Raw genomic sequence first — 53,843 nt, 5'->3', positions numbered from 1 at the left:
GAATGGAAGAAGGCGGTGACCGATCCTGAAACGCGCAAGCGCTTCCGCCATTTCGTCAACAGCGACCAGGCCGACAACACCGTGACGTTCGTCGAGGAGCGCGGGCAGATTCGTCCGGCGACGCCGGTCGAACGGCAAGCGAAGCAGTTCCCGATACCTGTTGTCGCCGAACCCGCCTGATCGTTCATCCACCCGACGTGAGGAACCCAGCATGAGCAACAATCAGACTTCACAATCCTGGACGCCCGTGTGCGCGCTCGACGACATCGTCCCGAATACGGGCGTCTGCGCGCTGGTCAACGGCGAACAGGTCGCGGTATTTCACGTCGCGGACGGCGAGGGCGGCGTGTTCGCGATCCACAATTTCGATCCGGGTTCGCGCGCCGCGGTGCTCTCGCGCGGCCTGATCGGCAGCCTCGGCGAACGCATCGTGGTCGCCTCGCCGATCTACAAGCATCACTTCGATCTGCGCACCGGCGAGTGCCTGGAAGCGCCCGAGAATTCCGTCAGCGCATACCCCGTGCGCGTGCAGAGCGGCACGGTGTGGGTCGCGGCATGAAACGTGAAGTCGACGTGCAGACTTCGGGAGGCGCATCGCTCAGCGCGCCTTCCCGCCCGCGCCTCGTCGTGATCGGCAACGGCATGGCGGGCATGCGCACCGTCGAGGAATTGCTGAAGCTCGCGCCGGATCTTTACGACATCACCGTATTCGGCGCGGAGCCGTACGGCAACTACAACCGCATCCTGCTTTCGCCGGTGCTGGCCGGCGAGAAGACGGTCGACGACATCATCCTCAATACGCGCGACTGGTATGCGCAGAACGGTATCCGGCTGCATGCCGGCGATCCAGTGATTGCGATTGACCGCAGACGCCGCATCGTGCGTTCGCAAAGCGGCGTCGAGGTGGGCTATGACCGGCTGTTGCTCGCGACCGGCTCGAAGCCTTTCCTGATTCCCGTGCCGGGCCACGACCTGCCGGGCGTGATCGCGTTTCGCGATATCCAGGATGTCGAAACGATGCTCGCCGCGGCGCGCAGTCATCGCCACGCCGTGGTGATCGGCGGTGGACTGCTCGGGTTGGAGGCGGCGAACGGACTCATGCGCCAGGGCATGTCGGTCACGGTCGTGCATGTCATGGACAGCCTGATGGAGCGCCAGCTCGACAGGAGCGCGTCGGCCTTGTTGCAGCAGGCGCTGGAACGCAAGGGCTTGCGTTTCCTGCTGCGGGCCAACACCGCGGAAATCGTCGGACCGGAGCGCGTCACCGCCGTGCGTTTCGACGACGGCACGGAGATTCCCGCGGACCTCGTCGTGATGACGGCCGGCGTGCGCCCGAACATCGACCTTGCGAAACAGGCGGGTCTGCACTGCGAGCGCGCGATCGTCGTCGACGACACCCTGCAGACCTACGATCCGCGTGTCTACGCCGTCGGCGAATGCGTGCAGCATCGCACGGCGACCTTCGGCCTCGTCGCGCCGATCTGGGATCAGGCGCGCGTTTGCGGCGCACATCTCGCCGGCGCGGGCCACCGCCGTTACGTGCAGCGCGCGACCGCGACCAAGCTGAAAGTGACCGGCGTCGAACTGTATTCGGCCGGCGACTTCATCGGCGGCCCGGATTCCGAGGACCTCGTGCTGCGCGATCCGCGACGCGGCGTCTACAAGCGCCTCGTGATCGAGGACAACCGGGTGGTCGGCGCCGTGCTCTATGGCGACGTCAAGGAAGGCGCATGGTATTTCGAGCTGATCCAGAACCGGACCGACATTTCATCGCTGCGCAGCCAGTTGCTGTTCGGCAAAGCCCTCTGCGAGGCGCAGCCCGCCTGAACCGGAACGCAACGTGAGTTTTCCCATCGCTATTTCCAGCGCGTCCGATGGCAGCCGCGACGCTGTCAGGACCACTTGTCCGTACTGCGGCGTAGGCTGTGGCGTACGCGCGACCCCGCGCCCGGACGGCCCGCCCGAGATCGCCGGCGACGAACGCCATCCGGCAAACGCCGGCCGCCTGTGCGTGAAGGGCTCGGCGCTCGGCGAGACGGTCGGGCTCGACGGACGCCTGCTGCAACCGAAGCTGCGCGAGCCCGGCAGCGGCGCCTTGCGCGCCGTGTCGTGGAGCGATGCGCTCGACACGGTCGCCGGCGGCTTGCGCCGCATCATCGATCGGCACGGCCCGGAGGCGGTCGCGCTCTACGTCTCGGGACAACTGCTGACGGAGGACTACTACGTCGCCAACAAGCTGGTGAAGGGGTACATCGGCAGCGCGAACATCGACACCAATTCACGCCTGTGCATGTCCTCGTCGGTGGCGGGGCACAAGCGTGCGTTCGGCGAGGACCTCGTGCCGGTGTGCTACGAAGACCTCGAACTCGCGGACCTGGTCGTGCTGGTCGGATCGAATACCGCGTGGTGCCATCCGATCCTGTTCCAGCGGATCGTCAAGATCAAGGAAACGCGACCCGATATGAAGGTCGTCGTGATCGACCCGCGCTATACCGCGACCTGCGAAATGGCCGACCTCCACCTGCCGCTGAAGGCGGGCACCGATGTCCGGCTGTTCAACGGGCTGCTCAGTTTTCTGGCGGAACATGACACGACGGATGCGGGCTTCGTCGATGCGCATACGACCGGCTACGCACAGGCGCTCGATGCCGCTTCGACCGACGTGACGAACGGCTTCGACCTCGCGCAATGCGCGAAGGCCTGCAAGCTCGACCCGCACGATCTGCTCGAGTTCTATCGGCTTTTTGCGCGAACCGAGCGGGTGGTGACGGTCTATTCGCAAGGCGTGAACCAGTCGAGTTCCGGCACCGACAAGGTCAACAGCATCATCAATTGCCATCTGCTGACCGGCCGCATCGGCAAGCCGGGAATGGGCCCGTTCTCGTTTACCGGCCAGCCGAACGCGATGGGCGGGCGTGAAGTGGGCGGCCTCGCGAACATGCTGGCGGCCCATCTGGAACTCGACAATCCGCGTCATCGAGAACTCGTGCGGACGTTCTGGGATTCGCCCGCCATCGCGCAGCGGCCGGGACTCAAGGCCGTCGAACTGTTCGAGGCGATCGAGCGCGGCCAGATCAAGGCCGTCTGGATCATGGGCACGAACCCGGTCGTGAGCCTGCCCGACGGCGATCAGGCGAAGCGCGCGCTGGCGCGCTGCGAGCTCGTCGTCAGCTCCGACATCGTCGAGAACACGGACACCAATGCGTTCGCCCACGTCCTGCTGCCGGCGCTCGGCTGGGGCGAGAAGGACGGCACCGTCACCAACTCCGAGCGCAGGATCTCGCGCCAGCGCGCGTTCCTGCCGGCGCCGGGCGAAGCGCGCGCCGACTGGCGCATCATCTGCGACGTCGCGCAGCGCATGGGGTATGCCGGCTTCGATTTCTCGGATGCGCATGAAATCTTCGACGAGCATGCGCGGCTGAGTGCCTATCGGAACGACCCCGGCAACGACCCCGGCAACGGTAGCGAGACCGCTGACAGCCATGAGGCCGCAAGCGAAACACAAACCGACGGTAACGTGCCGCGCGTGTTCAATCTCGGCGGGCTCGTCGCGCTCGGCCGCGAGCGTTACGATGCGCTGCAGCCGATCCAGTGGCCGGTGCCGGCGGCGAGCGGCGCGGCGCCGCACGGCACCGCGCGTCTGTTCGGTGATCGACGCTATGCCCACGCGGACGGCAAGGCGCGTTTCGTCGCGACGCCGCCGCGCGATCCGATCCACGCGCCGGACGACGACTATCCGCTGACGCTGAATACCGGCCGCGTGCGCGACCAATGGCACACGATGACCCGCACGGGTAAGTCGGAGAAACTCGCCGGTCACGTGACGGAAGCCTTCGTCGATCTGCATCCGCAGGACGCGCTGTCGTGCGGCGTGCGCGAAGGCGAACTCGCGCGCGTGTCGAGCCGCTGGGGCACGATGGTCGCGCGCGTGCAGCATGGTGGCGGCATGTCGCGCGGCAGCGTGTTCGTGCCGATCCACTGGAACGATCAGGTCGCGTCCGACGCGCGCATCGGCGCGGTGGTGAATCCCGTGGTCGATCCGGTTTCCGGGGAGCCTGAGTTCAAACACACGCCGGTGCGCGTCGACAGGTTCGACGTCGCCTGGCACGGCTTCTCGCTGAGCCGTCGCGCCCCGGTGCTGGATGACGTGACGTACTGGACGCGCGTCCACGGCGCGCAGTTCGTGCGCTATGAACTCGCGGGGCGCAAGCCGCTCGCCGATCACGGCGGCTGGGCGCAAGCGCTGTTCGGTATCGACGATCCGCACGCCGACTGGCTCGACTACGAGGACCGCACGGCGGGCGTCTATCGCGCCGTGCACCTGGTGGACGAGCGTATCGAGAGTTGCATCTTTGTCTCGGCGCGTCCGCAATCGCAGTTGCCGTCGCGTACGTGGCTCGCGGGCCTGTTCGCCAAGGACAGGCTCGATGAAGCGGATCGTGCGGGTCTGCTGGCAGGACAGCCGATCGGCAAGGGCGTCGATACGGGGCCGACGGTCTGCTCGTGTTTCGGTGTCGGACGCAACACGATCTGCGCGGCGATCCGCGAACAAGGGCTCAAGACCGCGGCGGAGATTACCGCGTGCCTGAAGGCCGGTGGTAACTGCGGGTCGTGCGTGCCTGAACTGAAGAAGCTGCTGGTCGACACCGAGCTTGCACGGTTGAGCACCGTCTGATCATGATGAAGAGACTCAAAACCCTGATGGCCGCGATCAAACCCGGCAATAATTTTCCGGGTCGCCATGACGACGGCGAGGTCACGCCGGCAGGCTCCGGGAGTATCGGCGAGCCACACCTGCGGCATACGGCGAGCCTGCGCTCCTCACAGCCGGGCGAACGCGGGCGGCATGAACGCGCACGGCGCCGCACCCGCAACCCTGGTGCGAACATGGGGCAGTCGCACGCCGAGACGCCCTGTTCGCATCGTCATCGATTGCGCTGACGCGAGGCCCGTTGCGATCACCTGTGCGATTAACGCCGCAGTTCCGACATGATCTTTTCGGCGAGAAAGTCGCATGGCGGGCGCTTCGATTTGGCACTCCGCGCAAGTATGAGTTCCAGCGCGGCGATCTCGGGCAAGCCGTGCGCGTGGCCGAGCAAGCTCAGATGAGCAGGCACCGCGCATTGCGCGAGCGGCGCCACTGCGAGTCCCGCCTCGACCATGCTGAGCAGGCCGAGCAGGCTCGGGCTCTCATAGGAGGTCCGATAGGTGATCCTGGCCCGCTCCAGGCTGCGGATCGCGTTTTCGCGGGCGACGCTACCCGGCAGGAACACGGCAATCGGCAGCGGCCGTTCGCGCCAGATGTCATGCGAACTCGGCGCCGCGGCCCAGACCATCGGTTCGTGCCGGATGAACTCGCCCGATAGGCCCTTCACGCGGGTTCCGCAGACCAGGTCGACCGAGCCGTCCTTCACCATCGGCGCGAGCGCCACGCTCGGCAGTCCGACGACCTGAATCTCGACCTTCGGGTATTGGGCAGAAAATTTCTTGAGAATCGACGGCAGCAGTGACGACGCGTAGTCGTCCGGCACACCGATGACGACCCGGCCGGTGACGTCGGGCCGGACCACCGCCGCCCATGCTTCATCGCGCAGCGCGAGCATGCGCCGCGCAAACGTCAGCAGGACCTCGCCGTCTTGCGTGGGGATCACGCTTCTCGGCTTGCGCACGAAAAGCGGCTTGCCGAGCGCGGTTTCGAGCGTCTTGATCTGCATGCTCACCGCCGATTGCGAGCGATGCACGACGTCCGCCGCCCGGCTGATGTTCCCCGTGTCGGCGACGGCGACGATCATTGTCAGAACGTCCAGATCGAGTGCTTTCATTGGTATCAGATAAATCGATAGATGCCATCAATATTACGCGATTTTCTTAGGTTATTGCGTCGTGCATAGTGCGGTAAAAGGAGCCCATGCATGAACGCGCGAACCGACCCTTCAATACTTGCTGTCCCGGAGTTGTGCTTTGTCACCGTCCCCTCCGGCATTTGCGTGCCCTATGTGGTCAGCGGTTCGGGAGCGCCACTGGTGTTCGTGCATGGATCGCTTTGCGATTACCGCTACTGGAGCGGTCAAACGGATTTTCTCTCGAAGCATTTCCTCTGCGTTTCGGTCAGTCTCAGCCATTACTGGCCGGCTTCCGATGCCTGCATTCAAGGGGAATTCGGCTGGAAGACGCACGTCGCTGAGCTTGCCGAGTTCATTGCCGCAATGAACCTCGGGCCGGTTCATCTGGTCGGGCACTCGCGGGGTGGCTGCGTCGCCTTCCACGTGGCGCGCGAGTATCCGCGGTTGGTTAAAACGCTGACGCTTGCTGATCCGGGCGGCCCGTTGCAAATCGATCGGGCGCCGGAAGCAGCGCTGCCGCCCGCGACCAATGTGCTTCGCGCCAAGGTTGCCGATCTGATCGAGAGCGGTGCGATCGACGCGGGACTGGAACTGTTCGTCGACTCGGTGAGCATGCCCGGTTTCTGGCGCAAGAGTCCCGCGAGCTTCCGCACCATGGCGATCGACAACGCCGCCACGTTGCCGAAGCAGTTTAGAGATCCGTTGCCCGCGTACTCGCATGACGCGGCGCGCGACGTGAAGTGCAGGACGTTGCTGATCGAGGGCGAAAAGAGCCCTCGCATGTTTCGCAACAACGTTGAAAAGCTCGCGGATTGGATCGATTACGCGGACAAACAAACCATTGCCGGCGCGTCGCATGGAATGAACGTCGCGAAACCAGCGGTATTCAACCGGCTCGTCCACGCCTTCGTGAGCGCCTGACAGTACAGGTTAGTACCGGTTAGCGCCGGTTGGTCCCGATCGCGCGACGACGCGCAGGACAATCAGAAAGAAGATCAGCCATGGACCATTTTCTGCGCGCCAGCCTCGCGCGCGAGTTGCATGCGCGGCCGTTTCTCCGGATCGGCGGATCAGTGGCGCTTACCCACTTTGCCATCTATGCCGACGGCGACCCTTCCGTTCACGAAGCACTGCTTCGATCGCTGTGCAGACTGACCGGCCTCGCGATTCCCGCCGAGGGAACGACGCATTACTCGGCACGGTGGAATGACGAGAAGCAATTGAAATGGGAGAGGCACACCGAATTCTCCACCTTCACGTTCGTCGCGCAACGCCATGACGCGGACTACTTTTCCGATCTGGCGGAGGAACATGTTCCCTCTGAATGGTTTCACGGTTTTGAAGGCAAGCGGTTCGTCGCCGCCCGGATGGAACTCGTGTCGGGCGATGCAGCCGGTGCGGCACGTCAGAGCGTGCGTCAGTGGATCGACGGCGCCATTCTGGTGGGCAGCACGGTGCTGGGCGGCGGACAGGTTTACTGCGACTGGACCATCCGGTCCGACGGCTTCTCGCGATTTCTCGTGATCGACGATGGCTTCCGGGAAGAGCAGGGCGGACGTCTCCTGCAGCGCCTCTACGAGATCGAGACATACAGGATGATGGCCCTGCTGGCGCTGCCGGTCGCCCGCGAACTGGGCAGAAGTCTCGACGAATTGCAGTCGGCGCTTCAGCCGTTGATGCACAGCATGGACACGAGCCAGGGGCGCCGCAACGATGCGGAACTGCTGGTGCGTCTCACGCATCTTGCCGTGCGTATCGAGTCACTGGCGGGGTCGAGCGGGCGCTTCAGCGCGTCGCGTGCTTACGAAAAACTCGTGCTTGCGCGCATTCACGAGCTGCGCGAAGAACGCATTGAAGGGATGCCGACGATCGCCGAATTCATGGAGCGGCGCTTCGCTCCGGCGATGGAGACGTGCAAGACGGTCTGGGCGCGCCACGAGCAATTCGCTGGACGGGTGGCGAGAGCCGTCGATCTGCTGCGCACGCGCGTCAACCTCGCGCAGGAAGAGGACACGACCCGCTTACTGGAAGGCATGAATCAGACCGCGCGCAGCCAGTTGAGGCTGCAACACGCGGTCGAGGGCCTGTCCGTGGCCGCGATCTCCTATTACGTGCTCTCGCTGGCGTCGGCCGGATTCAAGGCGCTTCATACACTGCATTTCCCTCTCGATCCGGAACTGGCGGAAGGATTGTTGATTGCCCCCGTCGTCTTGCTGGTCATGATCGCGATCCGGCGCAGCAAGGGAAGGCACAGGGTGCGCAAGTCGGAATTGCCGACCTCGGTATGAAAACCGCATCTGCAACGTGAGCCCGAAAGCGGAACTGAGCGCGTCATCGAACTCACCGATTCAGCTCCTCGAGTCGGACGCCGTTGGTCCTGGGTCCGAACACGCCGATTGCCACGGCAACGACCAGCATGCAGCCGGTAATGCCGGTGAACACACCCGCGACGCCGAAATCGCGTAACAGGAAGGCGATGAAGAACCCCGACATCATCGCCCCGATGCGGCTGACCGAATACACGATACCGCTCGCACGGCAGCGCACCGCGGTCGGAAAGAGTTCGGCCTGGTACGCGTGGAAGGATACGGAAATGGTCTGCCCGGCGAGACTGATCAGCACGCCGAGAATGATGAGCGGCACGGCTTCCTTCACTTGCCCGAATGCCAGGCCGCAAACGATCACCGCAAGCGCCCCGCCGACGATCAGCCATTTGCGCTGGATCCTGTCGGCGTAGAGCATCGCGAGCATCGGGCCCGCCGGCATTGCGAACGCGATGATGAACGAATACAGCAGGCTCTTCGTCACGGTGATGCCCTGGCCGATCAGAAGCGTCGGCACCCAGTTGGCGAAGCCGTAATAGCCGATCGCCTGGCACAAGTTGAAGACGATCAGCATGATGAAGCGCGAGCGGTACGGCGGCTGCAACAGCTCCGCAAACGACGCGCGCCGATGCGCGGGCTGCTCGATCACCGGTAGCGGCGGCGGCAGCGCCTTGCCTGTCTCGCGCGTGACGATCGCCTCGATCTTCGCCACGACCCGCTCGCCCTTCTCCACGTGGCCGTGCGTCGCGAGCCAGCGCGGGCTCTCCGGCACGGCGCGGCGGATGAACCACACGAGCACCGCGCCGATCGATCCCGCGAGCACCACGACACGCCATCCGTCGATGCCGAACACCGTCGTCGGCACGAGCCAGTACGAGAGGATCGCCGCGACCGGCGCGGCCGCGAACATCACCATCTGGTTGAACGCCATCGCGCGGCCGCGCATGTGTTGCGGGACCAGTTCGGTGACGTAGCTGTCGATCGTGATGATCTCCACGCCCACGCCGATGCCCGTGATGAAGCGCCACAGGATCACGCCTTCGGGCGTCGTCTGGAAGGCCATGATCGCCGAGCCGACCGAGTACCACAGCAGCGAAAAGGTGAACACGGCGCGGCGCCCGTAGCGGTCCGGCAGCCAGCCGAACCCGAAGGTGCCGACGAAGAGCCCCGCGAACGTCGCGGCGATGAAGCCGGCGATGCCGGTGAAGCCGAAGAACGCGCTCGTCGTGGTCTTGAGCAGACCGCTCTTCGCCATGCCCGGCGCGATATAGCCGGTGAAGATCAGGTCGTAGACCTCGAAGAAGCCGCCGAGCGAAATGAGGAACACGAGCATCCAGAGATGCCGCGTGATGGGCAGTCGATCCATGCGCGCGGAGATTTCCGCGCCGGGGTCGATGCCGATGCGAACGTTCGGCGACGCAAGCGGGGGGCTGCCCGCGGTGACGGTCTGCTGCATGTTTGTCTCCTGCTTTGTGCACCGGCGGCATTCTTTTGTGTGCACGCCTGCCGGTATGAAGGTGATGGGCCCGCACGCTGCTCGCGCACGGCCCAAGCGATCTGCCGTTTAGTCCGCTCCGTGATTCGATGCGCGTTCAGCGCGCAAGCTCATGCGCTCACCCGGCTCTTCAGACGCGACAGCACTTCCTGCGTGTGCTCGCCGACGCGCGCGAGCGCCTGGCGAACGCCCGGACGCCGGCCGCCCATCGTCAGCGGCAGGAGCACGACTTCGGTCATGCCGCCGTCGTCGGTTTCCATCGGCACGAGGCCGCCGCTCGCCTTCAGATGCGGGTCGTCGAGCAGTTGCTCGGGGCGCACGATCGGCGCATACGGAATGCCGGCCGCTTCGAGCTTCGGCGACAGTTCTTCAACGCGATGATCCTTGAGAATGACGCCGAGAACGTCGAGCAACTCGGGGCGGATCGCGACGCGCAACGCATTGGTCGCGAAGCGCGGCTCGGCTGGCAGATCGGGGCGGCCGAGCACGTCGCACAGCGTGATGAACTGCTTGTCGCTGACCGCGCCGATGAAAAGCTGCTCGCCGTCCGCCAGCGTGAACACGTCGTAGACGCTCCACGCCGACACGCGCGCGGGCATCGGCGGCGGCGGCTCGCGGGTCATCGCGTATTGCTGCATGTGCTGCGCGCAGAGGAACACGCAGTTCTCGAAGAGTGCGCTCTGCACTTCCTGGCCTTGGCCGGTGCGTTCGCGCTCGCGCAACGCGGCGAGCACGCCGATCGCGCCGAACATGCCGCCCATGATGTCGTTCACCGACGTCCCCGCGCGCAGCGGCCGACCGATCGGGCCCGTCATGTAGGACAGGCCGCCCATCATCTGCACGACTTCATCGAGCGCGAGGCGCTTCTCGTACGGCCCTGGCAGAAAGCCCTTGTGCGACACGTAGATGAGGCCGGGGTATAGCTTCGACAGCGTGTCGTAGTCGAGGCCCAGCTTTGTCATCAAACCGGGGCGGAAGTTTTCGAGCATCACGTCGCAGGTGCCGATCAGTTCCACCGCCGCTTCCTTGCCGTCCGGCGTGTTGATGTCGAGCACGACGCTCTTCTTGTTGCGGTTGAACGAGCGAAAGAAGCCGATGCCCAGACCCGGCAGTTTGCGGGTCTTGTCGCCGCCGGGCGGCTCGATCTTGATGACCTCGGCGCCGAGATCGGCGAGGATCATGCCGCACGTCGGCCCCATGACCATGTGCGTGAATTCGATGACGCGCACGCCGTCGAGGGGAAGTCGGGTCTCGTTGCTCATGATGTCCTCAAGCGTTGAGCGCAGCCGGAACCGCGAAGGTTTTGGGCAGTCCGGCGAGCCACAACGCGCCGTGAAGCGTTTCGCCTTCGAGCCATCGCGCGACCTTCGCGCGCAGTGCCAGCAAGGCGGGAATATCGATGCCGGTTTCGATGCCCATGTCGGCGAGCATGAACGCCAGGTCCTCGCTCGACGCGTTGCCGCTCGCGCCCGGCGCATGCGGACAACCGCCGATGCCGGCGAGCGTCGCATCGAAGCGTGCGACGCCGGTTTCGAGCGCCGCGTACACGTTGGCGAGCGCGAGGCCGCGCGTGTCGTGGAAGTGGCCGCACCAGAAGCGCTCACCCGCAATCTCGCGGGCCTTCTCGAACAGATCGCGCACGGCGGCGGGTCCGGCGTAGCCGACCGTATCGGCGATGCTCACGCGATCCGCGCCTGCATCGAGCAAGGCCTGCATGCAGCGCAGCACCTCGGCCTGATCGACGCGGCCCTGGATCGTGCAGCCGAACGCCGTGCCGATGCCGCCTTCGATCAGCGTCTTCGAACCGGCGGCATCGCGTGCGGCCCGGATGCGCGCCACTTCGGCAACGACTTCATCGGGTGTCTTGCGCAGATTGGCGAGGCTGTGCTCGTGGCTCGCGGAGAGCGGCACGAGCAGCAGGTCGGCTTCGCTATCGATGGCGCGTTCGGCGCCCTTGAGGTTCGGCACGAGCACCGAGACTACGAGGCCCGGCAGCGTCTTCGCGTAGGCGACGAGTTCAGCGGTGTCGGCGAGTTGCGGCAAAAGCCGCGCCGGCACGAACGAGCCGACTTCGATTTCGCGCTGGCCGGCGGCGTAGGCGTCGCCGATCCATTCGATCTTGTGCTTCGTGGGAAGCATCGTCTGGATGCTTTGCAGGCCGTCGCGCAGACCGACTTCGCGAATGACGACGTTCGTGGGGAACGAGGGCATTGAGTGCTGTCTCCGTTTGTCTCGTGCCGGTCGTCGGGTTGCCGGCGTTGTGCTAACTTTAGACATTCCAACGAAACCTTAAAGCGGTATTTTGGAACGGTTGGCGTTCCAATCGGGAATGTCTGAGCGAGCGACCTGGAGACTGCGAATGCGCGACATCGACCTCAAGACGCTGCGGCTTTTCGTGGCCGTGTGCGATCACCGCAATATCGCGCGGGCGGCGGAGGAGGCGCACATCGAGCCGTCCGCGATCAGCAAGCGCATCGCGCAACTGGAGAGCGAACTCGGCGTGCCGCTGCTGTCGCGCTCGCGGCGCGGCGTCCAGCCGACGGCGGCGGGCGTCGCCTTGCTCGAACACGCGCGCAACGTGCTCTTCACGATGGAGCGCATCGCAAGCGACGTCGCCGCGTTCGGCGGCGGGTTGAAAGGGCGCGTGAGCGTGTGCGCGTCGGCCTCCGCGATCGCGGAGGCGCTGCTCGACGACATCGCTTCATTCATGCGCGAGCCCGAGTATCAGAACATCCGGGTCGATGTCGAGGAACGACTGTCGTCCGATCTCGTGCGGCAGTTACGCGAAGGCGCGGCGAGCATCGGCGTGTGCTGGGATAACGTCGACCTGCAAGGGCTTCAGCATCGTCCGTATCGGCAGGACCGGCTCGCGCTCGCGGTCCATCGCGATCATCCGCTCGCTGGCGAGGCGTCGCTGCGCTTCGATCAGACCTTGCAGTATGAGCATGTCGGATTGCTGCCGTCGACGGCCGTCCATACGATGCTGCAGCGCGCGGCGGCGAGCGCGGGCACGACCGTGTCCTACCGGGTGATCGTATCGAGCTTCGATGCGGCGTTTCGCGTGGTCGCGGCCGGGCTCGGGATCAGCGTCGTGCCGGTGGAAGTGGCCGAGACGTATCGGCCGGCGCTTGGAATCAGGATCATTCCGCTCACCGATGCCTGGGCACATCGCCGTTTCGTCGTGTGCTTCAAGAGTTTCGATGCGTTGCAGCCGGCCGCGCAGCGCATGGTTGACTATCTGGTGAGCCGGGTCGAACATCCGTCGACGGTGAAGTCCTGAGAGCCGCGACGATTGCGGTTCGAGATCGCATCGTGATGCCACGGCCCGTGCGCTGGAAATGAAACGATGTTGCTCAGACGATCTCAAGCGCCAGCGCCGTGGCCTCGCCGCCACCGATGCACAGGCTCGCCACGCCGCGCCTTGCGCCGCGCTGGCGAAGCGCGCCCAGCAGCGTCACGATGAGGCGCGCGCCCGTTGCGCCGATCGGGTGACCCAGCGCGCAGGCGCCGCCATGCACGTTCACGCGCTCGTGCGGCAGCGACAGTTCACGCATCGCGGCCATGACGACCACGGCGAATGCCTCGTTGATTTCCCACAGGTCCACGTCGCCCACCTGCCAGCCCACCTTGGCGAGCAACTTCTGGATCGCGCCCACGGGCGCAGTGGTGAACCAGGCCGGCTCCTGTGACTGTGTGGCGTGCCCACGGATGAGCGCCAGCGGTGCCAAACCACGCGCGCGCGCGGTGGACTGGCGCATCAGCACCAGGGCCGCCGCCCCATCCGCGATCGAACTGGAATTCGCCGCCGTGACCGTGCCGTCCCTGGCGAAGGCGGGCTTGAGGGTGGGGATCTTGTCCAGTTGCGCCTTCGCTGGCGCCTCGTCGTCATCGATGCGTTTCTCGCCGCAGCGACCCGGCACGGTCACGGGCGTGATTTCCCAGCGGAACAGGCCGTCGCGCTGCGTCTGCTGCGCGCGCAGCGTGGAGGTGGAAGCATAGACGTCCTGCTCCTCACGCGTGAAACCGAAACGGCGCGCGCAGTCCTCGGCGAAGGTGCCCATCAGGCGGCCGTCGGAGGCGGCGCCATAGTGGTCCTCCAGGCCGTCGAAGAACATGTGGTCCAGCATCTGGCCGTGCCCCAGGCGCTGGCCCGAGCGGGCCTTGGGCAGCAGGTAGGGCGCGTTGCTCATGGATTCCATGCCGCCGGCCACGATCAGTTCTTGACTCCCTCCCAGCAGCAGGTCGTGCGCCAGCATGGTTGCCTTCATCCCCGAGCCGCAGACCTTGTTGATCGTGGTGCAGCCCGCTGAGACCGGCAAGCCCGCCGCCAGCGCCGCTTGACGGGCGGGCGCCTGGCCGAGGCCGGCGGGCAGCACGCAGCCCATGAGCACCTCGTCCACGGCCTCCGGCTGGAGCCCGGCCCGATGCACGGCGGCACGGATAGCGTTGGCGCCCAGTTGGGGCGCTGTCAGCGAGGCGAAGTTGCTCTGGAAACCACCCAGCGGCGTGCGGGCGGCGGCGACGATGACGACGGGATCATGGGAAGTCGAAAAGGCAGGCATGCGAGTCTCCATCCGCCGCTCGATGGCGGCGTTGCAAGGGGTGAGGAAAGTTTGGTGGTCGATGAATCAACTGACCCAATCGGGATTCGGCGAGTCGGGTTAACTGGAGCCGACCGAAGCCAACGGAAGCCAACGAAAGCCAACTGAAGCAAGGCGGCAGCAGGAATCGTCATGCGTACGCCAGAGGCTGAATTCATCTGGCCGCCATGCGAATGGCGCCGTCAAGGCGAATCACCTCGCCGTTGAGGTAGGTGTTGTCGAGGATGTGCAGCACAAGGCCCGCAAACTCATCCGGCCGTCCAAGGCGCGCGGGAAAGGGGACCATCTTGCCGAGGGCGTCTTGTACCTCCGTGGGCATGCCTTTGAGCATCGGCGTCTCCATGATGCCGGGCGCGATGGCGACCACCCGAATGCCATGGCGGGCCAATTCGCGCGCGATAGGCAGCGTCATCGCCACGACGCCGCCTTTGGAGGCGGCGTAGCCCGCTTGCCCGATCTGACCATCGAAGGCCGCGACTGAAGCGGTATTGATGATGACCCCGCGCTCGCCATCGGTCTCCGGCATGTTCCCGGCCATGCAGGCCGCGGCCAGCCGCACCATGTTGAAGGCGCCGATCAGGTTGATCTGAACGGTGCGCGCGAAACTTTCTAGCGCGTGCGGGCCTTCACGTCCGAGCACTTTCTCGGCGGGTGCGACGCCTGCGCAATTGATCAGGCCATGCAGCGTGCCGAAGGTGTCGCGGAATGCGGCCAACGCACTCTCCGCGCTGGCTGCGTCGGATATGTCGGCCTTGGCGAAGCAAGCATGGCTGCCCAGTTCCGCCGCCAGGGCGGTCCCGGCGTCGTGGTTCAGGTCCACGAGCAGCACGCGGGCGCCGCCCGCCACCAGACGGCGCGCCGTGGCGGCGCCGAGCCCTGAGCCGCCGCCTGTGACGACGAAACCTTTATGTTGAATCCGCACTTCTGTCTCCCGGGAGTGAGCACACGTTCGCGACGATCTACTGGCTGGTGATGCTAAGCGTCGGGCGAGAGTAAGCCCATGCCCATGGACCTCTTCGTGCATGAGCCTTTCGGACATGTCGTGGGGATTCGATTGCCGCGATGCTCGTCGCCCGATGACTGGTGGCGCCCAGTCGTGGCAGGTTTCGCTGGCGCCCGGCAGCGATTAACATCAGTGCACTTCTGTGGGTGGAACCTGACCATGAATGACGCTCAAGACAAGGGCACAACGTCTATCGGCCTGGTGCGTGAAGCGATTCTGGTCGCCACGCAACGTAATCTGGATGTGCCGGCCGCACTGCAGCACGCCGGCATCGCGGCGGAATTGTTGAATGCCCCGAGAGCCCGCGTGCCCGCATTAGCTTTTTCGCGCCTATGGGCGGCGCTGGCCGACTTGATGGACGACGAGTTTTTCGGTCTGGACAGCCATCCATTGCGCCGGGGCAGTTACGCGCTGATGTGCCACGCGGTTCTGCATGCCGAGAACCTGGAACACGCGTTGCGTCGCATGCTGAAGTTTCTGCGTGCGGTTCTCGACGACATTCATGGGGAGCTACGCTGCGAGGGCGAGCATGCATTGATCATCCTGCATGATGACGGCATGACGCGCCGCCTGTTTGCCTACGGTACGTGGTTCATCCTCGTGCACGGGCTTGCGTGTTGGCTGGCACGCAGACGGATTCCGCTGATCGAGATGAGGTTTCGCGCTTGTGCGCCGATCGATGACAGCGACTACCGCATGCGCTTCTGCGAGAACGTGACATTCTCCGCCGACGAAACCTTGATCCGGTTCGATCGCAGTTTCCTCGATCTCAAACTGTCCGGGACGGAAACGAGCCTGCATGCATTCCTGCAGAACGCGCCAGCCAATATCCTGGTTAAATATCGCAACGAATCCAGCACGACTGCCGTGGTAAGGCGCCGTTTGCGAAACCAGGTCCCCGACGAGTGGCCCGACCTCGACGCGCTATCGCAGTTGCTGAATCTGTCCTCGGCCACGCTGCAACGCCGCCTGCTGGCCGAAGGCACGAGCTACCGGCAACTGAAAGACGAATTGCGCCGCGACATCGCCATCGAGTTGTTTTCCAGCAGTTCTCTCACGGTCGCCGAAGTCGCCGCGCGCACTGGATTTCAGGAAACCAGCGCATTTCATAGGGCCTTCAGGAAGTGGACCGGGGCCAGCCCCGGAATGTACCGCCACGGCAGGGCGGTTTCGCCCGATTAACGCGGCATGTCCAGAGACCTCATTCAAGCTGAAGTGCGCGGACATGGATCGCGAGACCAACCAGGCTGACACTGCGGTTGCAACGGTGCCAACGGTCCAGCCAACAACGACTTATTGCTGAGGATTCAGTGGTTGCCGCTGCGAAGAACGCGACATAACGAGCGTCACGCACGGAGACAACATGACTCTTATCAGCACGACTTCCACCAGTTCGGCAGGCCTGGTACATAAAGGCGCACACAGCGTTGGCCCGAGGGCTTTCGTTCGTTCCCGTCTCATTCCGGCTGCGGCTTCCCTGGTACTCGCGTCCTGTGGCGGTAACGACCTGGCAACCGGGGAGTCGGCAACGACTGCCGAAGCCGCCTGCAACGCGCTTATGAACCAGCAGTTTGAAGGAGCCACGATCACGAAGGCCGCCCTGGTTCCCGCGGCTGGCTCCGTGCCTGAAGCCTGCGTTGTTCGCGGTGAACTGCCCAAGGAGCTCGCCTTCGAAGTCCGAATGCCTACGACATGGAACAATCGTGTGCTTTTCATGGGCGGCGGCGGTTTCGACGGCATCATCTACGAGACGGCATATAGCCCCGGCGTCGCTGAGAAGGGCTACGCCACCATCGCGACGAACCACGGGCACGATGCGGCGAAACATCCCCAAGGCTCCTTCGCGCTCGACGCGCAGATGTTGGAGGACTATGCCTACGCTGCCGTGCCAAAAGTGCTCGCCTCCGCCAAGGCAATTCTGCACAAGCGCTATGGCGGTTCTCTCGACAACACCAGGTTCGTCTATGAGGGATGCTCGGGCGGCGGGCGGCAGGCCTTGATTCAGGCTCAACGCCACCCCGATCTGTTCGACGGCATCATCGCCAGAGCTCCTGCAAATGCGTACACAGGTCAATTTCTCTGGTACCAAAAGATCCTCAGGCAGCTTGCAAAGCCGGGCGCCGCCTTGAGCGTCGGCAAGGTGCGGACTATCGCCAACTTCATGCAATCCCGGTGCGACGAACTGGATGGACTGAAAGACAACATCATCAGCAGGCCGGACGCCTGCAAGGTCGACCTGACGGCACTGAGGTGCAATGCCGCCGACTCGGACGCTTGTCTCACCGACGCGCAACTCGAGTCCGCCAGAACGTTGTACGAGCCGACAAGCGTCGCGGGCGGGCGATACACGTGGCCCGCTTTCCCGCAAGGAGGCGGGGAGACCGCTGACGACGCTTCATGGCAAGCCGTGGGCGGAACCACCTATCAGATCCTGGGTGGGGACTACATGCGGTATTTCGGTGCGCAGGATCCTTCGGTCGATCCGCTGCTCGTGGATCCCCAGGCATACGCCACGCGGCTCGACTATCTCGCGAACCTGATCGATGCGGTCAACCCCGATCTCGGCGGCTTCAGAGCTCGCAACGGAAAACTGATGCTCTTTCACGGAACGACGGACTGGCTGATCACCCTGAATAACACCACCGACTACTACAACAAGCTCGTTGCTTCGGCGGGAGGGCAATCCGCGGCGGATCAGTTCGTCGAGTACTACGTGCTTCCGGGGAATGATCATTGTGCCGCCACGCCCAACGGTGGCCGTGGACCCGACATGGTCGATCTCGTGAATCCGATGTTCGAGTGGATCGAGAAGGGGGTCAAGCCATCCAGCCGCAAGATCGTCGCCACGCGCAGCGTCGATCCCGGGAAAGGAATGGAGCGGCCGCTCTGCAGGTATCCGCGTTACCCGGCGTACAACGGGTCCGGCGACCCGAACGCAGCGTCCAGTTTTACGTGCGTATCGCCGGATTAGCAGCCAGTTCGCCGCAGGCGGTCGCAACGACGGCCATATCTATTCGTCACGGGTGAACGCCGGCAACGCCGGTGTTCGGCGACCTCATTCAGATTGAAGTTGATGGACATGGACTGCCAGCCGCGTCCATCTCACACTGATTACAGCAGGGTACCAACGGCCGATCCGAGCCGCGACAAGGCCGCTCCATCGAGGGCGCCGTTGGAGCCCGCGTGGACTTCATCCACGACATTAAACCGAAGGAGACGACATGAACCAGATAGACGTGCACTCACTCGCGGGTCAGGCCAGATTCAATGGCTTTCATACCCTTGTCCTGTTCTGGTGTGTGTTGATGCTGATACTCGACGGCTACGATCTTGCCGTCGTGGGTGCGGCGCTGCCGTCGATCATGAAGGACATGCGCATCGACGCGACCAGCGCCGGCGTCATGGCCGGCTCGACGCTTTTCGGCGTCATGCTCGGGGCCATTTTCCTTGGCACGCTGGCTGACCGTTTCGGTCGCCCCATGATGATGTGCGTATGCGTGGCCCTGTTCAGTCTTTTCACGGCGGCCGCCGGGTTGACGAGCGATCCTATCAGTTTCAGCGTCACGCGATTCATCGCCGGCCTGGGCATTGGCGGAGTCTTGCCGATCGTCACCGCGCAGATGGCGGAGTTCTCGCCTAACGCGCTGCGTACGCGCTTGGTGACGCTGGTGTTCGCGGGATATTCCATTGGCGGGATTCTGGTGGCGCTGACTGCAAAGCAGCTTATCGGCAGCTATGGCTGGCAATCCGTCTTTTTTGCCGCGGGCCTGCCTGTGCTGCTGATCCCGTTCATCATCAAAACGATGCCGCACTCGATGACCTTCCTGGTCAAAAGCGGCCGGCGCGACGAACTGCGTGCGGTGATGAAGCGGTTGGTGCCCGACTATCCGTTGAGCGGTCAGGAGCAGTTTGCAGGGTCTTCGTCGGACAAAAGCAAGGACGCTTCGGTGCGACGGCTCTTCCAGGATGGCCGCGGCTTCAGTACCACGATGATCTGGGTCGCGTTCATGACGGGCCTCTTCATGGTCTACGCGCTCAGTTCGTGGTTGACCAAACTGATGGCCATGGCGGGATATAGCCTGGGTTCGGCATTGAACTTCGTGATCGTCTTCAACGTCGGCGCGATTGCCGGTGCGATCTTCGGCGGTTGGCTCAGCGACAAGGTCAACATCAAGCGGGTGCTGATTGCGTTTTACATCGTCGGGGCGGTTGCGCTGTCACTGATGGGCTACACGAAGTCGACCGTGTCGTTGTTTGCCGTTGTGTTCGTTGTCGGCGCATCGACGCTCGGTACGCAATTGCTGGCCTATGCTTATGCGGGCGACTTCTATCCTCATGCGATCCGCTCTACCGGTGTCGGCTTTGCTTCCGGCGTGGGCCGGGTCGGCGCCATCGTGGCTCCGGTGCTCATTGGTTGGCTCGTCTCCTTGAAGCTGCCGCTCGAACAGAATTTCATGGCAATCGGCGTGGCTGGCCTCATCGGTGCGGCGGCGGTGACGCTGATCAACCAGACACGTGCCGACTCGCATCGCTCGAACACCGTGCCTGTTGTCGCGGTTCAGGGTAGCGCGGGGCGCTGACGTTTCCGTCCTATGCCGCTTCATGGCCGGGATGCGTGCGAACAACGCGGCTCGTATGGGCTCTACCCTCGACAAACACGACATGGCTCAGTGCAGATCAACTTTCAATGCCGGCATCGAAATGGACCGTCTATCTCCTTCTCCCTTGAGCTCGCTTGCCGACGTGAACCGGGCCGTCGATTGGGCACTCGTCACGCGGCGCAGCGTCCGTGCTTTCCTGTCCACACCGGTTTCTCGTGGGCAAATCGAGTCCATCCTCGACGTTGCCCGTTTCAGCGCAACCGGCGTGAACATCCAGCCCTGGCATGTGCATGTCGTGACAGGCGCGATGAAGTCGCGCCTGTCTGCCGCCATCAATGAGATCAATGACGATCCTGCCCGCAGTTCCGACCTGGACGAGCCCTACGATTACTACCCGCGCGAATGGATCGCACCGTATGTGGATCGCCGGCGTGCGGTCGGTTGGAACCTGTATGGCCTGCTGGGCATCGAGAAGGGCGACAAGGAGCGGATGCATGTGCAGCACGGCCGCAACTACCGCTTCTTCGATGCACCCGTCGGCCTGTTCTTCACGGTCGACCGGGTCATGCGTGAAGGCAGTCTGCTGGACACCGGCATGTTCCTGCAAAGCGTCATGATTGCGGCCCGCGCGCGAGGCCTCGACACCTGCCCGCAGGCGGCTTTCAACAAGTTCCACCGTGTCATCGCCAACGAACTCTCCATTCCCGACAACCACATGTTGGTGTGCGGAATGAGCCTGGGTTATGCGGATCACAACTGCATCGAGAACTCTCTCGTCACGGAGCGCAGTCCGGTCGGCGATTTCACTACTTTCTACCAAGAATGAATGGAGACAAAGTCATGAGTGCAACGGCCTATTCTCGAGGACTCGAGAAGAACGCGGCAAACCACGTTCCATTGACGCCACTGACCTTCCTCGATCGAACCGCCGACGTCTATCCGGATCGAACCGCGATCGTTCATGGCGGCTTCCGGCAGACGTGGGCGAGAACCCGCGAGCGTTGCTATCGCCTCGCGTCGGCGCTCGTTCAGTTGGGGATCGAACCGGGCGATACCGTGTCGATCATCGCGCCGAACACGCCGGCCATGCTTGAGGCGCACTTCGGCGTGCCTCTCTCGGGGGCTGTGCTCAATGCCATCAATTGCCGCCTCGATGTCGACGGTGTTGCATTCATTCTGCGCCACGGAGAATGCAAGCTCCTGCTGGTGGACCGCGAACTGGCTCCGCTGGTCGAGAAGGCATTGCAGTCGGTTCCCAATCCGCCGCGTGTGATCGACATCAACGATCACGAAGCGCCTGACGGCCCCGCCATCGGGGAAACTGATTATGAGTCGCTGCTGGCGAGCGGTGATCCGGCATTTGCGGGCCGCCGCCCGCTCGACGAGTGGACGCCCATCGCATTGAACTACACCTCGGGTACGACCGGCGATCCGAAGGGCGTCGTTCCGAGCCACCGCGGCACCTATCTGATGAGCCTGTTGCAGATGACGAACTGGCCGCTCCCGCGTGCGCCGATTTACCTGTGGACGCTTCCCATGTTTCACGCGAACGGCTGGTGCTTCACATGGGCGATTACTGCGGCGGCGGGAACGCACGTCTGTTTGCGCAAGGTGAATGCCGCGAATATTCTCTCCGCCGTCGCCGAGCACGGGGTCGATCATTTTTGTGCGGCGCCGATTGTGCTGTCGGGCATCGCGAGCATGCCTCAATCGGAACGGCAGCCGCTGCCGCGTCGGGTGCGCGTCCTTACCGCCGGCTCGCCGGCGCCGGCAGCGGTTCTGGAGGCCGTGGGCGCGATGGGATTCGACGTCGACCATGTCTTTGGAATTACCGAGATCTCCGGCACGCCCATCAGCTGCGCCTGGCACGACGAGTGGGATACGTTGTCGCCGGAGCAACAAGGGAGACTGAAAGCGCGGCAAGGGGTACGCGCGGCGGCGTTCGAGAAAATGTCGGTCGCCGATCTCGCGACGCTTGAGCCGGTGCCCGCCGATAGCAAGTCTTGCGGTGAAGTTCTGGTCCGGGGGAATACGGTGATGATGGGATACTTCAAGAATGCCGACGCAACGGCGAAAGCTTTCGCCGGCGGTTGGTTCCATACCGGCGATCTTGCCGTCGTTCATTCCGATGGCTATATCCAGATCACCGACCGCTCCAAGGACGTCATTATCTCGGGTGGAGAGAACATTTCGTCCGTCGAGGTGGAGGAGGTCATTTATCGCATGTCGGGTGTTCTGAACGCGGCCGTGGTCGCGCAGCCGGATGACAAATGGGGCGAGACGCCTTGTGCGTTTATCGAACTGAAGCCGGATGCCTCCCACATCACGGAGCAGGATGTCATCTTGTTCTGCAGGGAGCGACTGGCGCATTTCAAATGCCCGCGTCGCGTGATTTTCGGGGAATTGCCCAAGACCGCTACCGGGAAGATCCAGAAGTTTCGTCTGCGCGAGCAAGCGGGCAGCCGGGTAGCGATCACGAGGCTGGCGGGATGAAGCGGTGGGTCCGCTGAGCGCGCCATGCGCTGTAAAGTGCGACTACGGTCGGTCGAGTGCGGCCGTATTCGCGCGTATCGGTGCGGCGTATTGGTGCGCGCGCTGGTCATGATGTTCGAGAGGGAGGTAAAGCGTGCAAAGCTTCTCAGGAACAGCGTTCGATCTCGGCTCCTATGCGTTGGTCGATGAGCCGTTGCCAGAGCCCGAACACGGCCAACTGCGGATTCGCATCGAAGCAACGGCTCTTGGTTTCGTCGACGGGCTGATGATGCAAGGCCGCTATCAGATCAAGCCGCGCCTGCCTTACGTGCCGGGCGGAGAAATTGCCGGCGTGGTCGACGCCGTCGGTTCGGGCGTGACGGGGCAACTTGTCGGTGAGCGCGTCGTCACGTGGCAGCTTGGCGGAGGCCTGGCGGAATACGTGGTGGTCGACGCCGCCGACGTGGACGTTGTCCCCGGCGAGCTGCCGATGCCCGTTGCCGCAGCCATGCTGGTGGACTATCAGACGGCACACTATGCGTTGTTCGATCAGGGACGGTTGACGGCCGCCGATACGTTGCTCGTGCTTGGCGCGGGTGGTGCGGTGTCGTCCGCCGCCATTCAGCTTGCCGTGCATGCCGGGGCGCGCGTGATCGCGGCGGCGTCGAGCGAGTTCAAGCGTGAAGCCGCATGCGAGCTAGGTGCAGTGGCCGCGATCGACTACAGCCTTCCGGATTGGCGGGAGGCGCTCAAGCGAGTCGCGCCGGAAGGCGTCGACGTCGTGCTCGACCCGGTCGGCGCAAACATGCTGGAGCCGGCATTCCGCTCCCTCGCCAAAGGCGGCCGCTATCTCGTGATCGGATTTGCGGGTGGCGCCATTCCGTCGCTTCCGGTCAACCTGGCGCTTCTCAAGAACGCGACCCTGCATGGCGTCGATATACGGTACTTCCTGGCCAACCGGCCGGAACAGGCGCGGCGTGTACGCACCGCGCTGTTCTCGATGGTTGCCCGCGGCCACCTTCGGCCACCTGCGACCATCACTTTCGCTCTCGCAAACGCAAGGGACGCTGTGCTGGCAACATTCGACCGCGGCAGGCGCGGGAAAATCGTCGTGCTTCCCGGCGCGGCCGTCGGTGCGAGCGACGCTGGCTGACGCATGCCGCTCGATGCCGGGGGTTTGTTCAGCGAGCGCCAGTGACCTGAACCGAACGGGGGCCGGGATGATTCATCGCCCTATCGGCGGACAGCATCACTGAGTTGCCCGATAACGTTCCGCAGCCTCTCCCTGACGGATGTCGGAGAGCAAAACCTGGCGTGCGGAGTCGAGCGCGTCCCAACGCTCGGCGACGTGAAGCGGCGGTATCGTGACTAATTCGCGGCGGTCGAAGCCGACCAACGCCGCGTCGACCAGTTCACCCACTTCCATGACTTCGGGCAGCGTGTTGATGTCGATGCCGGCGCGCTCCCATATCTCGGTGCGCGTGGCCGCCGGCAACACGGCTTGAACATAAACGCCCTTGGGCGCCAGTTCCAGGCTCATGCCCTGCGACAGGAATAGCACGTACGCCTTGGTCGCGCCGTAGACCGACATGCCGAACTCCGGCGCGAGACCGACCACCGAGCCGATGTTGACGATCGCGCCTTCGCCGGCCTGCGCGAGGCGCGGGGCGATGGCGGCCGCAAGCCGCGTCAGGGCGGTGATATTGAGGGTCACCAGACGGTCGATGGCGTCGGCGGTCTGCTCGACGAAGCCGCCTGACTGAGCGAGGCCGGCATTGTTGATCAGGACGCGGATACCGGCGTCTTCGCGCAGACGGGATTCGACCGCGGCCAGATCGGACGGCTGCGTCAGGTCGGCCTGGAGCACCTCGACCTCGATTTTCGTTTCGTCGCGCAGGCGGGCTGCCAGTGCATCCAGCCGCGCCTTGTCGCGCGCGACGAGAACGAGAGGATGGCCGCGGCGCGCGAGGCGCTCCGCATAGATCGCGCCGATGCCGGACGAGGCGCCGGTAATGAGGACAGTGGGGAGGGTGTTCATCTTGTCGGTTCCGTGGGTTGGGTGTGGACCGTCGCCGCCCAGCAATCGGGGCGGCCGTGCCGGTTGATTAACTAGTGCTGGCTTCGGCCAGCGTGGGGTAGTCGATATAGCCTTCGGCGCCGCCGCCGTAGAGCGTGGCCGGGTTCAACGTCGCCAGCGGCGCGCCGGCTTTAAGGCGCCCCACCAGATCCGGATTGCCGATGAACGGGCGGCCAAAGGCGAACAGATCGGCCTTGCCGTCATTGAGGCTGGCGGTGGCGAGGCCGAGGTCGTAGCCGTTGTTGGCGAGATAAGTCTGCTTGAAGCGGCTGCGCAGTGCGGCGTAGTCGAACGGCGCCACGTCGCGTGGGCCGCCGGTGGCCCCCTCGACGACATGCAGGTAGACGACGCCGAGCGCGCTGAGCTGCTCGACGATGTAGTCGTACTGTGGCTGCGGGTCACTGCAGGCGATGCCGTTGGCTGGCGACACCGGCGAGATGCGCACGCCCGTGCGGTCGGCGCCGATTTGCTGAACGACCGCGGCAGTGACTTCCAATAGAAGGCGCGCACGGTTCTCGATGGAACCGCCGTATGCGTCGGTGCGGTGATTCGCCCCGTCCTTGATGAACTGCTCCAGCAGATAGCCGTTGGCGCCGTGAATCTCGACGCCGTCGAAGCCCGCCTCGATCGCGTTGGCCGCGGCCTGGCGAAAGTCGTTCACGATGCCTGGCAGTTCGTCCAGTTGCAGCGCACGCGGCTCGGAGACATCGGCAAAGCCGTTGTTGACGAAGGTCTTGGTCTCGGCGCGGATGGCCGAGGGCGCGACCGGCGCGGCGCCATCCGGCTGCAGATCGACGTGCGAGATGCGGCCGACATGCCACAACTGCACGAAGATGCGGCCGCCCTGGGCGTGGACCGCATCGGTGACCTTGCGCCAGCCGTCGATCTGTTGCTGGGTGTACAGGCCGGGGGTGTCCTGATAGCCCTGGGCCTGAGCGGAGACTTGGGTGGCCTCGGTGATGATCAGGCCGGCCGAGGCGCGCTGGGCATAGTAGGTGGCGGTCAGATCGGTGGGCACCAGCCCCTGGCCCGCACGATTGCGCGTCAACGGGGCCATGACGATACGGTTGGACAGCGTGAGCGCACCGAGAGTGCAGGAATCGAAGAGCGACTTGTGGGTCATGTCGTGCCTATAGCGTGGATGTCTGGAGAAACCGGGGCGCGGGATGCACGCACACGTGAGCGCCGGAGTCGTTCTTCCGGCGCCGATAAACGAATGCATCGCCATTCCGATGCGATTCGCTTAATGATGATGCTCGTAATCAAAAATGTCAACGTCTTTGATGATGAGCGACATCAATGTATAGTGAGGACTTTAGCGTGGCGTTAGCCGAAGAGAGAGGCCCTGAACATGAAGGTCACTAAAGCGCAGGCGCAGGCGAACCGGGCGCACATCGTCGAGACCGCTTCGACGCTGTTTCGTGAGCGGGGCTACGACGGGGTGGGCGTGGCGGATTTGATGGCGGCCGCCGGCTTCACCCACGGCGGCTTCTATAAGCACTTCGGCTCCAAGGCCGACCTGATGGCGGAGGCCGCGGCCTGTGGTTTTTCGCAGTCGGCGGCCAAAACCGCGGGCGCCGACATTGCCGCGTTCATCAAGCAGTATTTGTCGCGAGAGCACCGTGACGATGTTGGCACCGGCTGCACGATGGCGGCGTTATCCGCGGACGCCGCGCGTCAGCCGAAGCAGGTCAAGCAAGCCTTTGCCGATGGTATTGAACGGCTGCTGGCGAGTTTTGAAAACGAACATGGCGCCAGGAGGGTGGCGGCTCGGCGCGAAGCGCGAGCGAGAGCAATCGACGCGATTGCGCAGGTCGTGGGCGCGGTCATGCTCTCACGAGCCTGTCCCGATGACTCGCCTCTGGCGGACGAAATTCTCGATGCCTGTCAGTCAGCAGCGCTTTCACGCCTGTGCGCGCCGAAGAAACCCTAGCGCGGTCGCAAGTCGGTAGCCGTGATCGCTCAGCCGCGCTCCGTTAGAACGGCCTGCAGGTGTGCGGTAAAGCGGAAACCCCGCTTCGAGCGGCTACTTGCGTCGTAGAAATGGGGTGTAGGTAATCAGCTTCAGGCCGTCGATCTCCGCCCGAGCTGCACGCGCCAACATGCCTTGAATCCTGGACTACATGTCGGCGTGCATGGCCGGTTGCTGGAAATCCAGGCGGGCAATCGCAAACGCACGTCGCGTAATAACGGCTGCGCGTGCCGACCGAAGCACTCAACGAGACGTATGCCGCCGGCTCACAGGCCGTCGGCTCTCACGTTAAGTTCGCCGGTGCTCGAATCCAACCAATCATTGCACATAAGAAAATCAGCGGACGTTCGAATCCTGCTGCTCGCGCAGCGCGAAAAACGCGCAAGCGCGATTGCCGATTTGCATAGTCGAATTCGTCGTTTTGCACACAGGAACGGCGTGGCTACCATGCAAGGCTTCAGCCAAACCGGCAAGGAGGCGGCAGCATCATGTCCACCCAGTTCGATTCGATCGCGGCGCGAGGCGAGGCCGGCGATACGGCTTCACGCGACGTCATCCGCGCCACCCTGATAGCTGGGCTCGCCACATTAGCCTGGTTGACCAGCGCGGCGCTGACCGAGTGGTGGCCGAGTCTCGACGACTGGCCGTACACGAACGAATTCATCGCGCTCAAACTGCTGCTCGCGGCATTCGCGGCGGCAACCGCGATCGCGGGGTGGCGCGGTCCTTCCGCAACGGCGGCCACGCCCACGCGCATCGGCGCATGGCTTCGCGCGATGCCGTGGCTGCTCGCGCTGGCGCTCGGCGTGAGCGCATGGGAAGCCGTCACGGCGCAACTCGAATGGCTGCCGCGGCCGTTCTTCGCGCCGCCGCAAGCGCTGATCGGCGTCTATGCCGAGGACTATCCGCGGCTCGGCACGAGCGTGGTGCATTCGTTCGGTTTGCTCGCCTACGGCTACGTGCTCGGCGCGGCCGCGGGCTTCGTGACGGGCGTGAGCATCGGCTGGTCGCAGGCGGTGAGTTACTGGGTGCATCCGGTGCTGCGTCTGATTGGACCGTTGCCGGCCACCGCGTGGCTGCCGCTGGCGTTCTTCTTCTTTCCATCGAGCTTTAGCGCGAGCGTGTTCCTGATCGCGCTGGCGACCGCGTTCCCGGTCGCGGTGCTGACCTGGTCGGGCGTGGCCGGGGTGAATCCGGCTTATTACGACATCGCGCGCACGCTCGGCGCGAGACCCGCTTTTCTGATTCTGCGCGTGGCGATTCCGGCCGCGTTGCCATCGGTGTTCGTCGGTCTGTTCATGGGGCTGGGCGCGTCGTTCTCGGTGCTCATCGTCGCGGAAATGATGGGCGTGAAAGCCGGGCTCGGCTGGTATTTGCAGTGGGCCCAGGGCTGGGCCGCGTATTCGAATATGTATGCCGCGCTACTGGTGATGGCGCTGATGTGTTCCGGCCTGATCACGTTGCTGTTCCGTCTGCGTGACCGCTTGCTGGCCTGGCAAAAAGGATTGCTCAAATGGTAGCCGTAGCCGAAGCATTGAATCGGTCCGCCGCTGTCGCGGCTCCGCTCTCCGGCGGCGCGCGCATCGACGTGCGCCACGTCAGTCATCAATTCGCCCTGCGCGGCGCGGCGTTGCCGGTGCTGCACGACGTCAGCTTCACCGTGGAGCCGGGCGAGTTCGCCGCGCTGCTCGGCCCGAGCGGCTGCGGCAAGTCCACCTTACTGCGGCTCGTGGCCGGACTCGATACGCCGACCCAGGGCAGCGTGCAGGCCGACGGCGCGGCGATCACGGGACCCGATCCGTCGCGCGTGGTGGTGTTCCAGGACCCCACGTTGTACCCGTGGCGCACGGTGCGCGGCAACGTGGGGATCGGTCCGCAGGCGCAGCGCGCACGCTTTGCATGGCGCGGCGGCGCGCAGGAAGAACAGGCGCAACGGCGCATCGACGCCGCGCTCGAACTGGTCGGTCTCAGCGATTTCGCCGAGGCGTTTCCGCATCAACTGTCGGGCGGCATGGCGCAGCGGGTCGCGCTGGCGCGCTCGCTCGTCAACGATCCGGCGCTGCTGGTGCTGGACGAGCCGTTCGGCAAGCTCGACTCTCTCACGCGCATCCGCATGCAAGGTGAACTGGCGCGGCTCTGGCAGGACGCTCGTTTTTCCGTGCTGCTGGTGACGCACGACGTGGAAGAAGCGCTGCTGCTCGCCGCTCGCGTGATCGTCTTCAGCGAGCGGCCGGCGCGTGTGATTGCCGAAGTGCGCAACGACGCGCCGTATCCGCGCCATCGCGACGATCCGAAACTGGTGGCGCTGCGCCGCGAGGTGCTCGCGCAACTCGGGCTCGACACTTGAACGGCTACCACAATCGATAAACGACCAGAGGAACAACCCGACCATGAACAATCCCTACGATCGATCTCCGCTCAGTCCGGCTCGCCGCGCATGGTTGCGCAACACGGCCTGGCGCGCGGGCGCGGCGGCGCTCGGCGGCGCGTCGCTGAGCCTGTCGAACCCGCTTGCGCTGGCGCAAACGCCGCGGGCTCCGCTCAAGCCGCTCAAGCTCTCCTGGAATGCCGGCGCGATCTGCACCGCGCCGGTGGCCGTCGCGGTGAAGCAGGGCTTTTTCGAGCGGCACGGCTTGCAGGTCGAACTCGTGAACTTCTCGGGTTCCACCGACCAGTTGCTCGAGGCAATCGCGACGGGCAAGTCCGACGCGGGCGTCGGCATGGCGCTGCGCTGGATCAAGCCGCTGGAGCAGGGCTTCGACGTGAAACTCACGGCCGGGATTCATGGCGGCTGTATGCGCTTGCTGGCGACGCGCGCGTCCGGCATCGTGGATCTCGCGGGCTTGAAGGGCCGCACGATCGGCGTCAGCGACATGGCGAGCCCGACCAAGAACTTCTTCGCGATCGTGTTGAAGAAGCTCGGCGTCGATCCCGAGCGCGACGTGAACTGGCGTCAGTATCCGGCGAACCTGCTGGGCGAGGCGCTGAAGAAGGGCGAAGTGCAGGCCATCGCGGACGGCGATCCGACCATCTGGACGATCCGCGAATCCGATCATCTGCATGAGGTGTCGAACAATCTGTGCGGCGAATATCAAACGCGCTCGTGCTGCGTGCTCGGCGTGCGCGGTTCGCTGGTGCGCAAGGATCGCGCCACCGCGCAGTCGTTGACGCAGGCGTTGCTCGAAGCCACCGAGTGGACCGCCAATCATCCGGACGACGCAGCCGCGATCTTTTCGGCCTATACGCCGTCCGCCGATGTCGGGCAATTGGCTGCCATGCTGAAGAGCCACACCGATCGCCATCATCCGGTAGGCGATGCGTTCAAGAAGGAAATCTCGCTCTATGCCGACGATCTGAAGGCGGTCGGCGTGCTCAACAGCGGAACGGATTCGAATCATCTGGCGGAGCGGGTGTTCTCGAACGTGCTGGCGTAGCGCCGCGTTTCGAGCGGCATGTTTCATATGCCGCTGTTTGACGTTATGCGTTCCCCTGCTAAGCATAGTTGAAACGCTCGCTTATCCGCGCGGCCCGGCATTGCTACGATCGCAGCTTCATCGTACCCATCAGAGCGGAATTTCGAGCCGTGACATTTTCCATCTTTCGATTGCTCGCGCGAGCGGCGCTGATTTCGCTGCTCGTCGTGGGCGCCGCCCATGCGCAAACCGCCGGCACTGCCGCAACGCCGGTCAAGCTGCGGATCGGCTATCAGAAGTCTTCGACGCTCATCACCATCCTCAAGGCGCGCGGCTCGCTGGAGCAGGCGCTCGCGCCGCTGGGCGTGAGCATTAGCTGGAACGAGTTCGCGAGCGGCTTGCCGCTGACCGAGGCGCTCAACGCGGACGCGGTCGACTTCAGCGCCGACGTGGCCGATACGGTCCCGGTGTTCGCTCAGGCCGCTCACGCAAGCTTCGTGTACGTCGCGCAGGAAGCGCCGTCGCCCGGCGCGCAGGCCATCATCGTGAAGCGTGACGGGCCGCTGCATACGCTTGCCGATCTCAAGGGCCGGCGCATCGCGGTGACCAAGGCCGCGGGCAGCCACTACCTGCTGCTCGCCGCGCTCGCCAAGGCGGGTCTCGCACCCGCTGACGCGCGCATCAGCTATCTGACGCCCGCCGACGGACGCGCCGCGTTCGAGCGCGGCAGCGTGGATGCGTGGGTCACCTGGGACCCGTATGTCGCGGCGGTCGATAAAACGCCGGACGTGCGCATTCTCGCGGACGGCGACGGGCTCGCGTCGTATCAGCGGTACTACCTCGCGTCCAGCAGCTTTGCCGCGGCACACCCCGAGGTGATCAGCACCGTGTTCGCACAGTTGTCGTCGGCGGGAGCCTGGGTTCGCAGCCATCCCGAGGATGCCGCGAAGCTGCTCGCGCCCATCTGGGGCCTGGACGCGGCGACGATCGAGCGTGCGAATGGACGCCGCAGTTATGCGGTGCGTGCGGTGGACACGCGGAATTTCGGTGAGCAACAAAAGATCGCCGACACCTTTTATCGAGCGGGACTCTTGCCGGCGCCGGTCGAGACGGCCACGGCGCTGCGCTGGAACTTCACCACCAAGCGGGCCGAAGCGGCGGGCGCCGCGGTCACCGCTTCCGGCGGATAGAAGCGCGAGGGAACATGGCGCGCACGATGCGCTGGCTGCCTCGCACGCCGGGCGGTGGAGCCTGCCGCGTCGTCAAGCATCCGGCGCGATTAGCGTTCGACAGGTTCTCCGAATAACAATCCACAAAAGCTTGTTTGCGCTCGCGTTTCCGGCTGGCTAGATTCGTTCGCATGGCAATGAATCGACGGAGGCCGCCGTGACCGCACTTTCAGCGACGCTTATCTGGGGCGCGCTTCGACATCCTGTGCGAAGCCTCGCGAAGCACTGGCCGAAGCGAGCGGCCTATACGGTTGCCAAGTCTGAATCATCTTCCGACGTGACAGCCGCGGCCTATCGTTGCCAATTGCCCGAGCGGCCCGAGCGCCTCGAACGCATCGCCGCTTACGCACGCTGCGGCTATTTCCATATGGCGTACATGCCGGGCCTGTTTGTCGTGCCGCTCGAGATTCCGCCGGAGTGACGTGCCATCGGCGGCGGCAGCGTTCGAGCATTTTTCCTTGCTGACGTAACTTTTAGTAAGTTGGGCGGTACTTACGCACGCGACAACTTATTAAAAAGGAAAAACTCATGGCTCTCGTGCGTTCGACGCTATTCAAATTGACCCTATCCGCCGCACTCGCTGCAAGCCTCGCCGGCTGCGGCGGCGACGGCAATTCCGTTCAACCGGTCGGCTACAAGTCGAGCGTCGTGGTATCGGACGGCGGTGTTCCCGCTTCGAACACCGACGCGAACCTCAAGGACGGCTGGGGGATCGCGTTCAACCCGCAAGGCTTCGTGTGGGTCGCCGACGCGGGCTCGCAAAAGTCCACGCTGTATGACGGCAACGGCGTTCCGCAACAACTGGTCGTTTCGATCCCGGCGGGAACGAACGGCCCGGCAGGACCGACGGGAATCGTGTTCAGCGGGGCGAGCAACTTCGCGGTGAGCCAGAACGGCGTGTCGGGAACGAGCGCATTTGTCTTCGCGACGCTCGCGGGCACGATCGCCGCGTGGTCTCCGACAGTCAATCTCACGTCGGCAGTCACCGTCTACGACGACGCGGCCGGCGCAGCCGAGTACACCGGTCTCGCGATCGGCGCCGACAACGGCGCCGGCCGTCTCTACGCTGCCGATTTTCACAACAACAAGATCGACGTGTTCGACAGCGCGTTCAACAAGCTCACGACGAGCGGCCGCTTCGTCGACCCATCGTTGCCCGCCGGTTTCGCACCGTTCGGCATTCAGGCCATCGGCAACAGTCTCTTCGTTGCATACGCGAAGCAGGACAGCAGCGCCAGGAGGTCCGTGCACGCGGCGGGTCAAGGCGTGATCGATGTATATGACATGAGCGGCGCGTTGCAGAAACGTTTCGCAACGGGTGGCGATCTGAACGCACCGTGGGGCATCACGATCGCGCCGTCGAACTTCGGGCCGTTCAGCAACAAGCTGATCGTCGGCAATTTCGGTGACGGCACGCTCCATGCCTTCGATCCGCAGACCGGTGCGGCAGCAGGCGCGTTGACGCAAAGGAACGGGGCGCCGATCACGATTGCGGGTCTGTGGGGCATCGCCTTCGGCAACGGATTGAACGCTCAACCCACCAATACGCTGTTTTTTGCCGCCGGTCCCAATAGCGGCAGCAACGGCGCTTACGGACGACTCGACGTCGATCAGTAACGCTCGCAAGCATCGGGTTCAAGGTTAGAACCTGGCAGCCGGTCTCGGCGTCGCAGTGCGGGCGCCGGCCGGATCTGAGCTGTTTTGCATAAGCAAACCGACACGCCTAATCTTCGCGGCAAGCACACAAAATTCGCCCGTCCGTTTCGCACAGCGCATTGCGCGCGATACGGTTGGAAGCCTCGACACCCTGTTCAATAACACGGAGGCGTCGATCAGTAGATCGGCGAGCAGAATAAAGTGATTTCGCGGCGGGAATTTGTCAGGAAGATCGCCTTGGCGGCCTGCGCGGCGCCAGCTTTGGCGCCCTTCGATGCGCGAGCCGACAATGCGGCTAATGCGACGAATGCTGTACCGACTCTTCTCTGGCTGAGGCGGGGTAGCGAGGAACGGCAGATCGACTATTCGACCGCCGAGGGATATCGCGCGGTTTCCTGGTTGATGCGGGACGTGAAAGCCAACGTGGTCGGCAATCCGGACTGGAGGCTTTTGCAGCAGTGGTCATGGATGCAGGCCTGGCTCGCCGCGTATGGCCATCATGCGCGATTCGACGTCCATTCGGGCCTGCGGACACCGGCCACGAATACTTATTTCGAGGGTAAGCGGGCATCCTTCCATCTGCCTGACAGGAATATGGTTTTTCGCGCAGGCGACTTCAGCACGCCGGCGGCGCCGAGCGAATACATGGGGCGGCTGGCTTACCTTTCGCAACAGGGTGGCGTGGGTTTCTATCAAACGCGTGACTTCATTCACACTGATGTGCGGGGTCGAGTTGTTACGTGGCGCGCCAGGTAGCAATCAAAATCGCGGTTCCCTACCTATGCGTGCACTGCCAGTGGAAAAATGCTGCTACAGTGCCGCGCTATCACTTCGTCATCCCTTCGACGACACATAACGTTCCGACGGATGTTCATGCGCAACCGTGTTGCCCGCTCTCTGCGTGAGCGAGTGCTTCCTTTTATCCATGCGATTGCCGCTGCATGCTGCGCGGCTGCCGCGGCGCCGCTCGCCGCTCACCCGCATGTGTGGATCACTTACGAGAGCGTCGCGCGGATGAATGGCTCATCACTGGACGCCGTGCAGGAGAAATGGACCTTCTCGCAAGGGTTTCCGGTATCGATCGTCGGCGATCTGAAAGATATGCCGAAATCGGGACCGCTCGGACCGAAGTACATCCGTATCTTCAGGCAGCAGGCGTTTGATTCGCTGAAGGGGGCCGACTATTTCGTGCATGTCTTTATCGACGGCAAGGCCGCGCGTTTCGGCGAGGTCCGCGACTTCGCCGTCTCTATCGAAGGCGGCCGGATTGTTTACACGTTTGTGTTGCCGCTCGCGGAGACAGTCGACGTGAAGCTCGCTCAGGTGCAACTCGGCACGTGGGACGAAACTTTCTTCGTCGATTTTCAGGCGCCGTCCAGAAACGGGGCGCCCGTCGTCTTCGATGCGACAGCGCAAAAGAACTGCACCGCGCAACCGGTCGAAGACAAGGTTCACACGCTATTCGGCGGCGCGATTTCTCCGCTTTCCACGAGGCTTTCATGCTGATCCCTGACGGGCGCCGCGGTATTCGCCGTGGTGCGTTCGCGCTCATGTTCCTCATGATCACGGTCGTGCAGACCGCGAGTGCCGAGACGGTCGATGTATTTGGCAGGACATCGTCAGGGGCGCCGGGCGCCGCCAATGTACCGGCGCCGATGTCGCACAGAGGCGCTGAGCAGCCTGTCGCGATGCCGGAGCCCGTGCGACGCGCGATTGCGGCAAGTGTCGCGCTGCAAGGCCGCCTGAACGCCCAGCTTCAGGAACAACTCGTCGAGCAGCGCAATGGCGCGAGCATGCTGGCCGCGTGGACCCTCATGCTGCTGTCGTTCGGCTACGGCGTCCTGCATGCGCTCGGACCGGGGCATGGGAAGATAGTCGTGAGCGCGTATCTGATGTCGCATCGCGCTCGCGTTGGGCATGCCATCGCGCTAAGTGTATGGAGCGCCTGCGTGCAGGCGATCTCCGCGATTTGTCTGGTCGGCGGTGCGGCGTGGCTCGCGCGCGAGGGCGTGGGCGGCGTGCTGACGCGAGCGGCGGCGCTGGATCTCGTCAGCTATGTCTCGCTGCTTTGCGTCGGCCTTATCACTGTCTGGTCAATCGTCACGCGTCGCGACTGCTGCGACGAGCGGCGCATCACGCTCATCCCCAAACGTCGCGCGGGCCTGTTTGCCAACAGGCGCGACGATAACAACCTTCAGCATGGCCGTTACCTTGGTGCAAGTTCGCTGACGAGCCGGCGCGCGCAAGCCTGGACGAATGTCAACGAAAACGCGGGCAACGTCTGGATCGTGCGGCAGATTGTCATGACGGGACTGGCGGTGGGCGTGCGGCCCTGTGTCGGCGCGATCTTTGTACTCATTGCAGCGCTCGCCAACGGCATTTTCATGGTGGGCGTGTTGTCGGCGCTCGCCATGGCCGCAGGGGTTTCGCTAACGGTATTGGCCGTGGGCCTGGCAAGCCTCGGCATCAACCGGGCGGTGTCGAGCCGTAGCCTTGCTCGCAGGCAGGTACTGGAAACGATCCGCACGCGCTTCGCGCTCGCGGGCGCACTGATCATTACGCTGTTCGCTGCATGGCAGGTGTTCGCGTTGCTGTCCGGCTTACAACTGGCTGCGCTCGCCTGAAAATCCGCAGCGCTTGCAGCGCACCCCCGGTAAAATCCCGGACCTCTAAGCGGAGGAAATCTTGCGGAAACTGCTACCGTCGATCGTGCTGGCTATCTTGACTGCGTCGGCGATGATGCTGGGCCCGGTCGAGGCAGAAGCGCATCCTCACGTCTGGGTGCTGTATGCGCTGAACCTGCAGATGAACCGCGGTTCCGTGAGCGCGATCGACGTGGAATGGACGTTTACGAACGGCTTCCAGGCGCTGCTGCCGATCGATCTCTCCCGCTATCCGAAGAACGGCGTGCTATCGGCGAAGGACATCGAATCGCTGCGCGCTTCGGCATTCCAGTCGCTCAAGAACGTTGGCTATTTCACGCATGCCTATGTGCAAGGACGCCCGGTTGCGCTTGGCGAGCCGCAACGCTTCAGCGTTGCGATGCACGACGGCAAACTCGTGTATACGTTCAGGATGATGCTTGCGCAGCCTGTGGACACGACGCGTACGCCACTCGAACTGGGCGTCTGGGACGACGAGTTTTTCGTCGACTTCGAAATGAAAAAGGACGGCGTGAGGCCCGTCTCGACCAATGCGGCATGCCGGGTCTTCTATACCCCGGACGCCGATCACGCGGTCTATTACGGCACTTATGCGCCGATGGCCGCGACCGTGGCCTGCTGATCAGGCATCGCGCGTTCGCAAGATATAGCCCAATCCTCGCAAGGTCATGATCTGCGCGGTCGAAGCGGACAGATGCTTGCGCAGGCGGTGAATATAAACGTCGATTGCGTCGACGCTCGGCTCATCGTCGAGACTGAATACGTTCTCCATTAGCGTCGCCTTGGATACGGTTTTCCCATGTCTCAGCATCAGCGTTTCGAGAATCGCATGTTCCCGGCGGCGTAATGGCAGCGGTGCGTCGTTATGACGGAATTCGCGGCTATTGAATTGATAGTGCAAATCGCCGCAAACGAGCGACACGTGTCTTTCGGAACACTGCCTTCGCACCAGCGCCTTGATGCGCGCAACGAGCTCGCGGGCATCGAACGGCTTGACGACATAGTCGTCCGCACCGGCTCCAAAGCAGTCGACCTTGTCGTCTATCGATCCATGCGCCGTCAGCATCAGTACAGGGACATTATCGCCGCGCCGTCGCAAACGGGTGAGCAAGTCCTTTCCGCTCATGGCGGGTAAGCGCATGTCGAGCAGCACGACGTCGTAGCTCTGGTTGGCCAATATCGCCTCGGCTCGCTCGGCATCGGGCACGCTGTCCATCACGAAGTTCTCCGCACGCAACAGTTTGACGATCCAATGTGCGAGTTCGGCGTTATCTTCCACGAGCAATAGTTTCATCGCGATGTCCTCAATGGCGCCATGCCGCCCGAGTCGATCGCGCGCGCAAGCTCAGCGTCAATCCAAATCTTCGTTTCATTTCTCGACCTTGATCGCTGAAGATCGCATGCCTCGCGTCCATGGCGCGATTCTATGAGGCCGAACCCTTCTCGATGCTTTCGCATGGCAACGCTTTTCGTACGGGATTTCCATGACGCGGTTTCTTTCATTTAGTAATTGGAATTAATGCTGCCGTTGCGACGCAACCAGAGCCTTGTCACGTCTATCAGTGAAATCACCGAGCGATACAAAAGGCGCGGGAAAGGCGGGTGAAGGGTTGGCCTATTTAGGATTGCGCACTGCGATGCCGAGCCGGCTGTCAGCCGAGCGGCCACACGCAGAGGCCTGAATAAAAAGAGCAGGCTTTCAACGCAGCAATTCGAGGAGACGGACTTGAGGAAAACATACTTCACGCTGGCTGTCGCGGCCACCGTATTCGGGGCGAGCGGCGCGTACGCTCAATCGAGCGTCCAGCTCTATGGTCTGATGGACCTGAGCGTGCCGACTTACCAGTCGCATGCGGACGCGAACGGCAATCATGTCATCGGCATGGGGATCGGCGGCGAACCGTGGTTCAGCGGCAGCCGTTGGGGCCTCAAGGGCGCGGAGGATATCGGCGGCGGCACCAGGATCGTCTTCCGTCTGGAAAGCGAATACGTCGTGGCCAATGGCGAAATGGAAGACCCCGGCCAGATTTTCGATCGCGACGCATGGGTCGGCATTGAAAACGACACGCTCGGCAAGATTACGGCAGGCTTCCAGAATAGCATCGCGCGCGACGCAGCCGCGATCTATGGCGACCCGTACGGCAGCGCGCAGTTGACGACGGAAGAGGGCGGCTGGACGAACGCCAACAACTTCAAGCAGATGATTTTCTACGCGGCCAGCGCGACCGGCACGCGCTATAACAACGGCGTGGCGTGGAAAAAGCTCTTCGGCAATGGCATTTTTGCGAGCGCCGGTTACGCGTTCGGCAATTCGACCAGCTTCGGCGCGAATTCCAACTATCAGGCGGCGCTGGGTTACAACGGCGGCCCGTTCAACGTATCGGGCTTCTACAGTCACGTGAACCGTGCCGGCATAACGAACCAGTCGTTTTCGGTGGGCGGCAACTACACGTTCGGTATTCTGCGCGCCAATGCCGGCTACTTCCGCTATCTCGGCAATCAGGCCGCGCTGGGTCAGCGCCAGGACAACGCATGGACCGCGTCGCTCAAGCTGTCGCCGAAGGGGCCGCTCGATTACGAGCTCGGCTATCAGCAGATGCGCGTGAAAAACGCCGCGTACAACGCCGATGGCGATATTCCGAACGCGAACATCGGCGCCTTCGACCCGAGTTCGGGCTTGCATAACGGTTACAAGGAAACGCTGTACTGGTCCGCGTTCTATCATCTGTCCAGGCGCACGGAAGTGTACCTGGCCGGCGACTATATGAGGCTGCATGGCGGCTATACGGTCGGCGGCACGTTCGGCGCGTCGAACCAGCTTGAGTTGACCACGGGGGTTCGGACACGCTTCTGATCAGGCTTCGCGCGGCGGTGCCGGCGTAGCGTTTCGCTACCTTCGCCAACTCTTCGTCGCGCGAGCAGAAAAGGAAAGACCCGTCCGTCATTGTCATCATCAGACGAAAAAAGGCTGGGCGTCCGTTCAGCCCCGGCGGAACCCCGACGCTACCGACACTCGAGGCAGAGTAAGGGTCCCGAATCCCAACTGCTGCCTAACGAGGTGAATGATGAGTCTGCAAATCAGTCCGACCAAGGTCGTCCCCACATCGGAGAACTGGCATTCCAGTGCTTCGAGATCCGGTGGCACCGGTAACCAGGGAATCGAAGCGATCCTCCAGAAAATCTTGCGCCTTCTCCAGCAATTGGCATCGAATCAGAATGGTGGCACCCAGTCGGGCGAATCCAATGGAGGCGGAAGCAAGGGGCATCATTCGCACGCATCGCACCACGAACACAAACATGCTCGCGATGCCAATCAGGACGACGCAAGCTCGGGCGACAACGGCAATCGGACGTCCGCGAATAACGGCGCCGCGAATGATCCGAACACCCATTCGAGCAAATCGTCAGCCTCTCCAACCGACAACGCGCACGGCAACAAGAACTCGGGCGCGAACGACCGGCGAGTGTCCGCCACTCCCACGACCAGCACCGTCGCGCCGCAATACGTGGCTTCCGGGCCGCAAGCCACGCCGTCCTCCACGGCGGCAAGCTCGGGCGATCATTCGCGCGAAACCTTGGCGGCGGGGCACGGCTGGGGCGCACAGAATGGTGGCGTCACGGGCGGGTCGAAGGCCGATGCAGCGCACGTGTACACGGTGTCGACGCGTGAGCAACTGCTTGCCGCGCTCGGTGGAAACAATGCGACGAACGGCTCCAACGCCACTCCCAAGATCATCCAGATCAAAGGCAACATCGATCTGAACGTCGACAGCAACGGCAAGGAATTGGCTAAAGGCGATTTCGCGAACGAGAAAGCACAATTGGCGCACGACATGCTGAACGTGGGCTCCAACACCACGATCATCGGCCTGGGCGCCAACGCGGGCATCAGCGGCGGCGGATTCAATCTGAGCAATCAGCACAACATCATCGTGCGCAATCTGGCGATGACCTCGCCATTCGATTTCTTCCCCGGCAAGGACGCTGAAGGCAATCCGCATGGGCGCGTCTACAGCATCGAGGCGAAGGGCACGCAGAACCTGTGGGTCGACCACAACACGTTCAAGGACGGCGCGACGCCATCGGGCGCCATCAGCGGAGATCAACTGGATTTTACGGACGGCGCGAACTATGCAACGGTCTCCTACAACCAGTTCCAGAGCCATAACAAATCAATCCTGATCGGATCGAGCGACGGCATGACGAGCGACCGCGGCAAACTCAACGTCACCATCGATCACAACCTGTTCGCCGGCGTATCGCAGCGCGACCCCCGCGTGCGCTTCGGCAACGTCGAGGTCGCCAACAATCTCTACCAGGACAGCTCATCGCAAGCGAATCGCTTCCAGTACAACCTGGGCGTCGGTGTCGAGTCGAAGATCACGTCGCAGAACAATGCGTTCGAAACGAACGGCGTCAATGAGGAAAATCTCGTGAAGCGCTTTGGCGCCTCGGGCCATCTGACCGATTCGGGTTCGCTGGTGAACGGCCGGTCCGTCGATCTGTCGTCTTCGCCGACTGGAAGCGGCCCGGGAGCAGGATCGATCGCGCATCTCGATCCCACGAACGACGTTGCGGCAATCGTGTTGGCTCAGTCGGGTGCGGGCAAGATCGACCTTGGAGCATAAGTAAAAATCAGAGCCGCGCGGACACACGCAATGTTTATCCGCGCGGCGTCGCCGCAAAACAACGGCGCACGTCAGTACGGCGATATCCACGGATGCAAATGGCTGATACGCGCGCCTTGGCCGCGCACCCATTCGAGTGCGTACTGGCTCGTGCCGGTGCGCGATTCCTCGACGCCGCGCGTGCTGTTGCGCACGCCGTGGCCGATGGTTCGGCCGTGATGGCAGAGCGCGTCGATGCGCCCGCCCGGATAGCCTTGCGCAATCTGCTCGAATGCTGCACGGTCTTGCGCAAGCAGCGCCGAGCGGGGCTGTTCGATCTCGTGACGCGCGACTTCGGCAATGACGCGCAGGACCCCGGCGCGTGAAACGAAGGTGCCCGTGCGCATCACCTTGTTCATCCGCGTGTGCATCTGTTCGGTTGTCTGCCCGACGTGCACCTTGACCACGCGTTCAAGCGCGCCGCGTGAGATCACCTGCAATAGCGCCGGCTCGCGTGTGGCTTTGTCCCAGAGCCGACCGATGCGGTTTTCGAGCTGTTCGCTCTGATTGCTCCGGGCAGCGCGCTCGCGTATTTGTGTCTTGCTTCCTTCGCGCAGATGCTTCAGTGTCTGGTGGTGAGCCGACAGTTGCTGACCGATATCCTCCACTTCATCGGATACGGTCATATGGCGTGCGCTGAGCTTTGCGTAATGCTCGAACTCTTTCTTGTGCTGCTCCGCGTATTGAAGTATTTCGCCTTGCAGACGCCCGATGCGGATTTCCAACTGATCGATATCGACACGGCTTGGACCTGCTCCAACCGTATCGAGCTCATCTGTCTTCGGCTTCGGCGCGCCTTCGCGCGTGAGCCTGTTGCGCTCGGCGTTCACTTCGTTGATCTTGTCTTTGTAGTAGGCGTCGAGCCGGGGCGCCACGCGCTGACCCAGCGCTTCAATGTCGTCGATGTCGATGATCCCGGCGAAGCGTTTCTCCACCGCCTCGATCATGGCCTGAAACGCCGGGCGATTCGCGGTGAGCGCGGCGGTCACTCTCTCGACCTGCTCCGCTGCGAGCGCGATGTCCGGACCGATCAGGCGCAACTCACCGAACGTCACGCCGGGCGATTGACGTTGCACCGCGGCCTGGAGGTTCTGCTGCGCGTTCCTGAACGAGCGAAGTACCTCGCGTGTCGCGATTTGCGCGGGTGTCACGCCCAGCCAGCGGCGAAACCCATTCATGTAGTCCATGGTCTTGCCTTGCCGCCGCGCAACCGTCGCTACACGCAAGCAACGGGCGAAGTCCTCCACCAGCAAAGCCTCGACGACGGGATACAACGGCTTGAGCCGCGGATGCAACACGAGTGCCATGAACGCCTGCAACGCTTGTTCCGCGTCGACTTGCGGTTGCGCAGCACCGCTTTGCGCGATGCGATCGAGCGCGGTGGCGAAAGACTCCTCGAACTGGCGCTCGAGATCCACCGGACGGCGCGACCGTCGGCCTTGCGCGGGCTGCAGGGCGTGCAGCCATTCGGTGACCTTGCCCGCAAGTTCGGGACTCACGGTATCGATCATTTCGAAGGCGCCGACGTCCGCCAATGCGCGCAGCGCGTCGCGGCTCGCGACGGCTTGCACTTCATGCGCCGCCTTGCCGCGGCTGCTCTTTAGCAGTTGGGCCTGTTGTCCCAATGCGGCGATACGTTGCTCGTGCGCGTCGCGCAGATCGGCGCGGCTCGTGGCGACTGGCGACGGACGAGGTGCGGTGGGCGCGTCGGCGGTACGGGCTTCATGCAATTGTTCGAGGCGGCTCGACTTTTCCTCGAGTGACGCGTTCAGTTTTTCGACGGCCGCACGCGCGTGTTCGCACTGTTTGCCGAGCGTGTCGACCGTGCGCCGCGCAATGTCGCGGCGGGCTTCGAGCCGCGTGATGGCCTGCTGCACGTCGGCTTGCGACATCTCTGGCGCATCGGGCGCATCGGCCGCATCGGCCTGAGGCGGCGCCTTCAAAGCGAGCAATTGAGCCTCGGCTTCGCGGATTTCGTTGGCGAGTGCCAGCACCGCGTCGACATCGCGTTGCCTCGCCGCGAGCACGGTCGCACGGCTCGCAGGCTCCGGCGCTTGCTGCGCGAGGGGCGTCGCGTCGATCGAGGACGATGACGACGCGCCTTCAGCCGCCGGCGCACGCGCCGGCAAGCCGGCGATGAGCGGGTTCGCGCCGGCGCGCAAGCCGCGTCCCCGTGGCGTAGGCTGCCGTGCGCCGGGTTGTGCTCCGCTCGTCGCGGTTTCTTGCTCCGGCACTTCGTGAGGTCGTTGCGGTGATCGAATCGGCTGAACCATATGCATCCTTTCGTCGGGCGGCGGCTCACCGATGCTGCCGCTCGAAAGCAGAGATATCCGCGACGCATGAGCCTATGACGCGCCCATTGTGATGGCCGGCATTCCGCAAGCAACGAAGAGGCGGCGAACAGGCGGCGACGGTGGCGAACCGCCGAGCGAGCATCGGGCGGCATCGTTGCCGACAGCGCAGCCGTACCGCGTCCGCACCAGCACCGAATAACGGACTGCGCACTGGAACTGTCCGCGGCCAATGCGAACGGCATGCCCCGGAATCCAAGGTTTACCTGCGCTGCATGGCCAAGCCGTGAACTGTCACAGGTACAGTTGGCTGTCTGTAGTCGCTAACTGTACCTTTCAAAAGGGTACAAACCACCTATTATTCGCGCATCCACTTCCGGCAGAACGAGAGCACCAGGAGAACGAAGATGATCGCGTATCCGACCCATCCATGTGACGCGCTGTTGGAATCATTCGAGCGGGATCGCGCCAGTTCGGCCCGCCTTCCGCGAAGTCTGCCGGTGCGGGTATGGGGCGTGTGCGCGGTACTGTTGGTGGCCGGCATGGGCGTCTATTGCGTGCGTCTGGAGGAAGTGTCCGCGTGGCCGGTGCGGGCGAGCATTGCCCTGCCGCTCATCGTGATGACTGTTCTCGCAATGAGCGTTGCCACCCTGGCGAGCCTGAAGGTGTTCGAGCTTCTGGACTGTCTGAAGCAGCTCACCGCCGCAATCGAGGCGGAAGATGGCGAGGGTACAGGGGCGGCGCTATCCGAACACGGTCCGCGGGCCGTTGCGGATCTGGCTCGCGCGATCAACCGCTCCGCACGTCATCGCGCGGGGCGACAGGCGGAATTGCTTCAGGTGCTCGCCGCCTATGCGCACGATCAGCGCACACCGCTGACACGGATGGGCATGCGCTGCGAACTGCTCGACGACCCGGCGGCGCGGGAAGCCTTGCAACGCGATCTCGCGGAGTTGGCCGAACTGGTCGAGGCCAGCCTCTCCTGTGCGCGGATGCAGTGCAGCGCTGGAGAAAAGACCCAGCGCGTCGACGCGGACGATCTGCTGGGCGCATTGATCGGCGACTACCAGGACGCGGGCCGCACGGTTGCGCTGGAGGGACGCGTGGGGCGTCCGGTCGTCACCTGCCCGCATGCGTTGCGCCGTGTGCTCATGAATCTGATCGACAACGCGCTGCGTTACGGCGGCGACGCGCGCCTGTGCGTCCGGGTCGAAGCGCGCCGGCTGGTGCTGGCCGTGGTGGACTCGGGACCCGGTATCGTCCCCGCGCAGATGGATGCGGTGTTCGCGCCGTGGTACAGGTCGCCGGAGACCGCCGCGCGTGCGCCGGGTTCGGGATTGGGGCTGGCTATCGCACGGCGTCTGACGCTGGCGATGCGCGGCGAGCTTCAACTGGAAAACCGGCGCACGGGAGGTCTCGAAGCGCGGCTCACCTTGCCGCTAGTCGCCGCCTGAGTGCGCTCGCTTCAATTCTTTTTATCCTGCTTTGTCACGCGATACGTTTCGATACGCCGTGGACATACACGAGATACATGACCTACTTCTAATGGCTATAGGGCGTCGGTTTAGCCAGATCGACAACGGCTCCGCGCATTCTCAGCAATATCGATCGGAACAAATAAGGGAGCTTAAACATGAGTGGCAGCAAAACCTGGTTCATCACCGGCTGCTCAGGCGGTTTGGGTCGTCAGCTTGCCGAGGCCGTACTCGCTAGCGGTCATACGCTGGTGGCAACAGCGCGGGACGTGGCGCGTCTGAATAGTCTGGTGGACACATATGGCGATCGGGTTCGCGTGATTCCATTGGATGTCACCGATCCCGCCGCGGCGCGCGGTGCTCTTAATGTCGCCGTGGAGCACTTCGGCCGCCTCGACGTGCTGGTGAACAACGCGGGCTACGCCGATCTTGCGTCGATAGAAGATGTCAGCGACAAGGCGCTGCGCGACCAGATGGAGGTCAACTTCTTCGGCGTGTGCAATGTCAGCCGCGCGGCGCTGCCGATCATGCGCAAGCAACGAGCCGGCCACATCATGCAGATCTCCTCGGTCGGCGGACGAGTGGCGGGTCCCGGACTCGCCGCCTATCAGGCAGCCAAATGGGCAGTGGGAGGTTTCTCCGAAGTGCTGGCCAAAGAGGTACGCGATTTCGGCATCAAGGTGACGATCGTCGAGCCGGGTTCGATGCGAACCCAGTGGGCCGGTTCGTCGATGAGCATTGCGCCGATCAGCGACGCGTACAAGCCGGTCATCGAACCGGTTGCCGCACGGCTGCGCCGCATCGACGGAAATCAGCCCGGCGATCCCGCGCGGATTGCGCGGGTGCTGCTCGACATTGCCGGCTCGCCGACGGCGCCGTTGCGATTGCTGATGGGCAGCGACGCTGTCGCGGCTGCCAGCGAAGCGGCAAGATTCCGCGCGGAAGAAGACGCGCAATGGCGTGAAGTGAGCGAATCGGTTGCGTATCCGCCGGTTCACGCTGAATGAAGCTGGCCGGATGATTTGCTGGTGGCAATGGTGTACTGGAACTCGAACGACTTTTTCTCATACCTCGAATAAAGGATCATGAAATCATGAAACTCAGACTACTCGCCATGAGCAGCGGCCTTGCTATCGCTGTCGCGGCTTTCGCGTACACGCCGGCATTCGCGGCGGACGCGGCGGCTGCCGCATCGGATACCACCGTCGCGGCCGGCACGCAGGCAACGCCGACCAGGAAGTCGGTTCGCGCGGCCAATCGCGCATTTTCCAAAACGGTCCAGAAGGCTATTTTCAAAACCGCGGGTCTGCAGGACACGACGATCGCCGTGTTCGGTAATGCAAAGACCGGGCATGTGACGCTGGCCGGTCAGATCTCAAGCGAGGATCAGGACGGGCTGGCTGTGGATGCCGCCAGGAAAGTGCAGGGCGTTAGCTCGGTTAGCAGCAAACTGACGTTGCGCGAGCAAGGCGGCGGTTAAACGGTAGCCGCGGCGGTAGCGGCGTCACCGATACGCGATATCCGCAACTGCAATTGCGGATATCGCGTTGCGCGGTTTACGGCGCCACCGCACGCAGAGCGTTGACGAATCGTTCGTCGGCGAGATAGCTGACGTTGAATCTGCAATATGCCGACACCTGATCCGATGCCGGCGAAAAAACGGCGCCGGGCGCGAGGATCACGCCCCGTTCGAGCATGGCCTTCGCGAGCTTCATCGAGTCGGGCCATTCGGGCAAGGACGCCCACAAGTACATGCTTTGCTCGCTTTCCTTGAAGATCTCCGCGCCCAGTTTCTTCAATGAATTCTTCGCGCTCGCTGTCGCGCGCCGCAGCTTTTCCTGAAGCTGATTCGTGTGCCGCAGGAAATGACCGTCGCTGACGATAGCGGCCAGGGTTCGCTCGCTGTATTCGGAACTGCTCACGTGAATCAGCATTTTTACGTCGGCAAGATCGCTCGCGAGTGCCGCATTGCATGCCAGAAAGCCGACGCGCAACGCGGCGGAGACCGACTTCGAAAAGCTGCCGATGTAAATGGTGCGGCGTAACTGGTCGAGTGTGGCGATGCGCGTCAATGCGCGCGGTTTCAGATCGGCGAACGCGTCGTTCTCCACAATCACGGTGTCGTGCATTTCGGCGAGTTGCAGAATGCGATATGCCTTTGCCGCGCTCGTATCCGTGGCCGTGGGATTGTGTCCCACCGATTGCGTGAAGAACAGCTTCGGCCGATATTCGATCATGCAGCGCTCGAGCTCGGCGAGGTTGGGGCCGTCGACTTCGCGCGGCACGCCGATGATGTTGGCGCCGCTCAATTTCAGTTTGCCGAAGAGCGGGTAGTAACCGGGATCGTCCACCAGCACCGCGTCGCCAGGCCGCACGAAGTAGCGCAATACGAGGTCCATTGCCTGATTCGCGCCATGAGTGAGGACGATCTGCGAAGGCGGGGCCTCGATTTCGTATCCCGACAATTTCTGTTGCAACGACTGGCGCAGCGGCAGATAGCCGTAGCGGCTCCCGTATCGAAAGAGCGACGCGACGCCGGTGCGTACCACCCGTTGATGGTACTGATCGAGACGGGTCGCTTCCAGCCATTCGATAGGCGGGAAGCCTTCGCCAAGATTGAGCACCTCGGGCTTGACCTGCAGTTGTTCGCGCATTAACCAGACGGTATCCATTGCCCGGTCGAGCACGCCTGTTTCATCGGCCTCGGTGGCGGCCTTCACTCGCCGCGCGACATAGAAGCCCGAGCCGCGACGCGGTTCTATCAAGCCCCGTGCCGTGAGCATTTCGAATGCGCTGATGACGGTGTTCTTGGAGCACCCCGATGCGTCGGCATATTCCCTGATCGAGGGTAGCTTGGCGCCGGTGGGAATAACGCCTTCTTCAATCTGTTTGGCGAGATTGTCTGCGATGGAACCGGATAGGCTGACATTGGCGCGCAGGCTCATCGTCGCTCCGCGAGAAATAGAAAGTGTTATGGGTATGGCGCTGGAACTGTAAGCTCAAACTGTACCTTTAAAAGGGGTACGGTCTGCCTATTATTGATCCTTTAATTCATGGTCGCAAGCGCGAATCAATTCAGCGACCGTCACCGGAGGACAATTAATGGCAATCGATTCGACGCTTCCGAATTTCCGCTCACTCAGTCCCGAAGAACGTCTTGTGCAGGTCTGCAAGGCGGCCGGTCTCGACGCTTCGCAGCACGCGCAATTGGCCGGGCCGGGTGCGCTTTCGCTCGAAACGGCCAACGGAATGATCGAAAACGTCATCGGCACTTTCCAGTTGCCCATGGCGGTAGCCGGCTATTTCCAGATCAACGGAAAAGACGTGATCGTGCCGATGGTGGTCGAGGAACCTTCCATCGTCGCCGCTGCTTCATTCATGGCGAAGCTCGCGCGAGTGGGCGGCGGCTTCCATACCTCGAGTACGGGACCACTGATGCGCGCACAGGTACAGGTGGTCGGCATAAGTGACCCGCATGGCGCGCGACTCGCGATTCTCCAACGCAAGAACGAACTGATCGGCCTCGCGAATAGTCGCGACAAAGTACTGCTCGGTTTGGGCGGCGGCTGTCGCGACATCGAGGTACAGGTCTTTCCGGATACGCCGCGAGGCCCGATGATCGTCGCGCATCTGATTGTCGACGTGCGCGATGCGATGGGCGCCAACACGGTCAACACGATGGCGGAGTCGGTCGCCGAGCGCGTCGAGATCATCACCGGTGGCAAGGTGCGCTTGCGCATTCTCTCCAATCTCGCCGACTTGCGACTCGCGCGCGCCTATGTGCGGTATTCGCCGGACACGCTCGCCACGAAAGAGTATTCAGGCGAAGAAGTCATCGACGGCGTGATCGAAGCGTATCTGCTGGCCGCCATCGATCCCTATCGCGCGGCGACGCATAACAAAGGCATCATGAACGGCATCGATCCGGTGATCGTCGCGACCGGGAACGACTGGCGCGCGGTGGAAGCGGGGGCTCACGCCTATGCGGCCCGGAGCGGCCGTTATTCATCGCTCACGATATGGGAGAAAGCGGAGAACGGCGATCTCGTCGGGACGATCGAGATGCCGATGGCGGTCGGGCTGGTTGGCGGTGCAACGAAGACGCATCCGCTCGCGCGTCTCGCGCTCAGGATAATGGACGTCGACTCCGCGCAGGAACTCGCGGAGATTGCGGTCGCCGTCGGCCTGGCCCAAAACATGGGAGCCTTGCGTGCACTGGCGACCGAGGGCATTCAACGCGGTCATATGACATTGCATGCGCGCAATATCGCCTTGGGCGCGGGCGCGACGGGTGGGGATGTTGACTGGCTAGTCCAGAAAATGATAACTTCAATGGACTTTCGCACCGACTTCGCAAAAGAAGTACTCAACGGTCCACGCGATGCATGACATTTTCGAGGGCTCGATTTGCCGGCGTCCGCAACGGGCGGTCTCCGGCAAGCGGGCGCGGCCAACGCATGGGTCGCGTTCGTCACCCATCACGATTTCAGATGGTGTTGTATTCAGCAGGAACCGGAGAGCAACGTAGCGAAGTGTTTGTCCGTCTCCGCGAAGAATGCGTACGCTTTGAATAAACACTTCGATCAGGAGAGAGACAATTGGAACAACCCAGTGCCAGTGCAACGCCGGCCGCGAGAGACGGTTCCGGCATTCGCGCGCGCGCCGACGCATCGGCTTTCGTGCTCGCCGAAGTATGGGGCGACACGGTCGACCTCCGGCATCTGGCGTGGTCCGTGGTACTGGGTGTAGCCCTGAGTGTCGCGGCGTTCGAGGCCGGTCAAGCGGTGTTGTCCTCGGCTGCGCGCGATCCGGCAATCGTGCGTGCCTATGCCATGCTGATCGGACTCGGCGGATGCGTGGCGGCGGGCGCGCTCAGTGCTGTTTTCTTCCCGCCAAAGCGCGTTGTGATCGAACACACGGTCGACGAATCGGACCGGCTGCGGGTGCTCGATCAACTCGGTGAAGAATGCGGCGGCATCGGATCGCTCTCCGATCTTCCGGCCAGCGCCGTGGCCGAATTGAGGGAGCTGGGGCTGTACGGTCCGTTTGCCGCCTACGAGGCTTCCCGAGTAGCCGGGCACGAGGGGAAGCGCTGATGGACTCGCTGCTTCACGCGCTACCCGTGGCTCTCGCAATGGGACTGATCGGCGCCGTCGTGTTCGCCGCGATCGGCCTCGTCTCAGGCACTGACGAAACCACGACCATCGCGCCGCTGACCTTGCTCGTGGCCTTGCTCGGCGTGCCGCCGGCCGGGGTATTCACATTTTTCATGTCGGGCGCGATAGCCAAGCATATGACGCACGCCATTCCCACCGCGTTGCTGGGCATTCCGGGCGACACGATGGCTGCGCCGCTTCTGCAGCAAGCCGCGATGCTGCGCTCGCTGGGCGTGCCGCATATCGCCTTGCGCAAGATGATATCCGGCGCGATCGTGGCGGCCTTGGTCGCGGTGCCTTTCGCCGTGCTGTTCGCGGTCATGCTCGCGCCCTTCGGCGGGGTGATCGCGAGCGCCGCGCCGTGGGTGTTCCTGTTCGCGGCAGTGTCCATCGCCTATTGTTCGATGGGTCGATGGGCTTCGGTGCTGTTGCTGATTCCGTTTGTCTTGCTGATCGTCGGGCTTCAGGCGCTGACGCGCAGTCATGGGGTCAACCTGAGCGTGAGCTATTTCCTCGGCATTGCCATTGGTCCCTTGATTACCGACCTGTTCTCGATACTCTCGCCGGCGGAAAGGCGGCGCATGCGTCGCGACAGCATGTCGAGATTCGCGCTGGCACCGGACCTCAAGGGTTGGCGCGGGTACTTTCCCAATCCGCTCAAGGTGCTCGACCGGCAGCAGATTGCCTATACCGTGGCGACGGCAGCAGTGTCGAGTGCAACGTTTGTTTTCAGCCCGGTCGCAATGACGGTGCTCATGGGCGAAGTCGTCGGCGCGCGAATCCGGCACGCGTACCAGCGTCTGACCACCGTCATCGCCGTGCGGAACGGCGTGACCGAAGCCACTTATATTGCCGAGGCGCTGATTCCGCTCATCGCGTTCGGCTTGCCGCTCAGCCCGGTGGCGGCGGGGCCCGCCGCGCCGCTCTTCAATGCGCCTCCGCGCTTTACTGTGAATGAAGCAACCGGACACATCGACAACCTGCATACGCTGATGTCGACGTGGCAGTTCCTGGTGTTCGGCTTGCTGTCGGTTCTTCTGGCGGCATTGATCGCTTATCCGCTCGCCATGAACCATGCGCACCGCGCGGCTTCCTTCGTCGCGCGCAAGCTGAGTCATGAGGCGATAATCGCGACGTTTTCCGGCCTGATCGCGGTGATCGGTCTCTGGGAAGGACAGTTGCTCGGGCTTGCCGTGATTCTCACCGTCGGCCTTTTTGGCGGATTGCTCGCCCGGCTGTTTGCGTTTAATACCGGCGTCCAGTTCATGGGCTACTACGCCGCCGTGCTAAGCGTGCCGGCGATCACCAAGCTGTTCTGACGCGCACCCCTCGCGCCGCTGGCGGAGGCGCTTCGTGCGCCTTCATCGGTTCGATTCAATACCGCGGCGAAATCAGCCTTGTTTTCCGTCGAGGCCGAGCAAGCCGCGGATCTTGCCTTCCGTTTCCGCATAGCGGCCCTCGCCGAAATGGCTGTACACCAGTTTGCCGTTCTGGTCGAACAGATACAGCGCGGGCCAGTATTGATTGCCGTACGCATCCCATGTCGCGTACTGGTTGTCCTGTGCGACCGGGTACTCGATGCCGAAGCGTTTCACCGCATTCTTCAGATTGCCGGTGTCGCGCTCGAACGAGTATTCGGGCGTATGCACGCCGACGACCACCAGTCCCTTGTCGTGATAGCGGGCGTACCAGTCCTTGACGTGCGGGAGCGTGTGCGCGCAATTGATGCAATCGAATGTCCAGAAATCGACGAGCACGACCTTGCCGCGCAATTGCGCCTGGTCGAGCGGCGCACTGTTGATCCAGGTGCCAATGCCCGTGAAAGCCGGCGCGGACGCTCCGGTTTGCAGCGAGGACGTCTGGCCGGTCGCGCCGCCGGTATAGGCGAAGCCGGCAAGCAAGGCTGCGCCTGCCACGCCCGCGACGATGGCGGCCATCTTGAGACGATCGAACATGAAGAATCTCCAATGAGTCAGTACCTGAGCGTATTGGAGCGCATGGAAGTATCTGGCTTGTGTCCGCCGCGGGCCGGTGTGAAATTCTTCGTGTCGCCAGCGCGGCCAGATACGTTCGGATACAACGAGGACGGCGGCCCGCGGCCGGATGGCGGCGCTTTGTATCGCCATGTGTCGCGGGCCGCAATCGATACATTGCGTTGCGCGTTGCCCGTTTGCTGAAATCCTCCCGATACATGAGAGCGGTGGAATACGGCTCATGGCCCGTTACGCCGTTTCACGCGGCGTTCGATGCCGGTCCGTCCAATTGCCTACTGTCTGGATACCGATCTCATGTTACTCATCGTCATCGCATTCCTCGCGGGCGTGTTCACTATCCTGAGCCCCTGCATTCTGCCCGTCGTGCCGTTCGTGTTCGCACGCTCCGACCAGCCGTTCGTGACGGACCGCCTGCCTCTTCTTGTCGGCCTCGCGGGCACCTTTGCGCTGGTGACCGGGCTCGGCACGGCCGGTCTGAGCGGCGCGGCGCAACTGAGCGAGTACGGGCGCTGGATATCGCTCGCACTTTTCGCGGTATTCGGCGCGGCGCTGCTGTTCCCGGAGATTGCGTCGCGCCTGTCGCGCCCGCTTTCCGGTCTCGCCGACCGCTTCGTCGCGAGTTCGCAAGGCCAGGGCGCGACGCGCCGGATCGGCTCGGCGGTGTTGCTCGGCGCGGCGACTGGCCTGCTGTGGGCACCGTGCGCGGGACCCATTCTCGGCCTGATCCTGACCGGCGCCGCGCTGCATGGCGCGAGCTGGCAAACCGGGGCGGCGCTCGCCGCCTACGCCGGCGGCGCAGCGTGCTCGCTGGCGGTCGTGTCCGGGCTGGGCAAGCGCTCGCTGGATCTGCTCAAGCGTTCTTTCGGCCTGGGCGAGGGATTGCGCCGTGCAATGGGCGCACTGGTGCTGCTCACCGTGGGAGCGATCGCGCTGGGCATCGACACGCGGATTCTCGCGTACGTTCCGTCGGCTCCGACCAACGCTATCGAGAGCAGGCTGGTCAATCTGCTCGCAACGAAGAAGCCGGTGCCCGCAGCCGCGCAAGCGGACCGCATCGTGCGCGTGTCGAGTACGTCGAACGTGTCGAACGTGTCCGGTGCCTCGACGCCTGCCGCTCTGCCCGTGCAGGGCCGCCTGCCCTCGCTCGACGGCGCGACCTCATGGCTGAACAGCGCGCCGCTTTCGAGCGACGCGTTGCGCGGCAAGGTTGTCGTGGTCAACTTCTGGACCTACTCGTGCATCAACTGTTTGCGGACCTTGCCGTATCTGAAGACATGGGCGCAGCGCTATCACGACGACGGCCTCGTCGTGATCGGCGTGCACACGCCGGAGTTCGGCTTCGAGCACGACGCGGGCAACGTCGAACGCGCGCTGGGCGACCTGAACATCCACTACCCGGTGGCGATCGATAACGGCTACCGCATCTGGCAGGCGTTCGGCAACCAGTACTGGCCGGCGTTTTATATCGTCGATGCGCAGGGCCGCATCCGCTATCACCACTTCGGCGAAGGCGGCTATGACGAAGCGGAACAGGCCATCCGGCAACTGCTGGCCGACCACGGCGGTTCGCTGCCCGCCGCCGCCCGGCAGCCGGTGCAGGCAACCGGCGCGCAAGCCGCCGCGGACCCGGCGGATGTCGGCTCGGGCGAGACCTACGTGGGTTACCGGGAGGCGCAGGGCTTCGCATCGCCACAGCGCGTGAAGCGCGATGCCGCGTTCGCCTATACGCTGCCCGCGCAACTGCCGCTCAACAACTGGGGGCTGGCGGGCGAGTGGAACATCGGCGCGGAGTCCGCCGTGCCGACCGCGCGGCAAGGGCGCATCGCTTATCGCTTCCATGCGCGCGACCTGCACCTGGTGCTGGCGCCGACCGCGGATGGCAAGCCCGTGCGCTTCCGTATCACCGTCGACGGAGCGGCGCCCGGCGCGGCGCACGGTGCCGATGTGGCCAGCGACGGTATGGGTGTGGTGACGAGCGCGCGTCTGTATCAGCTCGTGCGTCAGCCGGGTCCGGTGAATGACCGCACGTTCCAGATCGAATTCCTCGATCCAGGCGTGAAGGTGTTCAGCTTCACATTCGGTTGATCATGCGGCAGCCTGGCAATCGAGGTGCCGCGATGGAATAAACCGATACGCTCGATTGTTATACGAGGCTCGATCCGCGCTTTCGCGACACGGGACTGTCTATTCAAATGAGAGCGGGCTCTTGCCTGTCGCCCATGGGCAAGAACACATGCACGCCTCAGAACGTCAACACGTCGGAATGCATTTCAGCGATGCACAACCCGTCATGGTTGCCACGATCGCCAGCAGCAGCATCAGACTGAATATGCGCTTCATCATCACGTCACCCTCCTTGGTATTCGTTATCGGTTCGCTGCGTCAGCCGTGCAGCGGCGTCTGCACGTCAACGTAAGACGTCGTTTGCGACGGCACGAGACGCGGATGCGGTGTGCAAAGACAGGCACACAGATCATCGCTCAATGCTGCCTGCCGGCCGTCTGGTCCTGTCGTGGAAATGCGCGCGCCCTCGCACTTGATCAACCCAACAGTCTTGCAGACCGGACACAGGACGGGATCGGTTTCGTAGGCTTGCTCGCGCCCGCCGAGCAGGTCGTTACCGTCACCACCCTGCACAATGCCACCCACCGTCGTTTTGTCGCCTTTCACAATGTCGTAACGTCGCATCGTACGCTCCTACACTGCACCCGGTCGCGGCCGGAGGCTATTCAGCAGGGCGTCCCATACCTGCAGCGCTCCCGCCTCATTGACCGGCGACGTTGCCTGATCAGGGTAAGCGACTCGGCCCGACCGTTTCCCCGTTCGCGCGCGCGTGAGGCATGGTGGTGATGGTTGTGTCGGAGTCAGTGTAGATCAAGTGAGATCGTGTCCACGATCGGCGATCGTGGGC

Annotated in this window: 46 protein-coding genes and 1 pseudogene; 33 read left to right on the top strand and 14 right to left on the bottom strand. The window is 63.4% G+C overall.

The window, feature by feature from the left end; genetic code table 11:
* The 4 genes from ACTJLC_RS28145 to ACTJLC_RS28130 all read left to right on the top strand — a co-directional run.
* The coding region (locus tag ACTJLC_RS28145; protein WP_440845880.1) for a hypothetical protein at nucleotides 1–180 on the top strand (180 nt) is incomplete at its 5' end.
* A 31-nt stretch (nucleotides 181–211) separates the two neighbouring features.
* Nucleotides 212–559 carry a nitrite reductase small subunit NirD gene (gene nirD, locus ACTJLC_RS28140; protein WP_073428988.1) on the top strand — a complete coding sequence of 116 codons (348 nt, stop codon included), beginning with the start codon at nucleotides 212–214 and terminating at the stop codon, nucleotides 557–559.
* The gene (locus ACTJLC_RS28135) at nucleotides 556–1,827 is read left to right on the top strand and encodes an NAD(P)/FAD-dependent oxidoreductase (protein ID WP_310135503.1); all 1,272 of its coding nucleotides are present in this window, start codon (nucleotides 556–558) and stop codon (nucleotides 1,825–1,827) included. Before nirD ends, ACTJLC_RS28135 begins: the two co-directional genes overlap by 4 nt.
* 13 nt (nucleotides 1,828–1,840) lie before the next feature.
* A complete protein-coding gene (locus ACTJLC_RS28130; protein ID WP_310313476.1) occupies nucleotides 1,841–4,675 on the top strand; it encodes a molybdopterin-dependent oxidoreductase in 2,835 nt (944 codons plus the stop codon).
* 295 nt (nucleotides 4,676–4,970) lie between these two features.
* On the opposite strand, the gene ACTJLC_RS28125 is transcribed toward ACTJLC_RS28130, so the two are convergent.
* Nucleotides 4,971–5,822, bottom strand: a complete 852-nt coding sequence (locus ACTJLC_RS28125) for a LysR substrate-binding domain-containing protein (RefSeq protein WP_186814049.1) — start codon at nucleotides 5,820–5,822, stop codon at nucleotides 4,971–4,973.
* 90 nt (nucleotides 5,823–5,912) lie between these two features.
* On the opposite strand from ACTJLC_RS28125, the gene ACTJLC_RS28120 reads away from it, so the two are divergent.
* Both ACTJLC_RS28120 and ACTJLC_RS28115 read left to right on the top strand, forming a co-directional pair.
* Entirely contained in the window at nucleotides 5,913–6,764 is an 852-nt protein-coding gene (locus ACTJLC_RS28120; protein ID WP_436264339.1) for an alpha/beta fold hydrolase, read from the top strand.
* Between the two features lie 80 nt (nucleotides 6,765–6,844).
* Nucleotides 6,845–8,131, top strand: coding sequence for a DUF3422 family protein (locus tag ACTJLC_RS28115; RefSeq protein WP_310313482.1), 1,287 nt, complete (start codon nucleotides 6,845–6,847; stop codon nucleotides 8,129–8,131).
* 52 nt (nucleotides 8,132–8,183) lie between these two features.
* Here ACTJLC_RS28115 and ACTJLC_RS28110 read toward each other — a convergent pair whose 3' ends face one another.
* The 3 genes from ACTJLC_RS28110 to ACTJLC_RS28100 all read right to left on the bottom strand — a co-directional run bounded on the left by ACTJLC_RS28110 (nucleotide 8,184) and on the right by ACTJLC_RS28100 (nucleotide 11,873).
* Nucleotides 8,184–9,623: an MFS transporter gene (locus ACTJLC_RS28110; protein ID WP_310313485.1), complete on the bottom strand. Its 1,440-nt coding sequence runs from the start codon at nucleotides 9,621–9,623 to the stop codon at nucleotides 8,184–8,186.
* A 149-nt stretch (nucleotides 9,624–9,772) separates the two neighbouring features.
* Nucleotides 9,773–10,924, bottom strand: a complete 1,152-nt coding sequence (locus tag ACTJLC_RS28105) for a CaiB/BaiF CoA transferase family protein (RefSeq protein WP_310313488.1) — start codon at nucleotides 10,922–10,924, stop codon at nucleotides 9,773–9,775.
* 7 nt (nucleotides 10,925–10,931) lie between these two features.
* Nucleotides 10,932–11,873, bottom strand: coding sequence for a hydroxymethylglutaryl-CoA lyase (locus ACTJLC_RS28100; protein ID WP_310313491.1), 942 nt, complete (start codon nucleotides 11,871–11,873; stop codon nucleotides 10,932–10,934).
* A gap of 148 nt (nucleotides 11,874–12,021) precedes the next feature.
* Between ACTJLC_RS28100 and ACTJLC_RS28095 the strand changes: the two genes are divergently transcribed.
* Nucleotides 12,022–12,942, top strand: a complete 921-nt coding sequence (locus ACTJLC_RS28095; protein ID WP_310313493.1) for a LysR family transcriptional regulator — start codon at nucleotides 12,022–12,024, stop codon at nucleotides 12,940–12,942.
* A gap of 73 nt (nucleotides 12,943–13,015) precedes the next feature.
* Here the strand turns inward: ACTJLC_RS28095 and ACTJLC_RS28090 are convergent, their stop codons facing one another.
* Nucleotides 13,016–14,224, bottom strand: a complete 1,209-nt coding sequence (locus ACTJLC_RS28090) for an acetyl-CoA C-acyltransferase (RefSeq protein ID WP_310313495.1) — start codon at nucleotides 14,222–14,224, stop codon at nucleotides 13,016–13,018.
* Nucleotides 14,225–14,417: 193 nt separating this feature from the next.
* Nucleotides 14,418–15,185: an SDR family NAD(P)-dependent oxidoreductase gene (locus ACTJLC_RS28085; protein WP_310313498.1), complete on the bottom strand. Its 768-nt coding sequence runs from the start codon at nucleotides 15,183–15,185 to the stop codon at nucleotides 14,418–14,420.
* Nucleotides 15,186–15,425: 240 nt separating this feature from the next.
* Here ACTJLC_RS28085 and ACTJLC_RS28080 point away from each other — a divergent pair, with 240 nt between their 5' ends.
* The 6 genes from ACTJLC_RS28080 (at nucleotide 15,426) to ACTJLC_RS28055 (ending at nucleotide 23,492) form a co-directional block, all read left to right on the top strand.
* Nucleotides 15,426–16,448 carry an AraC family transcriptional regulator gene (locus tag ACTJLC_RS28080; RefSeq protein ID WP_310313887.1) on the top strand — a complete coding sequence of 341 codons (1,023 nt, stop codon included), beginning with the start codon at nucleotides 15,426–15,428 and terminating at the stop codon, nucleotides 16,446–16,448.
* 181 nt (nucleotides 16,449–16,629) lie between these two features.
* Complete coding sequence (locus ACTJLC_RS28075) at nucleotides 16,630–18,237, top strand: tannase/feruloyl esterase family alpha/beta hydrolase (RefSeq protein ID WP_440845874.1); 1,608 nt, start codon at nucleotides 16,630–16,632, stop codon at nucleotides 18,235–18,237.
* 250 nt (nucleotides 18,238–18,487) lie between these two features.
* Nucleotides 18,488–19,846, top strand: a complete 1,359-nt coding sequence (locus ACTJLC_RS28070) for an MFS transporter (RefSeq protein ID WP_310313504.1) — start codon at nucleotides 18,488–18,490, stop codon at nucleotides 19,844–19,846.
* 82 nt (nucleotides 19,847–19,928) lie between these two features.
* Nucleotides 19,929–20,693, top strand: a complete 765-nt coding sequence (locus tag ACTJLC_RS28065) for a nitroreductase (protein ID WP_310313889.1) — start codon at nucleotides 19,929–19,931, stop codon at nucleotides 20,691–20,693.
* Between the two features lie 14 nt (nucleotides 20,694–20,707).
* Nucleotides 20,708–22,360, top strand: a complete 1,653-nt coding sequence (locus ACTJLC_RS28060; protein ID WP_310313507.1) for an AMP-binding protein — start codon at nucleotides 20,708–20,710, stop codon at nucleotides 22,358–22,360.
* Between the two features lie 133 nt (nucleotides 22,361–22,493).
* A complete protein-coding gene (locus tag ACTJLC_RS28055; RefSeq protein WP_440845871.1) occupies nucleotides 22,494–23,492 on the top strand; it encodes an NADPH:quinone oxidoreductase family protein in 999 nt (332 codons plus the stop codon).
* Between the two features lie 96 nt (nucleotides 23,493–23,588).
* On the opposite strand, the gene ACTJLC_RS28050 is transcribed toward ACTJLC_RS28055, so the two are convergent.
* Together ACTJLC_RS28050 and ACTJLC_RS28045 are read right to left on the bottom strand one after the other, a co-directional pair.
* Nucleotides 23,589–24,377 carry an SDR family NAD(P)-dependent oxidoreductase gene (locus ACTJLC_RS28050; protein ID WP_154872900.1) on the bottom strand — a complete coding sequence of 263 codons (789 nt, stop codon included), beginning with the start codon at nucleotides 24,375–24,377 and terminating at the stop codon, nucleotides 23,589–23,591.
* A 67-nt stretch (nucleotides 24,378–24,444) separates the two neighbouring features.
* Nucleotides 24,445–25,539: an alkene reductase gene (locus tag ACTJLC_RS28045; RefSeq protein ID WP_310313513.1), complete on the bottom strand. Its 1,095-nt coding sequence runs from the start codon at nucleotides 25,537–25,539 to the stop codon at nucleotides 24,445–24,447.
* A 228-nt stretch (nucleotides 25,540–25,767) separates the two neighbouring features.
* On the opposite strand from ACTJLC_RS28045, the gene ACTJLC_RS28040 reads away from it, so the two are divergent.
* The 11 genes from ACTJLC_RS28040 (at nucleotide 25,768) to ACTJLC_RS27990 (ending at nucleotide 35,971) form a co-directional block, all read left to right on the top strand.
* Entirely contained in the window at nucleotides 25,768–26,349 is a 582-nt protein-coding gene (locus tag ACTJLC_RS28040) for a TetR/AcrR family transcriptional regulator (protein ID WP_154872903.1), read from the top strand.
* A gap of 527 nt (nucleotides 26,350–26,876) precedes the next feature.
* Nucleotides 26,877–27,908: an ABC transporter permease gene (locus ACTJLC_RS28035; protein WP_310313517.1), complete on the top strand. Its 1,032-nt coding sequence runs from the start codon at nucleotides 26,877–26,879 to the stop codon at nucleotides 27,906–27,908.
* Entirely contained in the window at nucleotides 27,902–28,735 is an 834-nt protein-coding gene (locus ACTJLC_RS28030) for an ABC transporter ATP-binding protein (protein WP_310313520.1), read from the top strand. The genes ACTJLC_RS28035 and ACTJLC_RS28030 overlap by 7 nt, the downstream gene beginning before the upstream one ends.
* Before the next feature lie 43 nt (nucleotides 28,736–28,778).
* Nucleotides 28,779–29,822, top strand: coding sequence for an ABC transporter substrate-binding protein (locus ACTJLC_RS28025; RefSeq protein ID WP_310313523.1), 1,044 nt, complete (start codon nucleotides 28,779–28,781; stop codon nucleotides 29,820–29,822).
* A gap of 161 nt (nucleotides 29,823–29,983) precedes the next feature.
* Complete coding sequence (locus ACTJLC_RS28020; RefSeq protein WP_374709813.1) at nucleotides 29,984–30,991, top strand: aliphatic sulfonate ABC transporter substrate-binding protein; 1,008 nt, start codon at nucleotides 29,984–29,986, stop codon at nucleotides 30,989–30,991.
* Nucleotides 30,992–31,187: 196 nt separating this feature from the next.
* Entirely contained in the window at nucleotides 31,188–31,451 is a 264-nt protein-coding gene (locus tag ACTJLC_RS28015; RefSeq protein WP_310313526.1) for a hypothetical protein, read from the top strand.
* Nucleotides 31,452–31,558: 107 nt separating this feature from the next.
* The gene (locus ACTJLC_RS28010; RefSeq protein WP_154872911.1) at nucleotides 31,559–32,647 is read left to right on the top strand and encodes a TIGR03118 family protein; all 1,089 of its coding nucleotides are present in this window, start codon (nucleotides 31,559–31,561) and stop codon (nucleotides 32,645–32,647) included.
* Between the two features lie 240 nt (nucleotides 32,648–32,887).
* Nucleotides 32,888–33,442, top strand: coding sequence for a YcbK family protein (locus tag ACTJLC_RS28005; protein ID WP_154872913.1), 555 nt, complete (start codon nucleotides 32,888–32,890; stop codon nucleotides 33,440–33,442).
* A gap of 153 nt (nucleotides 33,443–33,595) precedes the next feature.
* Entirely contained in the window at nucleotides 33,596–34,192 is a 597-nt protein-coding gene (locus tag ACTJLC_RS28000; protein WP_440845866.1) for a DUF1007 family protein, read from the top strand.
* Nucleotides 34,186–35,310 (top strand): nickel/cobalt transporter, encoded by a 1,125-nt coding sequence (locus tag ACTJLC_RS27995; protein WP_310313533.1) that lies wholly within the window; start codon nucleotides 34,186–34,188, stop codon nucleotides 35,308–35,310. Before ACTJLC_RS28000 ends, ACTJLC_RS27995 begins: the two co-directional genes overlap by 7 nt.
* A 61-nt stretch (nucleotides 35,311–35,371) precedes the next feature.
* Complete coding sequence (locus ACTJLC_RS27990; RefSeq protein ID WP_310135552.1) at nucleotides 35,372–35,971, top strand: DUF1007 family protein; 600 nt, start codon at nucleotides 35,372–35,374, stop codon at nucleotides 35,969–35,971.
* Here the strand turns inward: ACTJLC_RS27990 and ACTJLC_RS27985 are convergent, their stop codons facing one another.
* On the bottom strand, nucleotides 35,972–36,643 hold the full coding sequence (locus ACTJLC_RS27985; protein WP_154872921.1) for a response regulator: 672 nt from the start codon (nucleotides 36,641–36,643) through the stop codon (nucleotides 35,972–35,974).
* A gap of 432 nt (nucleotides 36,644–37,075) precedes the next feature.
* On the opposite strand from ACTJLC_RS27985, the gene ACTJLC_RS27980 reads away from it, so the two are divergent.
* Together ACTJLC_RS27980 and ACTJLC_RS27975 are read left to right on the top strand one after the other, a co-directional pair.
* Nucleotides 37,076–38,203 carry a porin gene (locus ACTJLC_RS27980; protein WP_154872923.1) on the top strand — a complete coding sequence of 376 codons (1,128 nt, stop codon included), beginning with the start codon at nucleotides 37,076–37,078 and terminating at the stop codon, nucleotides 38,201–38,203.
* A gap of 610 nt (nucleotides 38,204–38,813) precedes the next feature.
* Nucleotides 38,814–39,977 carry a pectate lyase family protein gene (locus ACTJLC_RS27975; RefSeq protein WP_310135555.1) on the top strand — a complete coding sequence of 388 codons (1,164 nt, stop codon included), beginning with the start codon at nucleotides 38,814–38,816 and terminating at the stop codon, nucleotides 39,975–39,977.
* A gap of 71 nt (nucleotides 39,978–40,048) precedes the next feature.
* Here ACTJLC_RS27975 and ACTJLC_RS27970 read toward each other — a convergent pair whose 3' ends face one another.
* Complete coding sequence (locus ACTJLC_RS27970; RefSeq protein ID WP_310313535.1) at nucleotides 40,049–42,250, bottom strand: hypothetical protein; 2,202 nt, start codon at nucleotides 42,248–42,250, stop codon at nucleotides 40,049–40,051.
* Between the two features lie 464 nt (nucleotides 42,251–42,714).
* Here ACTJLC_RS27970 and ACTJLC_RS27965 point away from each other — a divergent pair, with 464 nt between their 5' ends.
* The 3 genes from ACTJLC_RS27965 (at nucleotide 42,715) to ACTJLC_RS27955 (ending at nucleotide 45,262) form a co-directional block, all read left to right on the top strand.
* A complete protein-coding gene (locus ACTJLC_RS27965) occupies nucleotides 42,715–43,761 on the top strand; it encodes a sensor histidine kinase (protein ID WP_310135559.1) in 1,047 nt (348 codons plus the stop codon).
* Nucleotides 43,762–43,940: 179 nt separating this feature from the next.
* Nucleotides 43,941–44,789, top strand: coding sequence for an oxidoreductase (locus ACTJLC_RS27960; protein ID WP_310135560.1), 849 nt, complete (start codon nucleotides 43,941–43,943; stop codon nucleotides 44,787–44,789).
* An 86-nt stretch (nucleotides 44,790–44,875) separates the two neighbouring features.
* Entirely contained in the window at nucleotides 44,876–45,262 is a 387-nt protein-coding gene (locus ACTJLC_RS27955; protein WP_310135561.1) for a BON domain-containing protein, read from the top strand.
* 76 nt (nucleotides 45,263–45,338) lie between these two features.
* Here ACTJLC_RS27955 and ACTJLC_RS27950 read toward each other — a convergent pair whose 3' ends face one another.
* The gene (locus ACTJLC_RS27950) at nucleotides 45,339–46,727 is read right to left on the bottom strand and encodes an aminotransferase-like domain-containing protein (RefSeq protein WP_073428952.1); all 1,389 of its coding nucleotides are present in this window, start codon (nucleotides 46,725–46,727) and stop codon (nucleotides 45,339–45,341) included.
* A 157-nt stretch (nucleotides 46,728–46,884) separates the two neighbouring features.
* Between ACTJLC_RS27950 and ACTJLC_RS27945 the strand changes: the two genes are divergently transcribed.
* From ACTJLC_RS27945 to ACTJLC_RS27935, 3 genes are all read left to right on the top strand, one after another.
* Complete coding sequence (locus ACTJLC_RS27945; protein ID WP_310135563.1) at nucleotides 46,885–48,171, top strand: hydroxymethylglutaryl-CoA reductase, degradative; 1,287 nt, start codon at nucleotides 46,885–46,887, stop codon at nucleotides 48,169–48,171.
* A 209-nt stretch (nucleotides 48,172–48,380) separates the two neighbouring features.
* The gene (locus tag ACTJLC_RS27940; RefSeq protein ID WP_310135565.1) at nucleotides 48,381–48,878 is read left to right on the top strand and encodes a hypothetical protein; all 498 of its coding nucleotides are present in this window, start codon (nucleotides 48,381–48,383) and stop codon (nucleotides 48,876–48,878) included.
* Complete coding sequence (locus ACTJLC_RS27935; protein ID WP_310135568.1) at nucleotides 48,878–50,257, top strand: tripartite tricarboxylate transporter permease; 1,380 nt, start codon at nucleotides 48,878–48,880, stop codon at nucleotides 50,255–50,257. Before ACTJLC_RS27940 ends, ACTJLC_RS27935 begins: the two co-directional genes overlap by 1 nt.
* 72 nt (nucleotides 50,258–50,329) lie before the next feature.
* Here ACTJLC_RS27935 and ACTJLC_RS27930 read toward each other — a convergent pair whose 3' ends face one another.
* The gene (locus tag ACTJLC_RS27930; RefSeq protein ID WP_310118531.1) at nucleotides 50,330–50,893 is read right to left on the bottom strand and encodes a thioredoxin family protein; all 564 of its coding nucleotides are present in this window, start codon (nucleotides 50,891–50,893) and stop codon (nucleotides 50,330–50,332) included.
* A 333-nt stretch (nucleotides 50,894–51,226) separates the two neighbouring features.
* Between ACTJLC_RS27930 and ACTJLC_RS27925 the strand changes: the two genes are divergently transcribed.
* Nucleotides 51,227–53,017 carry a cytochrome c biogenesis protein DipZ gene (locus ACTJLC_RS27925; RefSeq protein WP_310135572.1) on the top strand — a complete coding sequence of 597 codons (1,791 nt, stop codon included), beginning with the start codon at nucleotides 51,227–51,229 and terminating at the stop codon, nucleotides 53,015–53,017.
* 297 nt (nucleotides 53,018–53,314) lie between these two features.
* On the opposite strand, the gene ACTJLC_RS27920 is transcribed toward ACTJLC_RS27925, so the two are convergent.
* The gene (locus ACTJLC_RS27920) at nucleotides 53,315–53,620 is read right to left on the bottom strand and encodes a PAAR domain-containing protein (RefSeq protein WP_310135575.1); all 306 of its coding nucleotides are present in this window, start codon (nucleotides 53,618–53,620) and stop codon (nucleotides 53,315–53,317) included.
* A 9-nt stretch (nucleotides 53,621–53,629) separates the two neighbouring features.
* A pseudogene (locus tag ACTJLC_RS27915) lies at nucleotides 53,630–53,725 on the bottom strand (T6SS immunity protein Tli4 family protein); the annotation flags it as partial.
* Nucleotides 53,726–53,843 lie beyond the last annotated feature (118 nt).

The sequence above is a fragment of the Paraburkholderia sp. 22099 genome (assembly GCF_052045835.1).
GTDB lineage: Bacteria > Pseudomonadota > Gammaproteobacteria > Burkholderiales > Burkholderiaceae > Paraburkholderia > Paraburkholderia terricola.
Note: the sequence above shows the minus strand (reverse complement) of the source record. Positions and strands in the feature narration are given on the sequence as shown.

What these genes read in the sequence shown, in the direction of transcription:
- nirD (WP_073428988.1), top strand. Translation starts at nt 212, where the DNA reads ATGAGCAACAATCAGACTTCACAATCCTGGACGCCCGTGTGCGCGCTC.
- ACTJLC_RS28135 (WP_310135503.1), top strand. Translation starts at nt 556, where the DNA reads ATGAAACGTGAAGTCGACGTGCAGACTTCGGGAGGCGCATCGCTCAGC.
- ACTJLC_RS28125 (WP_186814049.1), bottom strand. Translation starts at nt 5,822, where the DNA reads ATGAAAGCACTCGATCTGGACGTTCTGACAATGATCGTCGCCGTCGCC.
- ACTJLC_RS28120 (WP_436264339.1), top strand. Translation starts at nt 5,913, where the DNA reads ATGAACGCGCGAACCGACCCTTCAATACTTGCTGTCCCGGAGTTGTGC.
- ACTJLC_RS28115 (WP_310313482.1), top strand. Translation starts at nt 6,845, where the DNA reads ATGGACCATTTTCTGCGCGCCAGCCTCGCGCGCGAGTTGCATGCGCGG.
- ACTJLC_RS28110 (WP_310313485.1), bottom strand. Translation starts at nt 9,623, where the DNA reads ATGCAGCAGACCGTCACCGCGGGCAGCCCCCCGCTTGCGTCGCCGAAC.
- ACTJLC_RS28105 (WP_310313488.1), bottom strand. Translation starts at nt 10,924, where the DNA reads ATGAGCAACGAGACCCGACTTCCCCTCGACGGCGTGCGCGTCATCGAA.
- ACTJLC_RS28100 (WP_310313491.1), bottom strand. Translation starts at nt 11,873, where the DNA reads ATGCCCTCGTTCCCCACGAACGTCGTCATTCGCGAAGTCGGTCTGCGC.
- ACTJLC_RS28095 (WP_310313493.1), top strand. Translation starts at nt 12,022, where the DNA reads ATGCGCGACATCGACCTCAAGACGCTGCGGCTTTTCGTGGCCGTGTGC.
- ACTJLC_RS28090 (WP_310313495.1), bottom strand. Translation starts at nt 14,224, where the DNA reads ATGCCTGCCTTTTCGACTTCCCATGATCCCGTCGTCATCGTCGCCGCC.
- ACTJLC_RS28080 (WP_310313887.1), top strand. Translation starts at nt 15,426, where the DNA reads ATGAATGACGCTCAAGACAAGGGCACAACGTCTATCGGCCTGGTGCGT.
- ACTJLC_RS28075 (WP_440845874.1), top strand. Translation starts at nt 16,630, where the DNA reads ATGACTCTTATCAGCACGACTTCCACCAGTTCGGCAGGCCTGGTACAT.
- ACTJLC_RS28070 (WP_310313504.1), top strand. Translation starts at nt 18,488, where the DNA reads ATGAACCAGATAGACGTGCACTCACTCGCGGGTCAGGCCAGATTCAAT.
- ACTJLC_RS28065 (WP_310313889.1), top strand. Translation starts at nt 19,929, where the DNA reads ATGGCTCAGTGCAGATCAACTTTCAATGCCGGCATCGAAATGGACCGT.
- ACTJLC_RS28060 (WP_310313507.1), top strand. Translation starts at nt 20,708, where the DNA reads ATGAGTGCAACGGCCTATTCTCGAGGACTCGAGAAGAACGCGGCAAAC.
- ACTJLC_RS28050 (WP_154872900.1), bottom strand. Translation starts at nt 24,377, where the DNA reads ATGAACACCCTCCCCACTGTCCTCATTACCGGCGCCTCGTCCGGCATC.
- ACTJLC_RS28045 (WP_310313513.1), bottom strand. Translation starts at nt 25,539, where the DNA reads ATGACCCACAAGTCGCTCTTCGATTCCTGCACTCTCGGTGCGCTCACG.
- ACTJLC_RS28040 (WP_154872903.1), top strand. Translation starts at nt 25,768, where the DNA reads ATGAAGGTCACTAAAGCGCAGGCGCAGGCGAACCGGGCGCACATCGTC.
- ACTJLC_RS28035 (WP_310313517.1), top strand. Translation starts at nt 26,877, where the DNA reads ATGTCCACCCAGTTCGATTCGATCGCGGCGCGAGGCGAGGCCGGCGAT.
- ACTJLC_RS28030 (WP_310313520.1), top strand. Translation starts at nt 27,902, where the DNA reads ATGGTAGCCGTAGCCGAAGCATTGAATCGGTCCGCCGCTGTCGCGGCT.
- ACTJLC_RS28025 (WP_310313523.1), top strand. Translation starts at nt 28,779, where the DNA reads ATGAACAATCCCTACGATCGATCTCCGCTCAGTCCGGCTCGCCGCGCA.
- ACTJLC_RS28010 (WP_154872911.1), top strand. Translation starts at nt 31,559, where the DNA reads ATGGCTCTCGTGCGTTCGACGCTATTCAAATTGACCCTATCCGCCGCA.
- ACTJLC_RS27995 (WP_310313533.1), top strand. Translation starts at nt 34,186, where the DNA reads ATGCTGATCCCTGACGGGCGCCGCGGTATTCGCCGTGGTGCGTTCGCG.
- ACTJLC_RS27985 (WP_154872921.1), bottom strand. Translation starts at nt 36,643, where the DNA reads ATGAAACTATTGCTCGTGGAAGATAACGCCGAACTCGCACATTGGATC.
- ACTJLC_RS27965 (WP_310135559.1), top strand. Translation starts at nt 42,715, where the DNA reads ATGATCGCGTATCCGACCCATCCATGTGACGCGCTGTTGGAATCATTC.
- ACTJLC_RS27960 (WP_310135560.1), top strand. Translation starts at nt 43,941, where the DNA reads ATGAGTGGCAGCAAAACCTGGTTCATCACCGGCTGCTCAGGCGGTTTG.
- ACTJLC_RS27955 (WP_310135561.1), top strand. Translation starts at nt 44,876, where the DNA reads ATGAAACTCAGACTACTCGCCATGAGCAGCGGCCTTGCTATCGCTGTC.
- ACTJLC_RS27950 (WP_073428952.1), bottom strand. Translation starts at nt 46,727, where the DNA reads ATGAGCCTGCGCGCCAATGTCAGCCTATCCGGTTCCATCGCAGACAAT.
- ACTJLC_RS27945 (WP_310135563.1), top strand. Translation starts at nt 46,885, where the DNA reads ATGGCAATCGATTCGACGCTTCCGAATTTCCGCTCACTCAGTCCCGAA.
- ACTJLC_RS27935 (WP_310135568.1), top strand. Translation starts at nt 48,878, where the DNA reads ATGGACTCGCTGCTTCACGCGCTACCCGTGGCTCTCGCAATGGGACTG.
- ACTJLC_RS27930 (WP_310118531.1), bottom strand. Translation starts at nt 50,893, where the DNA reads ATGTTCGATCGTCTCAAGATGGCCGCCATCGTCGCGGGCGTGGCAGGC.
- ACTJLC_RS27925 (WP_310135572.1), top strand. Translation starts at nt 51,227, where the DNA reads ATGTTACTCATCGTCATCGCATTCCTCGCGGGCGTGTTCACTATCCTG.
- ACTJLC_RS27920 (WP_310135575.1), bottom strand. Translation starts at nt 53,620, where the DNA reads ATGCGACGTTACGACATTGTGAAAGGCGACAAAACGACGGTGGGTGGC.